Genomic DNA, 53107 nt, shown 5'->3' with positions numbered 1-53107 from the left:
GGGCGGCCAGATCAAGGCCAACATCACCAAGACCTTCGACAACGGCTACGTCCGCGTCTACGGCAAGTACCTGAACGACCGTACGCCGTCTTACCAGTTCATCCCGATCAAGGTCACCGGCACGAACGCCGATCCGACGTTCACGGCTCCGGCCAACTTCAACCTGAAGACCGACTCTCTCCTGTCGCCGGGCAACAGCAATATCCTGACGCTCGATCAGGACAACAATCTCACCCGCGAAGATATCCGCGGCGGCCAGCACGCCGTGGTCAAGTCGATCGGCCTCGACGCCCAGTTCGACGTGCAGGGCTGGACGATCACCGAGAAGTTCCGCTTTGCCGATATCGGCGGCAGCAACCTGACCGTCCGGCCCATCGCCGTGGCTCCGGCGGCGGCCCTTGCCTTCGCCTATGGCGGCCCGGGCGGCACGCTCAGCTTCGCCACCGGTCCGCAGGCCGGCCAGGCCATCGCCAGCCCGGCCGCGCTCAACGGCAATGGTCTGCTGACGTCTACCGTCCTGATCGATACCAAGATCAAGAGCCTGGACAACGCCACCAACGACATCCGCGCCAGCCGGGTGTGGGACATCGGCGGCGGTGACCTGACCACCACGGTCGGCTTCTACAAGTCGTCCCAGGACTACAAGTCGTTCTGGTCGTTCATCAATGCCCTGACCGACGTCCGCGGCGACGGCGACTCTTCGCTGATCGACGTGAAGAACGCCGCCGGCGTCCTGCAGAGCCAAAACGGCTATCTTGCCTACGGCATTGGCGGCGCGCTCTATCATCGCAGCTACGACGTGAACTATGGCGTCGACGCGCCGTACGCCTCGATCAACTACCACGTCGGAAAGATCGCCGTAGGCGGCAGCCTCCGCTACGACATGGGCAACGTGGATGGCACGCTCTACGGCGCCGAACTCGGCGGCGGTCGTGTCGGCGTGGCTTCGGTCGACATGAACGGCGATGGCAAGATTTCGGTCGCCGAAACGAAGGTCGCCACCCTGCCGCTCGGCCAGCCGGGCCGCGTGAATTACGACTACCACTACCTGAGCTATTCCGCGGGCGTGAACTACCGCATCGCCGAGCAACTGGCGGTCTTCGGTCGCTACAGCCGTGGCGGTCGCGCCTCGGCCGACAAGATCCTGTTCACCCCGGCGGTCAACTACAACACCGGCAAGCTGGTCAACTCGGACAGCGGCTACGACACCGTCAAGCAGGCCGAACTCGGCCTGAAGTACCGGGTCTCGGGCGTAACGTTCAATGTCACCGCCTTTTCGGCGCGGACGGGTGAACAGAACGTCCAGGTGAATAGCAAGGCCGACGGCTCGATCCAGGTCGAGAACATCATCCGCGGCTACAAGGCCAAGGGTGTCGAACTGGAAGCGTCCGTGCGTCGCGGTCCGTTCAGCGTCACCGGCGGCGCCACCTACACGGACGCCAAGATCTCGAAGGATGCGACCCACCCCGACTTCATCGGCAACAAGCCGCGCCACCAGGCCGACTTCATCTACGAAGTCACGCCGCAGGTGGAGCTGAAGTACGCGACTGTCGGCGTCAACGTAATCGGCACCACCAGCAGCTACGCGCAGGACACTAACCAGCTGAAGCTGCCGGCCTACACGCTGGTCAATGCGTTCGTACAGGTCCGTCCGACCGAGAACGTCCAGGTGATGCTCAACGTCAACAACCTGTTCGACAAGCTGGCGCTTTCCGACGTCGAACAGGCCACGATCCCGGCCAGCGGGGTTGTCTTGGGTCGTGCCTATCTCGGCCGGACCGCTTCGGCGACGCTGCGCTACACGTTCTAACGAAAGACTAGGCCGGAGCGCTTGCGCGTTCCGGCCGTGATCTCCAACGAGCCGGCCCCCCGGCATATGGCTCTGCGGCTTCGCCCCGCTCCCGATCTGGGGGTGGGGCGAGGTCGTTTCTACATGCGCTCGGGCGTGGCGATGCCCAGGAGGTCGAGGGCCAGTTCGAGCTGACGCAGGGTGGCCGTCGCAAGGGTCAGGCGCGAGGCCTTCACCGCAGGCTCGCTCAGCATGATCGGGCAGGCCGCGTAGAACTTCGAGAAGGCCTGGCTCAGCCGGTAGGCGTGCTCAGCCAGCGCATTCGGCGCCTTCTTGTCGTAGGCCTCGGTCAACGCGGCGTCGAAGGCGTCCAGCGTGAGCACCAGGTCGCGTTCGGCGGGCTCGGCGACCGTGACGGGGCCGGTCGCGGCGCCTTCGGCCCCCGCCCGGCGCAGCAGGCTCTTCACCCGGACGGCCTGGTAGAGCAGGTAGGGACCGGTCTTGCCCTCGAAGCTGGTGAAGCGGTCGAGGTCGAAGACGTACGACGTGCCACGGAAGTTCTGCAGGTCGGCGAACTTCAGGGCCGCGACGGCCACCTTGCCGGCGATGTCCTCGAACTCGTCGGCGGGCAGGTTCTCCCCGAGGCCGGCTTCCTGTAGGCGCTCGCGAGCCTTGGTGCGGGTCATCTCGATGAGGTCGTTCAGCTTCAGGACGCCGCCCTCGCGGGTCTTGAAGGGCTTGCCGTCGGTCCCGTTCATCGTGCCGAAGCCGATGTGCTCGAGCTGGCCCTCCTCGGCATAGCCGGCGAGGTAGGCGGCGCGGAAGACGATCTCGAAGTGGTCGGCCTGGCGCTGGTCGACGCAGTAGATGACGAGGTCGGGTCCGAACTCGCGCTTGCGGTCCAAGATGGTGGCGAGGTCGGTGGTGCCGTACATCGCCGAGCCTTCGGACGAGACGACCAGCAGGGGCGGGAGGTCGCGTTTATCGCCGTCCCTGGAGACTCGTACAATCCGCGCGCCCTGGTCCTCGACCAGCAGGCCCAGGCTGTCGAGCTCGGCGACCATGTCCTCGATCAGCGGATCGGCGTCGCTCTCGCCCTTCCACCAGTCGAAATCGACGCCGAGCGCGTGGAAATCGCGTTCGAGGGCGACCTGGGTCACGGCGCGGAACTGGCGCCACAGGACATAGCAGCCCGGCTTGTGCGCCTGGAGGTCGGCCGTGAGCTTGCGGGCCCGGTCGCGGTAGGCCGGATCTTCCTTCCCCTTGGCGGCGGCCTGGGGATAGAGCCGGTCGAGGTCGGCCAGGGTGATCTTCTGGAACGCGGCGGGGATGGCGGCGTCCTTGTCGGTCACAGTCTCGATCTGCGCGGCGATGTCGGGGTTCTCGTCCATGACGGCCCCGATCAAGAGGCCCATCTGGTAGCCCCAGTCGCCGAAGTGGGCGTCGCCGATCACGGTGTCGCCGCGGAAGCGGTAGATGCGCTTGATGGCCTCGCCGATGATCGAGGCGCGCAGGTGGCCCACGTGCATCGGCTTGGCGACGTTGGGGCCGCCGTAGTCGACGATGACCTTGCGCGGCTGCTGCACCAGGCCGGCGCCGGCGCGGGCCTCCACGGCGATCGCGTTGGCGCGGTCGGAGAGGGCCGCGTCCGCGACCTTCAGGTTGATGAAGCCCGGACCGGCGATCTCGACGGACAACAGGCGCGGGTCGCCCGAGAGCTTCTCGGCGACGGCGGTGGCGATCTCGCGCGGGTTCTTGCCCAGCCGCTTGGCCGCGGCCAGCGCGCCGTTCGACTGGAAGTCGGCGAGGTCGGGGCGGTCGGACGGGGTGACGCGGCCCAGTTCGGGAGGCGCGCCAAGGGCGGCGAAGGCAGCTTCCACCGCCTCGCCCAGGGCCGTTCTCAGGTCGCTCATGGGTTGGGGGTGTTGCTCGCCTGGCCGACGTTCAGGCGGAAGCGCTTGCCCTCGCGGTTGAAGGCCGCCATCTGCGGCGTCACGTCGAAGCCCACCAGCACCTCGAAGTTCGAACCGGACGTGGCGATCGAGGCGCGGGGAATGGTGATGTTGCCGATGTTCTCGGTGACGTAGACGCGGTCCTCGCCCTCGGGGAAGGTGACCGGAATCTCGAAGATCTGCTTGGCCAGGACCTCGCGGTTGCGGTCGGTGACCGCCACCCAGTAGCGGTAGGTCTTGGTGCGGCCCTCGGCCTGCGGGCCCTTGCCCATCTCGAACAGGACTTCCATCGTCACCTGGATCGGCTGGTCGTCCTTGTACTGGCAACCGGCGGAGATGCCCTGGACCTCGCCCGACCAGGCGACGTTGGCCGAGGCCTCGCGGCCCTCCTTGAATTCCACGTAGCGGGCGGCGTCGTAGAGCGACTTCACGAACGGGCACGGGCCGGCGTTGCGCAGGGCCTGCAGCGGCGCCTGGTTGTCGCCCCACTCCTCGCGCTGCTTGCGCTTCTTGGCGGCTTCCTCCTGCTGCTTGCGCTGATCGGCCTCGGGGTCGCGGCGGCTCTGCGCGTACGACATGGCCGGAACGGCGGTGAGGGTCGCCATCAGGGCGGTGGCGAGGAGGAGGTGGCGGCGCATGAGGGAGCGTCTCGGAAAGCAGGGCCGCGAGGACGTCGCGGGGTCGTAGCGCTAAGTACAGCCTGAGGATTGCGGCTGCAACGCGGCCTGGCGGTTACGGCCGGCGGCCTAGTCGGCGGGTGGCTCCCACAGCTCCACCGGATTGCCTTCGGGATCGTGGATGCGGGCGAAGCGGCCGGTCTCGGCCGTGTCCCACGAGGGATCGGTGGTGACGTCGACACCTGCCGCGCGCAGCCTCGCAAGCAGGGCGTCCAGGCCCTCGACCCGCAGGTTGAGCATCCACGACCGGTCGGCCGGGAAGTAGCCGCTGTCGCGCGGAAACGGCATGAAGACGGTGGGGCCAGCCTGCTGCTGCCAGGGCGAGCCGTCAGCCGTGCCGACGCCCAGGTACTCGCGGTACCAGGCCATCAGCGCCTCGGGCGCGTCCGACCGGAAGAAGAAGCCACCAATGCCCACTGCCGCCATGAGAACTCCCCTGTCCGGACCGAGGCTAGCGGGCCGCTGCGGCGCAGCCAAGCGGGCCGACGTCCCGATGCGCAGGGCGTACCGGTACCCCGCCGCGAGTGACAGGGGCGCCCCGGAGGGCTATCGGCTCGCCGGGTCGGGCGTATGCGCCTCGACGAGCGCGGCCTTGGCGGCTTGGCGCGTGGGGACGTCCAGGGCGCGGAGGATCTGCGAGACGTGATTCCGCACCGTGAAGTGGGAAATGGCCAGGCGGCGAGCGATCTCCTTGTTCGACAGGTCGCCGAGCAGCAGGGGCAAGATCGCGGCCTGGCGCTGAGTAAGACGCACCGGCGGCGGCGCCGGCTCAAAGCCGTCGGGCAGGCGCATCCGGCGAAGGGCCCCGGCGGGCAGGATCTCGCGCAGTTTCGCCAGCGTGGCGGCGTCGTCTGGATCGAGGATCGCGACGAGGGCCACGCTGGCGTCGGCGCGTACTGGGGAAGCAAGCGACATGACGCGCGAACCTACCGCCCGGACCGGCCGGGCTTCACCCGCAATGCTTTCGGCCGTTGGCGGACGCCGATGAACCGCGGAGGTTTTCGACCAATGGCGATGGGCCGATGACGGGCGTTGTGGAGAGAGAGCTTCCGACAGCGGATGCGTCCCGGGAACTTGACCGGTCGTTCCGGCGCCCGCTGCTGATCGCGACCCTGCGGCTGAGCGCGATCTTCTGGCCGGCGATGCTCGTTTTGGACTTGCTCTTGGCGGTGTTGGTGGGGGTCGAACCCTTCCATCTCGTCGGCTACAAGCTGATCCTCTATGGCCTGTCGGCCGTGATCACGTTCGGCATGTCCGTGCTGCTGTTCCGTGCGCGCGGCATGTCGTTCCTGCAGAAGGCGGTGGCCTGCACCCTGCTGGCCGTGGGCGGCGCGCCCCTGTTCGCCGTGATCGACTACGCCATCGGCGTGATCTGTCTGTATCCGAAGCCCCTCGCCTACGACCCCCTGAACTTCGGCTACGCGATGATCTACGGCGGCGCCGCATTCCTCGGCTGGTCGTGCCTGTTCGTGGCCATGCTCTACAGCTTCGAGGTCGTTGACCGGGAGCGCCGGCTGGCGGCCGTTCGCGAGGAGGCGCTGGCGGCGCAGATGCGGGCGCTGCGCTACCAGGTGAATCCGCACTTCCTGTTCAACACACTGAATTCCATCGGCGGCCTCATCGAGGAGGGCGCCGGCGGGCGCGCGGAGCGGATGCTCCTTTCGCTGTCGACCTTCCTGCGCGCCACCCTGGCGTTGGACCCGATGCAGGACGTGTCGCTGTCGCAGGAAATGGCCCTGCAGACTGAATACCTGGACGTAGAGCGGGAGCGCTTCAGCGACCGGATGTCGGTCAAGATCGACGTGCCCGAGGAGGTGCGCGAGGCGCTGGTGCCCAGCCTGATCCTGCAGCCCCTCGTCGAGAACGCCGTAAAGCATGGCGTGGGCGCGACCGTCGGGCCGGTGGAGATCTTGTTGCAGGCGCGCCGGATCGGCGAGCGCCTGCACCTCTCGATCGAGAACGACATGCCGGTGGAAGGTGCCCAGGTCGCGCGGCCGGGCGCCGGCATCGGACAGCGGAACGTGGCGGAACGGATCGACGCGCGGTTCCAGGGCGCAGCGCGGTTCGACGCTGGCCGCGGCGGTCCGGGACGCTACCGAGCATCGCTCGAACTGCCGCTGAGGTTCGCATGAGCGGGCTGACGGTACTGGTGGTCGACGACGAGCCGCTGGCGCGCCGGCGTATCCTGAGACTGCTGGCGAAGGAGGAGGGACTGGGCCGGATCGAGGCGGTCGGCGACGTCGCCGAGGCCTGCCGCACCGCGGAGACGCTGCGGCCCGACATCCTTCTCCTGGACATCCAGATGCCGGGCGGCGACGGCTTCCAGTTGCTGGACCAGTTGGCCCAGGCCCCGCCGGCGGTGGTGTTCGTGACTGCCTTCGACCACCACGCGCTGCGGGCCTTCGACGCCGACGCGGCGGACTATGTGACCAAGCCCATCGAGCCGGGTCGCTTTCGCGCGGCGATGGCGCGGGCTCGGCGGCTGGCCGGCCTGCAGGCGCGCGAGGAGCGGATCGCCGAACTGCAGGAGACGGTGGCTGCATTGCGCGGGGCCCTGGGCGAGCAGGCGCGGGCGCCGATGGACTTCTGGGTGCGGGCCCGAGGTGAGCACCTTCGCGTCTCTGCGGACGACGTCGTGCGGTTCCAGGCCGAGCGCGACTACGTGCGGATCCACGTCGCCGGGGCGAACTACCTGCACCGAGAGAGCCTCGCCTCGTTGGAGCGGCGGCTGGACGCGGAGGCGTTCGTGCGGATCCACCGCAGCACGATCGTGCGCCGGCGGGCCGTCGTGAAGGTACGGCCCGGCCCGTTCGCGGCCCTGGTGGCGGTGCTGGCCGACGGCAGCGAGGTGAGGGTCGGGCGCACCTACGAGGCCCAGATGCGGGCTGTTCTCGGGCGGACGTGACGTCCCCTAGCGGTGTACCGGTACGCCGCCGAGGCTCGGCTAAGCCGCGGCCCTCGCTAGGGTAGAGCCATCTGTCGTAACCGGCGGCCGCCCACGACCCCTGTGCGGGACGGCGCCGCCGCTCCGGAGGGGTTCATGTCCAAGTTGCTTACCAGCGTTTTGCTGTCCCTGGCCGCCGGGTCCCTGGCCCTGGAAGCCGCCGGGCCCGCGTCCGCCACCGTCCTGCTCTCGGAGCCGGGCGTCTCGGCGTTCCGGCCGACGCCGGGGTCGTACACGTTCTTCTTCGACGCGCCGGTCGAGGGCGAGGGCACGATCGACTTCGGCCTGGTCGGGCGGGGCACCATCGACGGCCAGGGCGCGACCTGCGGCGCCAATGAGTGCGACGACACCTTCACCCTGATCCTGAACGGCAACGACCTGTTCCAGGGCCTTTTCCACATGGGCGGCCTGGGCGTCGACCTCGTGCTGTTCTCGCCCGGCGGCGCGACTGTCTCGGCGACGTCCGGCGCCCTGGGCGAAGGCGGAACCGCCACGCTTTCGCTGCCGGCGGTGTTCCGCAACGGCATGAACAGTCTGACGTTCGTCTACACCGGCCTCGACCAGGGGATGGACGACGAGGCCTGGGCCATCGCCGACCTGACGGTGCGGGACAATGTGGCGGGGGTCCCGGAGCCGTCGTCCTGGGCGCTGATGATCGCCGGCTTCGGCCTGGCGGGCGCGGCGCTGCGCCGCCGCTCGGCGCGGCCAGTGGGGCGGCCGGCCTGAACCCGGGCCACGGAGCCATCATGCGCACCGCCTTCTTTGTCGCCCTCATCGCCGCGACCGTTCCGGCCGCGGCGTCCGCGGCGACCTGCGAACAGAGCTTCGCCAAGCGCGGCAGCGTGCTGAGCGGGCTCAATTTCACCGCCCAGGTCGATGTCGCCGACCTTACGCCCGCCAGCGCCATCGGCCAGATGCGCGGGGCGGCGGTGGCCGGCAAGTACGACGTCATCCTCGAAGAGGCCGACGCCGGCAGCCTCCTCATCGAGCAGCCGGCGGCCGGCTCGGCGCGCCGCATCCCGATCGTCGTCACGGCCACCCAGACGGGGAGTGCGGGGACGGTGCGCATGGAGGTCAAGATGCCGGCGGGCATGAGCGCGCCTGCTGATGGCGTCCGCGCCGAGGTGTGTGGGATGCTAAGCCAGCTCAAGGGCGGCCGGGCAGGTCTCGCCGCCGCGGCGCAGGGCATGGGGGCAAAGTCGGTGAGCGCGCCCATCCGCATCGACGCGGTGACCCTCTCGACGCAGTTCGCCCGCGAGTCGCTGAAGAACGATGCCGCGCTGCCGCTCCGCTACAAGGGCAAGGCCTTCAGCGTGTGGGGCTCGGTCAATCACGTGATGAAGGACGGCGAGTACTTCCGCGTGGCGTTCGATACGCCCGAGGCGCGGGACCGGGCCATCCGTTTCGACCTGCCGGGCGACCCGGCCTTTATGGTCAACATCAGTTGCCTGATGGCGAAGGGGCAGAACGCCTACGCCCTGACGTTGAAGAAGGGCGCGCTGATCCGCCTGACCGGCACGTTCTTCGAATACGACACGTTCAAGCACACGGTCTGGCTGAACGAGTGCCGGCCATCGAACTAGGGCCGGCGACCTAGAGTTCGATCATGTCGAAGTCGGCCTTCGCAGTGCCGCACATGGGGCAGACCCAGTCGGCGGGAATGTCCGCCCAGCGGGTCCCGGGAGCGAGGCCTTCGGCCGGATCGCCGGCCTCCTCGTCGTAGATGTAGCCGCAGGTTCGGCACTGCCACGTCTTGTATGGCGCGTCGGTCATGTTGGGCGTCCTTCCGTCCCGAAGCTGAGGCGCAGCGTGGCGATGCTGGTCTCGCGGATCGGGTCTAGGTTCGTGCGAGGGTCCACCAGCATCTGCATCGACAGACCTAACAGCAGGCTGCCGACCATCAGGGCGGCTGCGCGGGGGTCGAGCTCGCGGCGGATCGAGCCTTCGGCCTGGCCGCGGCGGAAGAGGTCTTCCAGGCGACGCTCGATGCGCTCGTGCTCCTCGGCGAAGGCGGGGCGCAGCTCGGTGGCGTCGGCCACGGCGGCGGACAGCAGCATGAAGTAGGCGCGGCCGTCGTGCTCGCCGGCCAGGGCGCGAAGATAGACGTCGACGAACGCCAGCACGGCCTCGAGCCCGGGCAGGTCGTCGATGTCGTTGTCGAGAAGCCCCGCCTCCTGGCGCTCGTGCAGATGTCGGATCACCGCCTCGATCAGGCCCTGCTTGGAGCCGAAACGCTGGGTGGCGAGCCCCCGGCTGTAGCCGGCCTGCCGGCCGATGGCGTCGAACGTCGCCGCGCTCACGCCCTCGCGCGCCACCACGGCGATGGCGGCCTCCACGAGGCTGCGGCCCGACTCGTCGCGCCGTTCGGCCTGGGTCCGGCGCGCCGGACGGGGAGGGGAGAGTTGGTCGATCATGCTCGCAAGATAATTGTTGGTCGTATAGTTACTTGATGCTACGGCTAAGGCAAGCGTTCCCTGAGCGGACGCAAGTCGAGGAAGCAGACCGATGATGATCCCGCAGGACCTGGCCGACACGATCGTCGATCCCCGCGCGTACCAGGACCGCAGCCGCAGCGATGCGGCCTTCACCCGCCTGCGGGCCGAGGCGCCGCTGGCGGTGGCCCAGCCGGAAGGGTTCGATCCGTTCTGGGTGGTCACCCGCTTCGACGACATCCAGGCCGTGGAGAAGCAGAACGAGCTGTTCCACAACGGCGACCGCTCGACGGTGGTGACGACCATTGAGGCCGACAAGAAGGTGCGCGCCATGATGGGCGGCTCGCCGCACCTCGTCCGCTCGCTGGTCCAGATGGACAACCCCGACCACTTCGCCTACCGGCGCCTGACACAAGCCTGGTTCCTGCCGCAGAACCTGCGCGGGCTGGAGGCGCGGATCCGCGAGATCGCCCGGGGCTTCGTAGATCGGATGGCCGCGCGCGGCGATCGCTGCGACTTCGCCCGCGACGTGGCGTTCCTCTATCCGCTGCACGTGATCATGGAAGTGCTGGGCGTCCCGGAGGTCGACGAGCCGCGGATGCTGAAGCTGACCCAGGAGCTGTTCGGCAGCGCCGACCCGGACGTGAACCGCTCGGGCCAGGCGCTTACCGACACCGACCAGGCTCTGGCGTCGCTGCAGGCCACGGTCATGGACTTCATGACCTACTTCAACGCCATGACCGAGGATCGGCGGCAGAACCCCCGCAACGACCTGGCCAGCGTGATCGCCAATGGCGCCATCGAGGGCCAGCCGCTCGGCCACCTGGAGGCCATGAGCTACTACATCATCGCCGCGACCGCGGGGCACGACACGACGTCGAACACCACGGCAGGCGCCATGTGGGCGCTGTGCGAACACCCGGACCAGTTCGCCAAGCTGAAGGCAGATCCGTCGAAGATCGCCGGCCACGTCGAGGAGTCGATCCGGTGGGAGACCCCGGTGAAGCACTTCATGCGCACCGCCACGGACGATGCGGAGCTGGCGGGTCAAAAGATCGCCAAGGGCGACTGGCTGATGCTCTGCTATCCTTCGGGCAACCGGGACGAGGCGCATTTCACGGATCCGTTCCGCTACGACATCGAGCGGACGCCGAACAAGCACGTGGCGTTCGGCTATGGCGCGCACGTCTGCCTCGGCCAGCATCTGGCGCGGATGGAGATGCGGATCCTCTGGGAGGAACTGCTGCCGCGCCTGGCCAGCGTGGAACTGGACGGGACACCTACGCGCACGGCGGCCAGCTTCGTCTGCGGACCGAAGTCGGTGCCGATCCGCTTCAAGATGCACTGAGGCTTCGCGGGTTCGGCGCTGGAACTGACCAGCCCGGGGCACTAGGTTCCGGGCCATGTCGAGCCGTCCGCCCCTCACCGTCCTGCTGGCCAGCCCGCGCGGCTTCTGCGCGGGGGTGGACCGGGCGATCCAGATCGTGGAGCGGGCGATCGAGAAGTTCGGCGCGCCGGTCTATGTGCGCCACGAGATCGTGCACAACCGGCACGTCGTGGACCGGCTGAAGGCCATGGGCGCGGTGTTCGTCGAGGAACTGGACGAGTGCCCGGCCGACCGGCCGGTGGTGTTCTCGGCGCACGGCGTGCCGAAGTCGGTGCCGGCCGAGGCGAAGTCGCGGCAGATGCTGTACCTGGATGCGACGTGCCCGCTGGTCTCCAAGGTGCACGTCGAGGCGGGCCGCCATTTCGACGCCGGCCGCGAGATCGTGCTGATCGGCCACGCCGGCCACCCCGAGGTGGTGGGCACCATGGGTCAGCTTCCCGAGGGCGCGGTGGCGCTGATCGAGACCGTGGACGACGCCCAGGCGTTCATGCCGAAGGACCCGGCCAACGTGGCGTTCGTGACCCAGACGACCCTGTCGGTCGACGACACGGCGGACATCGTCGAGGCGCTGAGGACGCGCTTCCCGGGGATCGCCGCGCCGCACAAGGAAGACATCTGCTACGCCACCACCAACCGCCAGGAGGCGGTGAAGGCGATCGCGGCGCGGTCGCAGGCGCTGCTGGTGCTGGGCAGCGCGAACTCGTCGAACTCGGTCCGGCTGGCCGAGGTCGGCCGGCGCACGGGGGCGGCCGCCTATTTGATCGACGACGCCTCGGCGCTGGACCTTGGCTGGCTGGACGGGGTGGCGACCGTGGGTGTCACCGCCGGGGCCTCGGCGCCCGAGGTGCTGGTGCAGGGCGTGATCGACAAGCTGGCGGGCCGCTTCGACGTGACGGTCGAGGAGATCGATACCGCGCGCGAGACGGTGACGTTCAAGCTGCCGCGCGCTGTGGCCTGACGGCGGCGCGACGGTCGCGTCGGGGACGGGATTGGTCGCAGATCGCCGGCGGCTTGGTCGCTAGGTCGCAATCGCGGCGACATCGGCGGCGCCGGCGGGTGAAGGCATGGTCCGATCCGCCAGGAAAGGCCTCCAGCATGTTCCGCCGCGCCCGCGCACTCGCCGCCTTCGCCCTCCTCTGTCTTGCTAATCCGGTTGTCGCCCAGGACGCCGACACTCCCCCGCAGTCCTACGCGCCGGCTTCAGGGGAGGCATCCGCCGCTTGCCCCGCGCCGGCGCGCAAGGCGGGCGGCCTTGGCGCACTGATGTCGGCTGCCGGCCGGGCCGGCGCGGGCGACCTGTTGAACGGTCGCTCGGGCCAGCTTCTTGGCTCGGGCAAGCGCGGGGCAATCGCCGGAGCGGTTCTCGGCTCGGCGCTCAAGGCGGCCGACAGCGAGGGCGGAGGCGCCGGCGCCGACTACGCCGCCGCCCCGCAGCCGGGCGTGTACGGAAGCCGCAAGGCTCAGGTGGCCGCGATGGCCGCGACCGCCGTCATCGGCATGGCTCGCGCGCACGCCGCGCAGGCGCCGCAAGCCTGCGGAAGCTGACGGATCAGGCCGGCGCCGCCGCTGTTGGCGAGCGGCCCCGTGCCCGAGCCTTCGACCTGGGCGCTGATGATCGCGGGTTTCGGCCTGGCCGGCGCGGCCCTGCGTCGCCGGGACGAGGCTCAGCCCTCGAACCGGTCGAACGTGCGGTTGTAGCGGCGCAGGAAGGCGCGGCCGCGGGCGTGGGGGTCCGCGGCCCAGCCTTCACGAGCCACGGCTTCGAAGCAGCCGTCCCCGGAGGGCGAGATCTGCAGGGTGTCGCCCACACTGACGTGCAGGGCCTTCATCGCGTCTTCGGTGAGGACGACCGCCACCCGGTCACCCACGCGCTCGACCTTGAGCTCGATCATGGCTGCCTCCGCGAGGTGCTGACCTCTTACCACAAATCGGCGGCGCGCGGAGGAGCTTGACCCGCCCCGCGACGTACAGCACTGGCGTCCGCATGGCGGTCTACACCGACATCACCGACGACGAGCTGGCCGCGCTGCTGGCCGATTTCGACCTGGGCGCACCGCTGGCGTTCAAGGGCATAGCCGAGGGCGTCTCGAACTCGAACTTCCTGCTGGAGACCGAGGCGGGGCGGTTCATCCTGACCGTCTACGAGGCCCGGACCAACCCCGACGACCTGCCGTACTTCCTGGAACTGATGCGCTGGCTGGCGCGGCGGGGCTATCCGTCGGCCGAGCCGATGGCGGACCGGGACGGCCGGCTCATCAAGCACGTACGCGGCAAGCCCTGCGCGATCACAGGCTTCCTGAACGGGCTGTCGGTGCGGCGGCCGACGGCGGCGCACTGCCGGGAGGCGGGCGTCGGCTTGGCGGGCCTGCACCTGGCGGGCCAGGGCTTTCCCATGAGCCGCGAGAACGACCTGGGCCAGGCGGCCTGGGCGACGATGTTCGAGGGGCTGGAAGGCGCCGCCGACGGGCTGAAGCCGGGCCTGGCGAAGACCATCGCGACCGACCTGGCGATGCTGGCGGCGCGCTGGCCGAAAGGGTTGCCGGAGGGCGTCTGCCACGCCGACTTCTTCCCGGACAACGTGTTCTTCACGGGCGGCAAGTTCTCGGGCGCCATCGACTTCTATTTCGCCTGCACCGAGGCCTTCGCCTACGACGTCGCGGTGGCGCTGAACGCCTGGTGTTTCGAGCCGGACGGCAGCTTCAACATCACCTCGGCGCGGCAGTTCCTGAGCGGCTACGAGAGCCTCCGCCCGCTGTCGGACGCCGAGCGGGGAGCCTTGCCGGTGCTGGCGCACGGGGCGGCGATGCGGTTCTTCCTGACGCGCCTCTACGACTGGGGCGCGACGCCGGCCGGGGCCCTGGTGAAGCCGAAGGACCCGCTGGAGTACGAGCGTAAGCTGGCGGTGCACCGCGCCTCGCCCGACCTGGTGCTGTTCGGAGCGCCGGCCCAGTGACGCCCGGCGTGACGATCTACACCGACGGCGCCTGCTCGGGGAATCCGGGGCCGGGCGGCTGGGGCGTCATCCTGATGCATGGGGAAAAGACCAAGGAGCTGTCCGGCGGCGAGTTGGCGACCACCAACAACCGCATGGAGCTGATGGCGGCGATCCAGGCGCTGGAGGCGCTGAAGAAGCCCTGTCAGGTCGAGCTGCACACCGACAGCCAGTACGTCCAGAAGGGCATCCATGAGTGGATCCACTCATGGAAGCGCCGCGGCTGGCGGACCGCCGACGGCAAGCCGGTGAAGAACGACGACCTGTGGCGGCGACTGGACGAGGCCCGCGCGCGCCATGAGGTGAAGTGGAAGTGGGTGAAGGGCCACGCCGGTCACGAGCTCAACGAGCGCGCCGACGAACTGGCGCGGCAAGGCCTGAAGGACACCCTGGAAGCCGCGCGGCCGGCGAAGTAGCGCTTCAGAACTGGCGGGTGAGCGTGACGCCCACGGTGCGCGGCCGTTGCGGCGTCGCCAGCGTCGTCGTGCGCAGCAGGAACGGGTTGCCGAAGGCCAGGGTGTCGCCGCGGCGGTTCAGCAGGTTGTCGGCGAAGATCCGCGCCGTGAGGTCCGTTCCCGACAGGGCGGCAGAAAGGCGCAGGTCGCCGTATCCTCCCATGACCGGCGCGGTGACGGCGTCGAAGGCGAGACGCGAGCGGCCGACGTAGGCGAACGTGGCGCGCAGCTCCAGATCCCAGGTCGCGGCGAGGGGGCGGTTGTAGGCGGCGGAGGCGGCGTAGGAGAGCTTCGGCACGCCGGGCAGGCCTGTGTCGGCCCGCGCCGGCAGGCCCGCCTCGGGGTAGCGCAGCTCAGGCTCCTGCCAGACGACGTTGCCGGCGACTTCGAAGGGCCCGCGGCGCCAGGTCGCCTCGGCCTCGATGCCGCGGCTGCTTCCGTCACCCAGGTTGGCCGTGAACGGCAGGCCCGAGGGCAGCAGGATGTCGGCCTGGATGTCCGTCCAGTCGGCGCGGAAGGCGGCGAGGCGGAGGGCCAGCCCCAGGGCAGGCGAGCGCCAGCGCCCGCCGGCCTCGTAGCTCCACAGTTCGTCGCCCGCATAGCGGCGGAGGGGCTGGGCGCCTCCCGTCTCGGAGAAGACCTGATCTGCAGGACCGCTCGTGTTGAAGCCGGGCGTGCGGTACCCCTCCGCCGCCTGGGCATAGAGCGTGACGTTCGGCCAGGGCCGGTAAGCGAGGACGAACCGCGGCGCGAAGCCGTTGTAGCGGGTCGAGCCCCGGAAGGTGCGCACCGGCGCGCCGAGAGAGACCTCGGACCACGTGTGGAGCCGGGACTGGAACAGTCGCCCACCCGCTGTCGCGGTCAGCGTCGGCGTCAGGTCGTACGAAACCTCGCCGAAGGCGGCGGCCTCGCGCAGGCGGTCGCGGCGGGCCTCCTCATAGCCTGTTGGCCCCTCGACCGTGGTGAGGCGTCCTTCCAGCGTCTGGTTGCCGAACGCGGCGAAGAGGCCGGCCTTCCACTGGAACCGGCCTGGCCCGGCCGACGCGGCGCGGCCCTCGGCGACGAGGGCGCGGATCTCGTTCCGGTCGGTGAAGCTGCGTGGCCGAGCGCCGGCCGGGACCAGCGCCATGGGCGCTGCGGTGGCGTCGTAGGTGGTGCCGACATCGTGGTCCAGGGCGCCGAGACTCAGGGTGAGCCTGCCCCAGGAGGGGGACCAGCGGGCGCCCAGCGCGCCGGCCACGAAGTCGTTGTCGTGAGGCTGGGCGATCGTGGAGGACCGGGAAAGCGTTCCGACCGCCGGGTCGGCATAGTGCGCGTCGCGGGTGTCGATGTTCTGTTCCATCACCACCGCATCCAGGTCGAAGTCTGGCGCGACCCGCCACAGCAGGGTGGCGCGCACGCCCACGCGGCGAGTCCGATCCACGTCCTTGAGCCCGCGGCCCACGTCGTCGATGGTCCCGCCGCTCTGCTCGGACCAAGCGACCGCGCGCACCGCGCCGTCACCGTCGCCGAACGGCTGATTGAAGATCCCCTGGAGTTCGTAGGAGCCGGCGCTGTGGGCGGTGGCCGATAGGGTGGCGGAGAGGCTTCCTGCGCGGGCGGATGGGTCGGGCGCGTTCGGCACGATGTGCAGCACGCCGCCGATCGATCCGGCGCCATAGAGCGAACCCTGCGGGCCGCGAAGCACTTCGACCCGGGCGACGTCGGCCAGGGGCAGGTCGGGGTCCGGTGCGTTGTCCGTCAGGCGCAGGTCGCCGAGGTAGAGGCCCACGGTCGACTGGGTGTGGCCGGTGAGAGGACCGTCGGAGAGGCCACGCAAGATCACCTTGTCGCGGCCGGGACCCAGGTTGGTCACCGTGACGCCAGCGGCCAGCAGAGAGAGGTCGCGTACGTCGGCGACGCCGGCGCGAGCGAGTTCGGCCCCGCCGACGGCCGTCAGTCCGGATGCGGACTGCGACAGGAGCTGTTCGGTCTTGTCGGCGGTGACCACCAGTTCGGCGAGGTCGGCCTCGGCCGGGTGCGCGGCCGGCGCGGGCGCCGGCCTGGACGTCGACGCCGGCGCGACGGGGGCAGGGCGGATCACGACGGTACGGGCGTCGGGCCGGCGCGCGACGCAGGCCGAGCCGGCCAGCAGGCGGCCGAGGGCCGCATCGACGCTCATGCGGCCGGAGACACCGGCGCGGCCGTCGCAGCGGGCGCCCGGGGCGAAGCCGAGGGAAATCCCGGCCTGTCTGGCGAGGACGAGGAGCGCCAACTCGCGCGGCTGGTCGGGAATTGAAAAGGCGACCTCGGCTGCGTGGGCGCCAGCCGGCAACGCAAGCCCCACGGCCGCGGTCAACCCGACGATCCGCCCGCGTGGCGGCCTTCCCCTCATCGTGATCCCGACATCCGGCGCGTCTAGCGACGCAGGCTGAGTCGCACACTATCGGTTTGGCGCTCGACCCGCACGGGGAGGAACTGGGAAAGGCTGCCGAGCATGGCGTCCTCAGGACCGATGTTGAGAACTGCGGTGACGCGCAGGGCCCGCGCGTCAGGCGCCACCACGATCGGGTGGCCCGCATAGCGGCCAAGGGTTTCAGCCACCTCGGTGAGCGGCGCATCCTGGAACACGAGCCGGCCGCCGGTCCAGGCGAGCGCCGCGTCGGGATCGACCGCGGCCACCGTGTCGGCCTGACGGCCTTTGCGATGGGTGAGCGACTGGCCCTTGGTCAGTCTTGCCAGCGGCTTCGTGTTGGGCGCGCCAGCCGGGCGCACTTCGACGACCCCCCGACGGACGGCGACCGAGACGTCGCCCTTCTGGTGCAGGACGTTGAATTCGGTGCCGACCACGCGGATCTCGCGCTCGCCCGCGTCGATGTAGAATGGCCGGCTGGGGTCCTTCGCCACGTCGAAGACGGCCTCGGCGTCGGCCATCACCACCCGCCGCTCGCGCCGGCCCAGCTTCGCCGTCAGGTGGGAGCCGCCGTTGATGGTGATCCGCGTGCCGTCGGCCAGCGCCACCACCTGCCGCTGGCCGGGGGCGGTGTCGAACACCTGGGTGCGCGGCATGTTCGACCAGATCGTCGCGCCGATGACGGTCGTGGCCACCAGGCTGGCTGCGATCGCGCCCATGCGCATGACGCCCCGGCGGCTGGGCCGGGCGGGCAGGGCGGCGACGTTGGTGGTCGCCGATGCGGGTGCGTCGTCGAGGTCGGACCAGACCTGTTCGATCGCCTCATAAGCCCGCTGGTGGACCGGGCTCTCGGCCAGCCAGCTCTCGAAGCCCAGCCAGTCCGCCTCGTCCGCGTCGTCGGACGCCAGGCGCACGTGCCAGAAGGCGGCGCGCTCGCGCACGGCCTCCGGGATCGGCGTTGTGTCGGACGTTGCGCTCATGGCGTGACGGGAACCTCCTGGCCCATAGACGACGCCGCCGGCGCGGAACCGCAATTCATCGATCCGCCTCCACCGAAAGCGCCTTGAGCGCGGTCATGATGTACTTCTCGACGGAGCTGCGCGAGACGCCCATGCGGGCCGCGACCTCCCCATGGCTGAGCCCATCGAACTTGTGGAGGCGGAAGGCGGAGGCGACCTGCGGCGGCAGGCGGTCCAGCGCCGCCAGCAGGCGCTGCAGGCGCTGGCGCGACGCCACCGCCTCGTCCGCGGGCGGTTCCTGCGCGATCGGCTCGGGCCCGTCGCCGGCGCCGGCCTGGCTCCAGGCGTGGTCGCGGGCGGCCGCGCGGCGCTGCGCCTTAGCGCGGTCCAGCATCAGGTTCGAGCCCATGCGGTAGAGAAAGGCCTCCGGATTGCGCAGGTCGGCCGGCGTCTCGGTCTCGGTGAGCTTCACATAAAGGTCCTGGACCACGTCCTCGGCCGCGGCGGCCGAACCGGTGCGCAAGGTGAAGAAGCGCACGAGGTCCGCCCGCTTGCGAAGGTAAGCGGCGATCAGCGGCGGCGGATCGGCCATGCGCGGGCGGAACTCCGGTAGGTCGGAACGCGACTGTTCGGACATTCGCCGCCGCCGCGCAACCCGCGGGGGCGCCAAAACATCGCAGGCTGTTGAGGAGGTTCGCGACGGGCGTCGTCTGGAGAGCAAGGGGCGCCATGCGGAGGTCCGAACGTTGAGTGAGCTTTCCTGCCTTGAAGACGACCGGTCCAACGTGGTCCGGCTGCCGTCGTGCAAGGCGCAAGCCGTTGTCGCGGGGCCGGGTCATGGTCGCCGCGCGGACCTGGAGGCCTTCATCGCGCAGCGGTTCGCGCGGGCCTATGGCGCAGAGGTCACCGCCGACCATCCGTTGATCGCCGGACTTGTTGCGCCCGACGGCGAGGTGCTGGCGGCGGCCGGCGTGCGGTTCGCGGAAGCCGGGCCGCTCTTCCTGGAGCGCTATCTGGATCGGCCGATCGAGGCCGAGGTGGGTCGCGTCCTGGGCGGCCCGGCGCCGCGCGACGCCATCGCCGAGATCGGCGCCTTCGCGTCCACCCACCCGGCGTGGTCGATGCAGCTCTTCGAAGCCCTGCCGCCGTGGCTCGCGGGGCTGGCCGGCCGTCGCTTCGCGGTGGCGACGCTGCGCCCGGAGCTGGCCCGCATGCTCGGCCGCTCGGGCTTCGGCCTGCGCACGATCGCCGACGCGGACCCTTCGCGGCTGGGCGACGAGGCCTCGGCCTGGGGCAGCTACTATGCGGGCGCGCCCCGGATCTACGCTGGCCGCGTGGGGACCGCCGACGCCCTGACCCTGATGCGCGAACGCCTGCGGGCCCGGGCCATGGAGCGTCATGCTCGGCGGATCGCGAGGGCCTCGGCGTGAGCAAGGTCCTCGAAGCCATCGCCCGCCGGGCGCGCGAGGCGCCCGACGTCGCGGCCCTGACCGACGGGCGCGCCGCCTACGGCTGGGCGGCTCTGGAGCGTGAGGTCGCCGCGGCGGCGGCCTGGCTCAGCGCGCAGCTCGCGGGCTTGCCCGAGACGGCGCCGGTGGCGCTCGCCCTCGACAATTCGCCGGCCTGGGTCGTCCTCGACCTGGCGCTCGCCAGTCTTCGCCGCCCATCCCTTCCGCTGCCGCCGTTCTTCACGGCGGAACAGCGCCGCCACGCGCTGGCCGATGCAGGCGCCTGCCTGCTGCTCAGCGCGCCCGCCACGGTCAGCACCCCCATCGCGACCGTGGCGGGACAGGCGGTCTCGGCTCAACCCCTAGACCTGCCGGCGCGGCCCCTGCATCCAGGGACCGCCAAGATCACCTACACCTCGGGCTCCACGGGCGCCCCAAAAGGCGTTTGCCTGTCGCAGGATCAGCTCGAAGCCGTGGCCGCCTCCCTGGTGGAGACCATCGGGGCCGAGTTCGCGGGGCGCCACCTGGCCGTGCTGCCGCTGGGCGTGCTGCTGGAGAACGTGGCCGGCCTCTACCCCACGCTGCTGGCCGGCGGCTGCTACGACGTGCGCCCGCTCGCCGAACTGGGCTTCGGCCAGGGTCCGCGTCCGGATCTGTTGCGCCTGGTGGAGGCTGCCGCGAGCGCCGAGGCCACCAGCCTGATCCTGGTGCCGGAGCTGCTGCGCGGCCTGATGGCGACCCTGTTCCTCAGTGGCCGCAAGCTGCCTTCGCTGAAGCTGGTGGCGGTGGGGGGCGCGAAAGTGGCGCCCCAGCTCATCGCCGGGGCCCGCAGCATCGGCTTGCCGGCCTACGAGGGCTACGGCCTCAGCGAGTGCGGATCGGTGGTGGCCCTCAACACGCCCCATGCCGACCGCGCCGGCAGCGTCGGCCGGGTGCTTCCGCACCTGGGCGTCTCCCTCACGGAAGACGGCGAGATCGTCGTCGGGCCGCAGCCCTTCCTGGGCTACGTCGGCGGACCGCCGCAGCAGGGCGCGTACCGCACCGGCGACCTTGGCGAGCTGGACGCGGACGGCTGGCTGAAGATCACGGGCCGCAAGTCCAACGTCCTGATCACCTCGAACGGCCGCAACGTCGCGCCCGAGTGGGTGGAGAGCGAGTTGCTGGCCGAACCCGAGATCGCCCAGGCGGCGGTGTTCGGCGAGGCGGCCACCAGCCTCTGCGCACTGCTGGTCCCGACCCGGGCCGACCTGGCCGCCGCCGCGATCGAGGAGGCGGTGGCGCGGGTGAACGCCCGCCTGCCGGACTACGCCCGCGTCGGTCGCTGGCGCGGCTCGGCGCCCTTCGACCCCACCCGCGGCGAGGTGACCGCCAACGGCCGTCCGCGCCGCCAGGTGCTCCACGCGACACACCGCGACTTCATCGAACAGCAAGCCTGAGGATACTCCCCATGTCCTTCTTCCAAGAGCTCGAGCGGGCGACCGCTGACGAGCGAACGGCCCTCTATTGCGTGCCGCAGCTCGTGGACGGCGTCCGCGGACGCATCACCCGCGACACCTATGTGGCCTACCTGGCCCAGGCCTACCATCACGTCAGCCATACCGTCCCGCTGCTGACCCGGGCGCGGGATGGCATGGACGACGCCCACGCGACCTTCCGCGCCGCTCTGGAGGAGTACATCTCCGAGGAGACCGGCCACGAGAAGTGGATCCTTAACGACATCGCCCGCTCGGGCGGCGACGCCGAGGCGGTGCGCGCCGGCGGCCCCGCGCCCGCCACCGAGCTGATGGTCGCCTTCGCCTACGACTACGTCTCGCGGGTCAACCCGATGGGCATGTTCGGGATGGTCTATGTGCTGGAGGGCACCAGCATCGCCCTCGCCACGGCGGGCGCGTCTGCGGTCGCCACCTCGCTGGGGTTGGGGCCGGAGTGCTTCTCCTATCTCACCTCGCACGGGTCCCTCGACCAGGAGCACATGGCGTTCTTCGCCAAGCTCATGGATCAGGTGCACGATCCCCGAGACCAGGCCGCTATCATCCACGTCGCCAAGCGGGTCTTCGTCCTGTTCGCCGACATGTTCCGGTCGATCCCGCACACCCCGGAGCTGGCGCATGCGGTTTAGGGGCGAGAGCGTCCTCATCACCGGCGGCTCGGGGGACCTGGGCGGCCGCATCGCCGCGCAGCTCATGGCCGAAGGCGCCGACGTGACGGTGCTGGACCGCCAGGCGCCGGCCCAGCCGGGCGTGCGCTTCGTCCCCTGCGACCTCTCCACGCCAGAGGGGGCCGACGCGGCCGCGGCCGAGCTCGCCAAGCTGCCGTGCGACCGGCTGATCCACCTGGCCGGGATCCTATATTTCGGGCCGGCCGAGGCCGAGCCGCTGGCGCAACTGGAGCGCACGCTGAACATCAACCTGCTCGCGCCCATGCGGCTGTCGCAGGCGGTGGTCCCCGCGATGCGCAAACGCGGCCGCGGGCAGATCGCCTTCGTGGGCTCGATCTTCGGCTCGATCAACTTCGCCCACTTCGCCAGCTATTCGAGCTCGAAGGCCGGCCTCCGCGCCTACAGCCAGGCGCTGCGGCGCGAACTCGCGGGGACGGGCGTCGATATCACCTACGTCGCGCCGCGTGCGGTGAAGACCGGCTTCAACTCGGGCAAGGTCCTGGAGTTCGCGGCCTTGACCAAGATGAACATGGACCCTCCGGGGCCGGTCGCCAGGCGCATCGTGGATGCTGTCGCCGCCCGCCGCGGGGATGTCTACCTGGGCTTTCCGGAATCCCTCTTCGTGCGCGTCAACGCCATCGCACCGCGACTGGTGGACCGGGCGCTGGCCGCCAGCGACCGGAAGGTGGCGGCGCTCTTCGATTGAGGAGGGTCGACGCGAGCGCCGGTCCTTCGGCCTGCACGGCCGGCGATCGCGCCGGCGGCAAAGGTTTGAGGACCCTCGCTCCCGGCGTCGTCGAAGGGCCATGAGGATCGGATTCCTGTTCAACCACGACCAGGTCCACCAGGTCGCGCACAGCCTGCCTATCGCCCTGGCGCTGGCGCGGGGCCAGGTGGACGCCGAGGTCGTGGTCGCGACCACCAACGCGCGCCTGAGCGCCGAGGTGATCCGCCTGGGCGAGGGGCTGATCGGCCCCCGGATCGAGCTCGTGGAACTCGGCCTGCGCCGGCCGCTGAGCCGCATCGCTCGCGCCACGCTTGAAGGCGTGCTGCCGGCCGCCAAGCTGGCCGTGTACGGCGACAACCTCGACTTCTTCCGTAGCCTGGACGTGCTGGTGGTGGCGGAGAAGACGTCGCTGATCCTGAAGACGCGCCACGGGCTGAAGGACCTCAAGATCGTCCACACCCGGCACGGCGCCGGCGACCGGGCTGTCGGCTTCGACAAGGCGAGCGCCGGGTTCGACCATGTACTGGTCTCGGGCCGCAAGATCTTCGACCGGCTGGTTCGCGAGGCCGGCGTCGACCCGGCGACGATCTCGGTGGTGGGGTATCCCAAGTTCGACGTCGCGACCGGGCAGGGCGTCCATCCCCTGATCGAGGACGGCCGGCCGGTGGTGCTCTACAACCCGCACCTGTCGCCCCACCTGTCGTCGTGGTTCTCCATCGGACGGCAGGTGCTGGACTGGTTCGTCGAGCACGACGACCACCACCTGATCTTCGCGCCGCACGTCATGCTGTTCGAGCGGCGCGTGGTGGTCAGCATCGACAAGCTGCGGATCGATCGGCCCGGCCACATCGACGAGCGCTACCTCCGCGCGCCCAATATCCACATCGACCTGGGCAGCCGGGCCTCGACCACGATGGCCTACACCAACCGGGCCGACATCTACCTGGGGGATGCGTCGAGCCAGGTCTACGAGTTCCTCGTCCGACCACGGCCGTGCATCTTCCTCAATCCCCGCGGCCTGCCGTGGGAGGGGGACGCGAACTTCGCCCACTGGCGGGCGGGCCGGGTGATCGGCGGCGCCGGTGAACTGGGCGAGGCCATCGCCAACGCGCAGCTGGACCACGCACGCCGCTACAGGCCCGTGCAGCAGGCGATGCTGGAGGACAGTTTCGACCTCACCGACGAGCCCTCGTCCTTGCGCGCCGCGCGGGCGGTGGCGAAATTCTGCGGCCTGTCGGCGGCGGGACTGACCGCTCCGGCGCAGCCCCTGCGTGTCGCCCATGGCTGAGCCGTCCGGGGTCGTAGCCCGCATCTACGGAAATCTTGCGCGCCTGCTGAGCGGCAAGGCCGGCGCCGGCGTGCTGAGCCTCGTCTACATGATGATCGCCGCGCGCTCGCTTGGCCGAGCCGACTACGGCGTGCTGATCCTGGTCCACACCTATGTGATGACGGTGGCGGGGATCATCGAGTTCCCCGGCTGGCACGCGGTGGTGCGCTACGGCGCCGAGACCCTGAAGCGCGGCGACGCACCCCGCCTGACCCGCCTGATGGTCTATGCCGGCGGGGTGGAGCTCGGGTGCGGCGCGCTCGCGGTCGTGGCGGCGGCGGCGCTCGCTCCGCTGGTGGGTCCGCAACTGGGCTGGCCGCCGGACGCGCTGGCCTTCGCCCTCCCGTACAGCCTCGCAGGCCTGGCCACCGTGCGGGCCACGCCGGCCGGCTACCTGCAGCTCAAGGGGAGGTTCGACCTGCTGGGCGCTCACAGCCTTGTCGCGCCGCTGGTGCGGTTGGGCGGAGCGGGCGTGGCGGCCATCGCCCACGCCGGCCTGCGCGGGTTCCTGATCGCCTGGCTGATCGCGGCCCTCTCCGAATGGGCCGCCATGTGGCTCCTCGGCGCGATGGTCGCGCGCGGTGCGCACTCCCGCCGCCACCTGGCCGACGGGCTCGCGGGCGTTCCGGCCGAGAACCCCGGGCTCTGGCGTTTCATGTGGGGCGCCAACGCCGACGTCACGCTCGCCGAGCTGGCAGGGCGGCTGACGCCCCTTGCCATCGGCTGGCTGCTCGGCCCGGCGGCGGCTGGCCTCTTTGCCATCGCCCAGCGGGCCACGACCGTGATCGCCCAGCCCGCCCAGCTTCTCGGCCAGGCGGCCTACGCCGAGCTCGCGCACCTGGTGGCCGGCGGCGGTCGCGGGCCCGGCCTGCGGCGCGTTCTGGGCCGCGCGATCCTGACGGCGGTGGCCGCGGCGGCGCCGGTCTGTCTCGGCTTGGCCGTGTTCGGCGACAAGATCGCGGTGCTGATCGGTGGCGCCGGCTTCGCGGCAGCCGGCGGCATCATGGCCTGGCTTGCCCTGGGCCGCACGATCCAGCTTGCGGCGCCGCCCATCAGCGCGGCCTTGACGGCGCTGGGTCGGCCGGGGCTTTCGGTCTGGGCCAATACCGTGGCCGCACTGGCGGTGGTGCTGATGCTTCCCGCCCTCGTCCAGGGCCTTGGCCTCGTCGGCGCGGGCGTCCAAGCCCTGCTGCAGGCCATCCTTGTCGTGGGTCTGCTCGCCGCCGCCTTGGGCCAGGCTACCCGCACTCCGCCCGTCACCCCTCATCGCGCGGAGGCCTGATGCGCATCGCCTATCTCATCAACTCGGTAGAGGGGGGCGGTGCTGCGCTGCCGGTTCCGGCCGTGACGCGGTTGATGCGCGACCATGGGGCCGAGGTCGAGGTTTTCGCGCTGACCCGCCGAGATGGCCGGGCCATCGACGCGATGGAGCGGGCAGGCCTCGCCGTGCATGTGCGCGACGGCGGCGAGAAGGACCACGTCGCCGCGTTCGACTGGCTGAAGAGGAGCCTGCGCGCCTGGAGGCCGGACCTGGTCTGGACCTCGCTGACCCGCGCCACGCTGCTCGGCCAGATCGTGGGCGGCGCCCTCGGCGTGCCCGTGGTGAGCTGGCAGCACGCCGCCTTTCTCAAGCCCGCCAACCGCCTGCTGCTCAGGGCTCGCCAGCGGCGCTCCGCGCTCTGGATTGCCGACTCGCACTGCGTGGCGGAGTTGACAGCGAAGCGTCTGGGCGTGCCGGCGGAACGCCTGGCCGTCTGGCCACTGTTCGCCGCCGACGGAGCAGCGCCGCAGGCTCGGCCCTGGCGTCCCGGCGAGCCGATCCGCCTGGGGACGCTGGGGCGTCTCCACCGGGTGAAGGGCCACGACGTGCTGCTGACGGCCTTGGCCCGGCTGAAGGCCCAGGGCTTCTGCGACCTGCCGCCGTTCGAACTGACGATTGCCGGGGAAGGGGCCGAACGCGTGGCCCTGGAAGCGCAGGTCGCCGAGCTCGGTCTCGACAACGTGCGCCTGCCCGGGTTCGCCGAGCGACCGCAGGACTTCCTCGCTGGCCTGCATCTCTATGTGCACCCCTCGCGCTCGGAGGGACTGTGCATCGCGGTGCACGAGGCGATGCAAGCCGGGCTGCCGACGGTGGTGAGCGCGGTGGGCGAGATGCCCTACAGCGTGCGCGACGGCGAGACGGGCCTGGTCGTTCCGTCCGAGGCCCCCGATGCGCTGGCCCAGGCGCTCGCCTGGCTGCTGTGCCGTCCCGAGCGTCTGGCCGGCATGGGCGTGAACGCCCGCGCCCGGGTGCTCGACCGGTTTGGGGAGGCGGCCTTCGCGCGCGCCGGCACAGAAGTCATGGCGCGCCTGCCCGGCGCCAACGGCCCAGCTGCCGTCCGACGTCAATCGCCAGTCCCGCCGGCGAGCGGTCTATCCGCTTCACGTCGAGCAGGGTGACAGGCCCGCAGGAGGACAGGGTATGCAGTCCATCCCGAAAGGGCTCGGCGGATGCCGGCGCGGCAAGGGGCGCGCCGGCCTCGGCGACGAAGCGGTCGGGCGTGAGGGTCTCGATTCGCAGCAGCCGGATCGCGCCGCCATAGGTGCGGGCGCAATCCTGGACCGGCAGGAACAGGGCGCCATCATGCCGGAAGGGCGCGCCGCCCGGGCGGCTGCTGGCGCGGTCGATGCGGACAGGGTTACCGGCGTGGGGTGTCCAGGGACCGGCCAGGCGTTCCGCCCAGGCCAGATGCAGGCGCCCCTGTTTCTCGGCTTGGGTCCCGATCGGGGCGTAGGCCATCCACCAGAGGCTGCCCTCGCGAAAGATCGTGGGATCGATGGCCGGGGTGTCCAGCTCGAAACGGCCGGTTGGCTCCCACAGGTGGGGAAAGCGGCGCGCGCGGTAGAGCGTGAAGGCGCCGGACCGGTGCGCCTCGGGCGCCATCCAGATCTCGCCTTCGGCCTCGAAGACATACGGATAGGACAGGTGCCATGGCTCGGCCAGAACGGTCGCGCGGGCCCGGACGTTCAACTCGCCGTCGAGCCGCAGGTGGTCGATCACGCCGCGCCGCGTGCGATAGTCGTAGGCCTCGGCGAACAGGTGCAGTTCACCATCGCGCCAAAGGCCGAACGGGTCTGCGAGGAAGGTAAACGACGGACCGGGCTCCAGCCAGCGGATATCGGCGTTGGCGAGAGCCTGCGGGTCGAGGCACGCCTCGACGCCCAGCCGCGCCACGCCGATGCGCCAGATGTCCTTGGCCATGGGAGAGGCCTAGCTGCGCCGCTCGTGTTCGGCAACGCACCGTTGGCTCGCCGCGCATTGCTGGGCGGTTTGGCGGCCCTGGCCTCGGCGCCCGCGCTGGCCGCGGCTCGCGCCCTGGAGCCGGCGGGATTCGTGGCCCTGGGCGACTGGGGACGGCATGGTGACCCCGTGCAGTCGGCGGTCGCGCGGGGGCTGTCGTCGGCGGCGCGCGAGGTCGCCAGCCGGTTCGTCATCGCCGCCGGCGACAACTTTTATCCCGGCGGCGTCGCCTCGGTGCGAGACCCGCACTGGAAGGACTCGTTCGAGGGCGTCTACGTCGATCCGGGCCTGCAGACGCCGTGGTTCGCGGCGCTTGGCAATCATGACTATCGCGGGGTCCCCGACGCCCAGGTGGCCTACACCCGGCTCAGCCGGCGGTGGCGGATGCCCGCGCGGTACTATCAGGCCTCGGGCGCGGCCGTCGGCATTCCAGATCTCGACCTGTTCGTGCTCGATACCTCGCCGCTGGTCGATGACGCCAACCTCGACGAGCGCGTGCAGCAGCTCTGCCGCGGGCACTGGTGGGCGGAGGAAGCCGAACCCCAGATCGCCTGGCTGCGGAACGCGCTAGCGCGGTCGCGAGCACGCTGGAAGATCGTGGTCGGGCACCACCCGATCTATTCGGGCGCCCACGGCGACTCGCCGGTCCTGATTGCGCGGGTCGCCCCATTGCTCGAGGCGTTCGGGGTCCAGGCCTACATCAACGGCCACGACCACGACCTGCAGCACATCCGGCGGGGCGCGGTCGACTACATCTGCACGGGCGCGGGATCCGACGGGGGGCGCGTGCGCCCCATCCCCGGCACCCGCTTCTGCCTCGGCCGGCCGGGCTTTGCCGCCTTCCGCCTCGGAGCCGAGACGCTGGATCTGCAGTTCCGGGACGCGGGCGGTCGCGTCCTGTACGCCGCGGCGATCCCCAGGACGCGGCAGGCCTAGGGGCCCTAGCCGGACGATCCCTTGCGCTCAGTGGCGGGGCGCGGGCGCCCTGGTGATCGGCGGCCACATGCTAGCCGCCCTGCTGCGCCCCGAGCGCAACGTTCGGCGAACGCGGGGCAGTATCCCGCTAGTCCTGTCTTGCTCTGCCCCGCCCGCGACACCATCTGCCGTCGAGCGGAAGGCAGGGGACGGCCGGTGCGGGCGCGCAAAGCCGGGGGACGGCGGGCGGTTCGCTCCTTCAATCTTGAAAGGTTTCGTTCAAGATTGAAGGGAATGCTTCTCCAGCCGAAGATTCGGAAGGGGACGCCATGGGCGCTGTCATTGAGGAGCATCCCGAGGTCCAGGTCTTCGACGAGATCAGCCTGATCGAGCACGGTGTGCGGACGGCGATCTCGCGGGCCCTGCCGGTGGGACTCACTTACCCGCAGTACGAGGTGCTGAACCTCATCGCCCGGCGGGGCGAGGACCTGACGCCAGCCAGCATCGCGCAGGCGCTGAAGATGACGCCCGGCGCCATCACCAACACGCTGCAGCGGCTGGAGCGGACGGGGCTGGTCGCCGTCGAGGGCTGCTCTGCCGACCGGCGCAAGAAGCGTGTGCGGATCACCGGCGGCGGGTGGGAAGCCTATGGCCGCGCCATGGCGGCGATACGGCCCAAGGCGGAGAAGCTGCGCGAGGGCTTCACCCAGAAGGAGTTCCGCGAGGCGCTGCCGTTCCTGAAGGCGCTGCGCGTCTGGATGAGCGAGATTCCGTAGGGGACTGCTTCGGTGGCTTGACCGCGGCGTCCGGCGCGCGCGACGTCTACGGACGATGGACGAGACCCACGAGCCGCTCGCGCGGGAAGCCGGACTGCATCGTAGCCTGACCAGCGGCCAGCTCTCGATGATCGCCATCGGCGGCGCGATCGGCACGGGCCTGTTCCTGGGCAGCGGCTTCGCCATCGGCATTGCGGGGCCGTCGGTGCTGGTGAGCTACGCCATCGGCGGCGTGATCGCCCTGCTGCTGATGGGCGCCCTGGCTGAGATGACCGTGGCGCAGCCGACCGCCGGATCGTTCGGCGTCTATGCCGAGGAGTTCCTCGGGCCCCTGGCCGGATTCCTCGTCCGCTACGCCTACTGGTCCTGCCTGGTGCTGGCGGTGGGGACGGAGGTGACCGCGGTCGCGCTCTACATGAAGTTCTGGCTGCCGGACGCGCCCGGCTGGTGGTGGGTGGCGGGCTTCTCGGCTGGGCTGGTGGCGATCAACGCCGTGAGCGTGCGCGTGTTCGGGACGCTGGAGTACGTCTTCTCGCTCATCAAGGTCGTGGCCATCGTGGCCTTCGTCGTCCTCGGTGCGGCTGTGGTGTTCGGCGCGAGGCCGGAGTCCGGCATCGGCTTCTCGAACTATGTGGCGCACGGCGGCTTCCTGCCCAACGGGGCGTGGGGCATGTGGGTGGCGGTGATCCTGGCGATCTTCAGCTACCTCTCCATCGAGGTGATCGCGGTGGGGCGGGCGAGGCAAGCGAGCCCCGGCGGGCGGTGATCCGGGCGTTCCGGGCCACCCTGTTCCGGCTGGTGGTCTTCTACTTGGCGAGCCTGGCCCTGATGCTGGCGATCATGCCGTGGACCCAGGCGGCGGCTGGCGGCAGTCCGTTCGTCCGCGTGATGGCGGCCACCGGCGTGCCGGGCGCCGCGGGGATCATGAACTTCGTGATCCTGATCGCCGCACTGTCGGCCATGAACAGCCAGCTCTACGCGGCGACGCGGATGATGTTCTCGCTGGCGCGCGCGGGGGAGGCGCCGTCGGTGCTGGGCAGGCTGAACCGCCTGGGCGCGCCGGTCTGGGCGCTGATGCTCTCCAGCGTTGGCGTAGCGGTGGCGGGGGCGTTGAACGCGCTCTGGCCGCAGCAGGCCTTCACCCTGATGATCTCGGTGTCGATGTTCGGCGCCATGTTCACCTGGATGATGATCTTCGTCACGCACCTCGCCTTCCGCCGGCGAGTCGCCGCCGACACGCTGGCGTTCCGCATGTGGGGCCATCCCTGGGGCAGCCTCGCGGGCGCCGGCCTGATGGCGGCCATCCTGGCGACCACGGCCTTCACGGAGCCGTTCCGGCTGACGCTGGCCTACGGACTGCCGGCCTTGGCGCTGGCGACGGGCGCCTACATCCTCGGAGTCCGGAAGCGCGGCTAAAGCCCCTTGGCCTTGGCGACGTTGGTCTTCGGGATGGCGATCTGGAACGCGCCGCCCATCTTCGCCTTGTCGCTGGCGGTCTCGGACCAGGCGGCGACGAAGGACACCGGTGTCGGACCCGCCGGATCGCCGACCGCCAAGGTCCAGGCGCGACCCTCCAGCCCCTTCGCTAGCACAGCGCGCAGGTCGAGGTCGTCTTCGGGCGGCTTGCCCGGCGGCTTCAACAGGGCGTGCAGGACGAGAGCGTCGGCGCGCGGCGCGACCACGGCCAGCGACCCGTCGGCCGGCAAATCCTTCAGCGCGGCCAGAAAGCCGGAGAGGATTGTCCGCGCCCGCGTGGTGCGCCGGTCGCCGCCCGCCCAACCCATCGGCTCACCCAGGCCCGTGCGCACGAACGCCCAGCCGCCGTTGCGGTGGGCGGCGTCGTGGCTGGCGGCGATCCAGAGCTTGATGGCCGTCACTTGGCCTCGGCATAGAGCTTCACCAGGCGGTAGCTGAACTCGCGCGCGTCCAGCAGCGACTTCACGCCGATCCGCTCGTTCAGGCCGTGCAGGCGGCCGAGGTCGGGATCGTAGAAGATGCCCGAGACGCCATAGGTCGGGATGCCTACCGCAATCAGCGGACCCGCGTCGGTGCCGCCGGCCTGCAGCACGGGCACCACGGGGATGCCGGGCCACATCTGGTTCGACACCTTCTCGATCGGCCCGACCACCTGGGGCGTCAGCGGCGGGGCGGTCTTCTCGCCGCGGCCCTTGGGCGGCTGGGAGACCTCGACCTTGGCGTCGCCCACGGCCTTGATCAGCGCGTCGCGCACGGCGGCCGGGGATTCGCCCGGGAAGATGCGGCAATTGATCGTGGCGTTGGCGCGCTGGGGCAGGGCGTTCTGCGCGTGGCCGCCCGAGATCTGGGTGGCGACGCAGGTGGTGCGCAGGATGGCGTTGTAGTTGGCGTCCTTGCTGAGCGTGGCGTTGGCCGCGGCGTCATTCGGGTTCGCGACGATCGCGGTCATGGCCGCGCCCATCTCGCCGCCCACGATCGGGGCCATCTTCGAGAAGTAGGCCTTGGTCGTGTCGTTCATCTGGACGGGGAACTGGTAGGCGGCGACGCCGTCGATGGCCCGGGCCAATTGGTAGATAGCGTTGTCCGGCACCGGGCGCGACGAGTGGCCGCCGGGATTGGTCGCTTCGAGCCGGAAGCTCACCGAGCTCTTCTCGCCGGCCTGGATGTTGTGGACCACCGGCTTGCCGCCAGCCACGTCCAGCGCACCGCCGGCGCCCTCGTTCAGGGCAAAGGCCGCGTCGATCAGGTCGCGTCGGTTGGCCGCCAGCCAGGCCGCGCCGTTGACCTGGCCGCCGCCCTCCTCGCCGCAGGTCAGGGCTACCTTGATGGCGTGGCGGGGCTTGTAGCCCTCCTGCTTCAGGCGGATCAGCAGGTCGGTCCAGATGGCGGCCTGGGCTTTGTCGTCGGATGCGCCGCGCGCGTAGAAGTAGCCGTTCTCCTCAACCAGGGTGAACGGATCGCGCTCCCAATCCTCGCGTTTGGCCTCGACCACGTCGATGTGGGCCAGCAGCAGGATCGCCTTGGCCTTCGGGTCCTTGCCGGGCAGCACGGCCACCAGGCCGCCGTCCTTGGGCTTGTCGGGCGGGGTGAAGAGGGTGATGTCGCTGTCGGCGAATCCGGCGGACTTCAGGCGCGCGGCCATCCGCTCGGCGGCCAAGGTGCAGCTCCCGGCAGAGAAGGTCGTGTTGGTCTCGACCAACTCCTTGTACAGCGCCCGGAAGGCGGGCTCGCCGGGTTGCGGCTTCGGCGTCTGCGCGTGGGCCGCGCCGGCGAGCATGGTGGTGGCGGCCAGGACCGCGGCGAACCTGAACATCGATAACCCTCCCGGAGAGGGCCGGACTATTCCACCGGCGCACCGCCGATCACAAGACCCGCCGCTAGCTTCCCGCCACCGCCGCGAACATCTCCTGCGACAGCCGCCCGCTCATGCCCTCGGTGGAGGTGTTGGTCATCAGAACGAAGCTGGTGTCGCCGGCCACGAACCAGCTGTGCCCATAGACCCCACCCCACATCCAGGCGCCGGCCGGCAGGGGCGAGCCCGAGGCCGCGGGGTCCAGCATCACCGCGCCGCCGAAGCCAAAGCCCCAGCCCGGACCGCTGGTGACAATGGCGTGCCCGCCGGTCTGGTTGGTGCGCATGGCTTGTGCGGTCTCGGCGCCGACGAGGGGCCCGCCGCCGGTGCGGATCGCTTCGAGGAAGGTCAGGAAGTCGGGCGCACTGCAAACCATGCCGGCTCCGCCGGAGGGGAACGAGCCCGGGTCGAAGATGCGGTCGGGCGCGAAGCGGATGCCGGAGAGTTCTGCGAAGGGGACGGTGTAGGTCGCGCCCATCCGGACCGGCGGCGGGCCGTCGGCATAGGCCGTGGCGAGCCGGCCGCGGTCGCTGACCGAGAAGCCGGTGTCCGCCATGCCCAGCTTGCGGGTGACGCGCTCGGCCACCACCTCGCCCAGCGGTCGGCCGGCGGCCTCTTGCATGGCGGCGCCCAGCACGTCCATGCCCACCGAATAGAGCCACGCGGCGCCGGGTGGGAAGAAAAGGCCTGCCTCGCTGATCCGCGCGAGGTTCTCCTCGAACGACAGGCCCGGCTGGTCCATGCCGTCGGACACGCCCAGCTTGAGGTAAGGGCCGTCGTTCGGCTGCATGAAGCCGTAGGACAAGCCGGCGGTGTGGGTCAGCAGGTGGCGCAACGTGATCGTCGGCGGCTGGCCATCCCATCTGGGCTGGAAGGCCGGCAAATACCGCGTCACCGGATCGTCCAGGCCGATCGTCCCGTCCTCGACCATCGAGAGGGCGGCGGCGGTGACGATGGGCTTTGTCAGGGACGAGGCGCGGAAGATGGCGCCCAACGTCATCGGTCGGGCGGATTCGACGTCGGCCTGGCCGGCGGCGCGGGCGTAGGCGAGGTTCCCGTCCTTCGCCACCAGGGCCACCGCGCCCGCGACCCGGCCCTCGGCCAGGGCGGCGTCGATGATGGGGTCCAGCCGTTCGGCCAGGGCGGTATCCGGCCGGTCTTTGATCTGGCCCATGGACGTCTCCTCGCTATCGTTGGATCGCAGCTAGCCTGCCGACGCCGCGTCATTCAACCGAACTGCGGCGTCCGGCGTTCGATACGGCGAAGGAGAAGCGATGCCCGACGCCCTGCACGTGGTCTGCCCAAATTGCGACGCCACCAACCGGCTCGCGCCCGCCCGCCTCGGCGACGGCGCGAAATGCGGGAAGTGCGGGAAGCCGCTGTTCACCGGCGAGCCGGTGGCGCTGGACGGCGCGCGCTTCGAAAAGCACCTGGCGAGGAGCGATCTGCCCCTGGTGGTGGACTTCTGGGCGGCCTGGTGCGGGCCGTGCCGGGCGGTGGCCCCGATCTTCGCGCGGGCGGCCGCCGATCTGGAGCCGCGGGCGCGGTTCATCAAGGTGGACGTCGACGCCAACCCGGAACTCGCCGGCCGCTTCCGGGTGCAGGGCATCCCGGCCCTGTTCTGCTTCAAGGACGGCAAGGTCGCCGCCCAGCAGGCCGGCCTATCGGACCCTGGCGTGTTCCGCCGCTGGGTGGAGCAGTTCGGAGCGGCCGCTTAGGCCTGTGCGGTTCGCCGTCGGCGCAACGCCGCGCCCACCATGCCGAAGCCGGCGATCATAAGGGCCCAGGTAGCGGGTTCGGGCACGGCTGCGATGTCGCCGTCGTGAACCAACCAGACGTACGAGACCGCATCACGACCCTGTCTGGGCGCGCGCGGGTTCTGGTTGCCGTCGTCGAAGGTGAAGGCCCAGTAGATGTCGTCGTTCACGACCTTCGTGTCGGTCCAGTAGAAGTCGAGCTGCAGGTTGGCGAACGGCCCCTTGTCCGGCCCGCCGACGAGGTCGGGAAGGCCGTAGTTCGGGTTGAACTCGCAAGGTCCGGGGCCCACCAGCACGCAGCGCGGCTGGCCGCCGAGGTTGGCGTAGTACATCCAGCCGAGCTCGGAATAGATGCCGCTGTCCTCAGGCGTGCCCCAGCCCGTCCCGACGGCGCCCTGGCCGTTCGGAACCTGGCCCCCGGCGCCGGGCAGAAGCGGGTCGTAGTCGCCCACGTCCGGGCCGAGGGTGGGGAGGCGCCAGTCGGAATAGAGGACCTTCGTCGCCTCGTTGAAGTAGAGGTAGCCGTCCGCGAGATAGCTGGCCCCCTGCTGGCTGACGAGGCCGGTGTCGCTGAAGCCGATTGTCTTGGCGTAGTTGGCGTCGCCCATCCAGGTGATGTCGAGGACGGTGTCGTAGTAGAACCCGCCCGGGCGCGCGAGCAGGGCGGCCGAGGCCGGCGTGGCAAGGCAGGCGGCGGCGGTGACCGCAGCGGCGAACGCAAGACGCATAGGAAAAACCCTCGAACCCGAAGCCGTGACAACCCTGCGCGCGAGGCTAGCGGCGGACCGCGCGCGGCGGTTGTGCGGCTGCGTCAAAGAGTTGTCCGCCAGCGTCAGACTTTAGGAGAGGTTTCGCAGCGCCGTCTTGTAGACATCGGCCAGGCTGCCGGGTTCGGCCACGTGCGGCATGACGCCCGCGACCTGCCGGCGAACCTCGGAGGGCGCATAGCCAAACGTGTCGCGGAAGACGCGGCTCAGGTGGGCGTTGTCCGGGAAGCCGTAAGCGTAGCCCAGCTCGGCCACGCTCCGCGGCTCGGTGGCGTCGGACAGGCGGCTGTGCAGCGCCAGCAGGCGTCGCCGTCGGTCATAGGCCAGCACGCCGCCGTCGCCCTTGAACGCCCGCGCCAGGGACGCGCGGCTCAGACCCAGCTCGTGGCAGAGATGGTCCAGGTCGAAGCGGCCCATGGGCTGGCTCTCGATGTAGCGGATCACCTTCAGCCGGACGGGCTGGCGGCCGTCGGTGGGATCGATGCGGGGCGGCATGCCGACGAGCGCGTTGGCGAGCAGGTCGCGGATAACGCGCGCCATGGGCGGGCCGCTGGTGGCCGGCATCTCGGGAAGCTGGCGCGCCAGAGCGGCGACGAAGTCGATCAGCACCTTGACCGCCGGCGTCTGGGGCAGGGGGCCGTGGACGTCCACCGGCGGCAGGGCCTCGTCCAGGAACCAGCGGGCGATCTGGATCTGGATGGTGTGGTTCTCGGTGGCATGCATGGTTTCGGGCCGCCGCAGGTCGGTCAGGCTGGCCCCTGGCGCCTCTACGACCAGGTCGCCCCCGGGGCGCGGGAAGCGCATGGCGCCGTCCAGCAGCACCACCAGGGAATAGTGGTCGGCGGGCGTGGCGCGGACCATCGCCTCGTCGCGCTCGAACGAGAAGGCGCCTAGCCGGTGGTCCGAGATCAGCAGCGGGTCCATCATCCAGAAGCGGACCTTGGCGAGGAACGGTCCGCCATCGACTGGCCGCGTGCAGCGCGAATTGGCGACGTGGGCCGCGAAGGCGTCGAACTGCTCGGCTTCGGGCAGCTCGGAGGCGTCGAACGCGAAGGTCGGCAGGAGCGCGGGCGGGGACTGCGTCATGGCTCTCGGAACAGCACGCGGGAGCGGCCGGGGGCGTCTTGGCGTCACCGTCTCAAGGCTTTGGGCAGGGCGCAAGGCCGACGGCGCCTGACGTGCGGCGGCGAAGGCGATTGCCCTCCCTAGCGTCTGCGCCGGATAATAGGCCTGAACGAGTTGGGGGTTGGGCGTTGCGCGACGGGATCGAACAGGGCGGCTGGGAAAGCCATCGGCCGAAGCTCGTCTATCCGTTCGAGAAGGGGCCGGGGATCGGCGAGGCCATCGATATCGCGCCTGGCGTGAAGTGGCTGCGCATGCCGTTGGGCGGGGCGCTGGCGTTCATCAACGTGTGGGCCATCGAGGAAGATGGCGGCTGGGCCATCGTCGACACCGGCATCGGCGGGATCGAGAGCCGCAACGCGTGGCGCGCGGCGTTGAAGGGCCCGCTGGAGGGCAAACCGGTGACGCGGGTGTTCGTCACTCACATGCACCCCGACCACATCGGCATGTCGGGCTACCTGACGCGCAAGTTCGACGCGCGGCTGTGGATCACCCGGCTGGAGTTCGTCACCTGCCGCTCGCTGGCGGCGGACACCGGCCGCGAGGCGCCCGCCGACGCGCTGGCCTTCTTCAAGGCCGCCGGCTGGGACGAAGACGCGCTGGAGAACTACCGCGCCAAGTTCGGTGGCTTCGGCCGCGGCCTCTACGCCCTGCCCGACAGCTTCCATCGGCTCAACGATGGCGACGAGGTGAAGATCGGCGGCCACGTCTGGCGCGTGGTGGTCGGTTCGGGCCACAGCCCGGAGCACGCCAGCCTGCACTGCCCGGACCTGAAGCTGATGATCTCGGGCGACCAGGTTCTGCCGAAGATATCGTCGAACGTGTCGGTGTTCCCGACCGAGCCGGACGGCGACCCGCTGACCGACTGGATCACGTCGCTGAAGCGCATCAAGGACAAGGTGCCCGACGACGTGCTGGTGCTGCCGGCGCACAACGATCCCTTCCACGGCCTGCACGCGCGGATCGACCACCTCGTGAACGGGCACGAGCGAGGGCTGGTGCGCCTGCACGAGCTGTTGGCGGAGCCCAAGCGGGTGGTGGACGTGTTCCACGTGCTGTTCCGCCGGCCGATCAACGAGCACCTGCTCGGACTGGCGACGGGCGAGAGCCTGGCGCACCTCAACTGCCTGATTGCGCGAGGCCAGGCGGTGCGCGAGCGCGACGAGAACGGGATCGACTGGTACCGGGCGGCGGCCTAGGTTCGGCGCAGGGCGGAAACACTCGAAGCAGGGAGGGCTGCGGCCGAAAACGGAATGACGGATCACATTTTGAGCGAGGTCGAGGGCGGCGTGCTGACCCTGACCATCAATCGTCCCGACAAGAAGAACGCCCTGACCCGCGCCATGTACCAGGGGCTGGGCGACGGCATCGACCGCGCCAGCGAGGATCCGTCCATTCGCTGCGTGCTCATCCAGGCCAACGGCGACATCTTCACCGCGGGCAACGACCTGGGCGACTTCGCTGCGGTGAACTCGGGCGATCCCAAGGCCAACGCGGCGCGCGAGGGCGGCAACCCGCTGCTGGCGGCGCTCGCCCGCGCCAAGACGCCGATCGTGGCGGCCGTCCACGGCCGGGCCGTGGGCGTCGGGGTGACGATGCTGCTGCATTGCGACCTGGTCTATGTCGCCGAGGACGCGCTGCTCACCACTCCGTTCGTGAACCTGGCCCTGGTGCCGGAAGCCGCGTCGTCGATGCTGCTGCCCCAGCGGATCGGCCATGCGCGGGCGTTCTCGATGTTCGTGCTGAACGAGGCGGTCGACGGCAAGACCGCCGCGGCCTGGGGCATCGCCAACGCCGCCGTGCCGGCGGGCGAGCTCCGCGCCAAGGCCCGCGCCGCCGCCGAGGCGGTGGCCGCCCGTGCGCCGACCGCGGTGAAGGCGACCAAGGGCCTGATGCGCAGCCCGGCGGCGATCAGCGCCAAGATGGAGGAGGAGGGTAAGATCTTCGCCGCCCAGCTCCGCTCGGCGGAGACCAAGGAGGCCCTGGCGGCGTTCGCCGAGAAGCGCGCGCCCGACTTCAGCAAGGTGAGCGCCTGACGATGACGGACCGCATCACCTCGGAGTTCGGCGCGACCTCCACCGCCCGCGAGGTCGCGGCGGGTTGCGACCTGAACGGGATGACGGCCATCGTCACTGGCGGGGCGTCGGGCATCGGCGTCGAGACCGCCCGGGCGCTGGCCGAGGCCGGGGCCGAGGTGATGCTCGCGGTCCGGAACGTCGAGGCCGGCGAGGCCACGGCGGCCGACATCGGCAAGACGGCGCCCGGCAAGGTCACGGTGGGCAGGGTCGATCTGTCGGACCTGGCCTCTGTGGCGGCGTTCGCGAGCGCCTGGGGCGACAGGCCGCTCAACATCCTGATCAACAACGCTGGCGTCATGGCCTGCCCGCAGAGCTACACGGCGCAGGACCTGGAGATGCAGATCGGGACGAACCACTTCGGCCACTTCCTGCTGTCGATCCTGCTGGCGCGCGGGCTGATGAACGCGGCGGAGGAGGGGCGGACGAGCCGGCTGGTCTCGCTGTCGTCGATCGGCCACCGGCGTAGCGGGATCCACTTCGACGACATCCATTACCGCGAACGGCCGTACGACAAGTGGGAGGCCTATGGGCAGGCGAAGACGGCCAACGCGCTGTTCGCGGTGGGTTTCCAAGAGCGTTTCGTCGACCTCGGCGTGACGGCCAACGCCGTCATGCCCGGCGGGATCATGACGCCGCTGCAGCGGCATCTTCCGCGGGAGGAGATGATCGCCTTCGGCTGGATGGACGAGAACGGCAAGATCAACGACCGCTTCAAGTCCACCGAGCAGGGGGCGGCGACCAGCGTGTGGGCCGTGCTGGCCGAGGAGCTGGAAGGCGTCGGCGGGCTCTACCTGGAGAATTGCAGCCAGGCGGTCCCCTGGTCGCAGGACACGCCCTTCGAAGGCGTGATGCCCCACGGCCTCGACCCCGAGGCCGCCGAGCGCCTTTGGCTGGTGTCGGAGGAGACGACGGGCGTGCGGGTTTAGAACAGACCAGCGTTTGAGCCTCAGCGCCGAGAACGCCAGGGCTTGGCCTTCCGCGGGGGCAGCGCCTAGGTTTGCGACATGAGCGTGACCATCCGGGTGGCGACCGTCGCCGACGCCCCACTGATCCTGTCCTTTATCCGCGAACTGGCGGAGTACGAGCGCCTGCTGCACGAGGTGGAGGCGACGGAGGCCCACATCCGCCGCGACCTGTTCGGGGAGAACCCGCGCAGCTTCTGCGAGATCGCCGAGCTCGATGGTCGGCCCGTGGGCTTCGCGCTCTGGTTCTACAACTATTCGACCTTCAAGGGCCGCGCGGGCATCTACTTGGAGGACCTGTTCGTGCGGCCCGAGGCGCGGGGCGTGGGCGCCGGCAAGGCGCTGCTGGCGCGGCTGGCCCAGCGCTGCGTCGAGGCCGACCTGGGCCGTCTGGAATGGGCGGTGCTCAACTGGAACGCGCCTTCGATCGCGTTCTATGACAGCCTGGGCGCGGATGCGATGACCGAGTGGACCGTGCGCCGCCTGCATGGCGAGGCGCTGGAGCGACTGGGGGCCTCATGAGCGCGCCGCCGAAGACCGTGATCCACGCCTCTGAGGACGAGGCGGATGCGATCCGGACGGCGGTCCGAACCGTGGACGTCGCGACCCTGGGCCCAGACCGCGAGCGGGCCGAGATGCGGCATGTGCCGGGGCTGGCAGCCCTGCTGTCGGACCCGCGGGTCTCGGGGCCGATCTACGATCTGCCGCGGCCGATCGACGAGGCTGCGGTCACGCGTTGGGTGGCCGAGAACCAGGCCCAGGCTCTGGCCGGGGAGGCGCTGCTGATCGTCACCCTCGATCCGAACGGCGAGGTCGCGGGCTATTCGCGCATCACCGTCTGGCCCGACCGGTCCTCGGCAGAGCTTGCCGGGGCCATGCGTGCCGACCTGCAGGGACAGGGCCGGGGCAGCAGCGGCATGGCCCATGCGTTCGGCTGGATCTTCGAGACCCTTGGCGTGCGCCTGATGTGCCTGACCGCGGCGCTGGACAACGTGCGTTCGCAGAAGGGGATCGACGCCGCCGGCTTCCGCCGCATGGGCGAGCGCGAGGCCGTGCGGCCGGACGGGGCCACCCGGCGCTCGGTCTATTGGGAGATGACCCGCGACGAATGGCGCCGCCGTCACCGCCTGTGATCAGACGCTGATGTCGATGATCATGGGCTCGGCGGGGCGGCCCTCCTGGGCGGCCTTCTTCGCCTCGGTGGACATGGCCTCTTCCATGATCTTCTGCATGCGGCGGGCGACCTCCGCCTCGAAGGAGGTGTCGTCCTTCGACCATGTCGAGGGATCGTCGCCGCCGACGATCTTGCCGTTCCCGTCGACGCCCTGCTCCTTCTTGAGCTCTTCCTCGATCTTCTTCTTCAGGGCTTCGAACTTCTGCTCCTGGGCATAGGCGTAGATGCCCTTTTCGCGGATCGCGTCGAGCTCGGCCTTCTGCTTCGCCGCCGCCGCGTCGGCCCGCGCCTTGGCGGCGTCGGCCGGACTCTGGGTGGTCTTCTTGTCCTCCGGGTTGAGCATCTTGGTCGCCGCCGGCGCGCCCAACGAAAGCATCGCGCCGATACCGTCCACAGCCATGAGGTCCTCCTTGCGTTGGGTATAGTTAAGCAAGAACTGGACCAACTTAGCCGGTGGAGGCGATCTTCAGGCTCGGAGGGTGTCGAGAGCCCCTGTGGCGCGCGACCTTCAGGCCGCCCAGGCGGCGGCGAAGCGGCGGAGGAGTGCCAGGGCGGCGCTGTCGGCCAGGCTGGGCTGGGCGTGCAGGCGCACGAAGAGGTGGCCGGCGGGGCGGCGGCCGCGGGCCGGCAAGCCCTCGCCCTCGACGCGGACCAGGCCCCGCTCCGCGGCCTTCCTGTCGATCCAGACGCTGCGGCGGCCGATGGGCGTCTCCAGCGTGATACGCCCACCCTTTTTGAGTAGGCCCGGAGCGACCTTGACCGTCATCCAGAGGTCGTCGCCGCGGACCAGCACGCCGTCGTGGGCGCGGATGTAGACGCAGAGCTCGGCGCCGGCGGCCACCACTTTGTCGCCCGAGCGCAGGCCCGGCGGCAGGGTGATGCGGATGAACTGGCCGTCCGGCATGCGGTGGTCGATATCGCCGCCCTCGAGCGCCAGCTTCGGCGTGATCTCAAGGTCGGGGTCTGGCGTGGGCCGCGCGCGGGCCGGCGTCTGGACGAAGCGTTCGCTGAGCGGATCTTGCAGGCGCTGGTAGGCGTCCATCACCTGCCGGAACGCGCCCTCGTCGCCGCCCTGGTCGGGGTGGGCGCGCTTGGCGGCCGCGCGGAACGCCTTGCGCACCTCGGCGGGCGTCGCAGCCGAACTCACGCCCAGGACCTCGCGGGCCATTTTCAGGGACAGTTCGGGCTGCGGCCGACTCATGAACCGGGACGGTACGGTAAACGCCGTCAACGGTCGGTTAAGGCGGCTTCTCGCGCAGGCCGCCGGCGCGCTATATGCCGGTCCGTGACCGACAAGACCCTCATTCCCGCATCGCCCAGCGAGGACGACTACGTCCGCCAGGTGGCCGCCGCCGAGCCGCCGGCGCTGCTGAGCGAGGTCGACCCTTTCGCGCTCTTCGACGAGTGGTTCAAGGAAGCCCTCCAGAAGGAGCCGAACGACGCCAACGCCATGGCGCTGGCCACCGCCGACGCCGACGACCTGCCCGACGTGCGGATGGTGCTGCTGAAGGACGTCGATCCCTCCGGCTTCGTCTTCTACACGAACCTGGAGAGCGCCAAGGGGCGGGAGCTGGCCGCCAACCCGAAGGCCGCGCTGCTGTTCCACTGGAAGTCGCTGCGCCGGCAGGTGCGCGTGCGCGGGACGGTGACGCCGACCACGGCCGAGGAAGCCGACGCCTATTTCGCCACCCGTGCGCGGCCCGCGCAGCTCGGGGCCTGGGCCTCGGAGCAGTCGCGGACGCTGCCCGACCGCCTGGCGCTGGAGAAGCGGATCGCCGAGGTGGGCCTGCGCTACGGGCTGGGCAAGGTGCCGAGGCCGCCGCACTGGTCGGGCTTCCGCGTCGCGCCGCAGTCCATGGAGTTCTGGCGTGACCGCCCGTTCCGCCTGCACGAGCGCCTGGTGTTCGAGTGGGCCGGGCCGGGCTGGACCACCCGCAGGCTGTTTCCTTGAGCGTCTGGGAGCCGACCGTCCTGGAGGCGGAGCTGACGGCGTGGCTGCGGACCCGGGCCGACAAGACGATCGACACCGCCTGCGCCCACGTGTTCCTGACCCCGGAGGTCGCCTGGAAGATCAAGCGCCACGCCGACCTGGGCTACGCCAACTTCTCGTCCGCCGAACACCGCAAGTGGGCGCTGGACCGCGAGCTTGAGTTCAATAGGGCCGCCGCGCCCGACATCTATCGCGCCGTGCACCGGATCACGCGCGAGCCGGGCGGCGGTTTCGCCATCGACGGCGCGGGCGAGCTGGTGGACCACGTGCTGGAGATGCGCCGGTTCGACGAGACCCAGGTGCTGTCGGCGCGGCCCGAAGCGGTCACGGGCGACTTGGCCGAGGCGCTGGGCCGGATGATCGCGGGCTTTCATGCCGCCGCCCCGCCGCGGCCGGCCGGTGGGCTGACGGCGCTGAGTTTCACCGTCGGCTCGAACGCCCAACTTCTCCGGGAGACCTGCCAGGGGCTGGACCAGGACCGCGTCGAGACCATGATCGCCCTGACCGAGGCCGAGCTGGAGCGGCAGGCGACCGCGCTGGCGCATCGTTCGGCCGGTGGGTTCTCCCGGCGCTGTCATGGCGACCTACACCTGGGCAACATCCTGCTGGAGGATGGCAGGCCGGTGCTGTTCGACTGCATCGAGTTCAACGACCTGCTGTCGGACCTCGATGTCCAGTACGACCTGGCGTTCCTGCTGATGGACCTGGATTTCCGCGGGCGACGCGACGCGGGTGTCCGGGCGCTATCCGGCTACATGGACGAGGCCGCCCGCAGCTTCCCGGCCGAGATCTGGGACGGCTTGGCCAGCCTCCCGCTGATGCTGTCGGTTCGGGCCGGGGTGCGGGCGCACGTCTCCGCGCACTCGGCGGACCCGGCAGCGGCCCGGGCCTACGTGGAGGCGGCGATCGCCCACCTGTCACCGCCGCCGGCCGTGCTGGCGGCCGTGGGCGGCCTGTCGGGCTCAGGCAAGTCGCACTTTGCCCGGGCGGTTGCGCCGGGCCTCGGCGCCTCGCCCGGCGCGCTGATCCTGCGCACCGACGAGATCCGCAAGCGCCTGGCCGGCATGGCGCCGACCGACCCGATGCCCCGCGCCGCCTATACGCCCGCCGCCCAGGGGGAGACCTACGACGAGATGATCGCCAACGCGCGGGCCGCGCTGGAGGCCGGTCGGTCGGTGGTGCTGGACGCCACCTTCCTGGACCCCGGCCTGCGGGATCGGGTGGCGGCGCTGGCGGCCGAGTGTGGCGTGCCGTTCCGCGCCGCGTGGATGGATGCGCCTGTCGAGGTGCTGGAGGCGCGTGTGGCCGGCCGCAGGGGCGACGCGTCCGACGCGACGGTGGCGGTCCTGCGCGAACAGGTGGCGCGGCTGCAGGCGCCGGCCGACTGGCCGAAGGTCGACGCCACCGCCCCGACTGCGGCGGCGGCGAGGGATTGGCTGGCCAACCCACTCTAAGGCCGGCCACGATGAGCGAGGACGAGATGGGCGCTCTGCGACGAACAGTGTCCGCGCGCCCCCAACGGTTGACGCTCCCGTTGCGGAAGCGACATCGTCCCACTAGGACTGCCCGATAAGTAACGACTGATAAGTTAGGGGAAACGCCATGCTGGGCCTGATGCAGAACTGGCCTTTGACGGTCGACAAGATCCTCGACCACGCCAAGGCCTGGCATGGGGACCGCGAAGTGGTGACCCGGTCGGTCGAGGGGCCGATCGTGCGGACCACCTATGCGGAGGTCCATGCGCGCGCCAAGCGGCTGTCGAATGCGCTGAAAGGGTTGGGCGTGCAGCCGGGCGATCGCGTCGCCACCCTGGCCTGGAACACCGCCCGCCACATCGAAGCCTGGTACGGCATCATGGGCATCGGCGCCGTCTGCCACACCCTGAACCCCCGGCTGTTCGCCGACCAGCTCTGCTACATCATCAACCACGCCGAAGATAAGATCATCTTCACCGACCTGACCTTCGCCGCCCTGCTGGCCGAGCACAGCGGCAAGATGCCGACGGTGAAGCACTTCGTGGTGATGACCGACCGCGAGGGCATGAAGGGCGTGAGCCTGCCGGGCGCGCTCTGCTACGAGGACCTCGTCGAGCAGCACTCGGCCGACTGCGAGTGGGGCGGCTTCGACGAGAACACGGCCGCCGGCCTCTGCTACACCTCGGGCACGACGGGCAATCCGAAGGGCGTGCTCTACTCCCACCGCTCGAACTTCCTGCACACCATCATCACCATGACCCGGGACGTGATGAACCTGGGAGCCACGGAGGTGGTGCTGCCGGTGGTTCCGATGTTCCATGCCAACGCCTGGGGCCTGGCGCTGTCGTGCCCGGCGTCGGGCGCGAAGATGGTCATGCCCGGCCAGAAGCTGGACGGCGCGTCGGTCTACGAACTGATCGAAAGCGAGGGCGTGACCTTCTCCGCCGCCGTGCCGACCGTTTGGCAGATGCTGCTGGCCCACCTGCGCGAGACCAGGGCGCCCCTCACCACGCTGAAGCGTGTGGTGATCGGCGGCTCGGCGGTGCCCGAAGCCATCGTGCGCGGCTTCCGCGACGAGTTCGGCGTCGACGTGACCCATGCCTGGGGCATGACCGAACTGTCGCCGCTGGGCACCATCTCCGCGCCGAACGCGGCCATCGCCGAGATGGACGCGGAGACTCAACTGGCCTTCAAGCTCAAGCAGGGCCGCCCGCCGCTGGGCATCGAGATGAAACTGACGGACGACGCTGGCCAGCGTCTGCCGCACGACGGGACCACCTTCGGCAAGCTGAAGGTGAAGGGGCCGTTCGTGGTGGGCGAGTACTTCAAGGGCGACGGCGGCCACATCCTCGATCCCGAAGGCTTCTTCGACACCGGCGACGTCGCGACCATCGACGGCCACGGCTTCATGCAGATCACCGACAGGGCGAAGGACGTCATCAAGTCGGGCGGCGAGTGGATCAGCTCCATCGAAATCGAGAACATCGCAATGGGCCACCCGAAGGCGGCCAACGCGGCGGTGATCGGGGCGGCCCATCCCAAGTGGGACGAGCGGCCCGTGCTGCTGATCAGCCTGCGGGAGGGCGTCGAGGCGACGAAGGAGGAGTTCCTGGCGTTCCTGGACGGCAAGATCGCCAAGTGGTGGACCCCCGACGATGTGGTCTTCGTCGACGACATCCCGCTGGGCGCGACCGGCAAGATCGACAAGAAGCTGATCCGCGAGCGGATGAAGGACTATGTCCTGCCGTCGGCCAAGGCCAAGGAGACGGCGTAGGGCCGCGGCTGGTGAATTTAAGTCCTGCAAGGGCCGGTTCCCCGCCGGGCCCGAAGCAGCTACCAGCCATCCCTATGGCCCAGCTCAAACCCGCGCTCGAAGCCGACTATCCCGACATCATCGCCCTGACCAATCGGGCCTTCCGCGACACCAGCGCCGCGCGCGGCTGGAGCGTCGAGGACATGATCGAAGGGGAGCGGATCAACGAGTCGCTGCTCCGCGACGACCTCGCGACGCCGGGCGCGCACCTGTTGATCTGGCGCGATCCCGAGGGCGAGCACCTGGGGCACGTCCGGCTCGACGACGGCTCCGACGGCGTCTGGTTCCTCGGAATCCTCACGGTGCGGCCCGACCGCCAGGACGGGGGACTGGGACGCGCGCTGCTCGCGGCCTCGGAAGATTGGGCCCGCGCCCGTGGCGCTAGGCGAATCCGCATGACGGTCGTCCACCAGCGCGAGACCCTGGTCGCGTGGTACATCCGCCGCGGTTACGCCCTGACCGGGGAGACCAAGCCGTTCCCCTACGACGACCCGCGCTTCGGCCGGCCGACCCGGCCCGACCTCTATTTCGACGTGCTGGAGAAGGGGCTATAGCGGCGGCGTATGACCAGCGACGGGACCGCGCCCTACCATGCCCACATCTACCACGAGGCTCACCAGCGATCCGCGTCCGACGCGCTCCACATGCGGCTAACGGAAATGCTGGAAAGCGGCGAGGCGCCTGACCTTCTGATGGTGGGGGAGCTGCGCGAAGGCCCCATCGGACCGCACCCGCTGCCACAGTTCGAAATCCACTTCCTGGCGCGGGCGCTGCCGACGATCCTGCCGCTGATCGAGGCGTCGGGCCTGCGCGCCCTGGTCCATCCTCTGACCGACGACGACCTCGCCGACCACACCAGCCTGGCGAAATGGATCGGCGGCGGGCCGCTGGATTTGGACCTGTCGGTCATGGACCCGCCAGGCGAGAACAAAGGCTTGCCTCGCTTCGGCAAGATCGACTTCTAGGCCGTTCAGCCGCCGCTGGCCTTGCGGCGGTCGAAGGCGAAGCCGCCTTCCCCGTGGGCGCCGGTGCTCGCCCAGCGGGCTTCCTCAGCCTTGTGGACATACTGTTCCGCCACCAGCCAGGCCTTCATCGGCCGCAGGCAGGCGAGGCAGCCGCCGATCAGCGCCGGGAAGACCGTCGCGAACTGCAGCCAGATCGGCGGGTGAAACGCCACCACCGCCCACGCCCAGATCGCGACGACCAGGATGCCGACGCCGCTCATCACGAAGAACGCCGGGCCGTCCGCCGGCTCGGCGAAGCCGTAGTCCAGCCCGCACTGGTCGCAGGACTTCGCGATTTTCAGGAACCCCGCGAACAGCTTGCCCTCGCCACAGCGGGGGCAACGGCAGCGCAGGCCCGCTTCGAGGGTGGAGGGTTCGCAGCCGGTGAAGTCCATAGTGGTCTCCATACAATGCGGATATTGAACGCATACAATTGATATGTAATGTATGTGTTTCGACTGGGACTCGCAATGGACTCCATGACGCATCCTTCCGCGCGCTGGCTGGCGCGCCTGCCGCGGGGGCGAGGCGCGCTCCACGCCCGGCTGGTCGAGGCGCTGGAGGCGGCCATCCGCGAGGGCGAACTGCAGGCGGGCGATCAGCTGCCGCCGCAGCGGGCCGTCGCGGAGCTGCTGGGCGTCGACCTGACGACCGTGACGCGGGCCTACGCTGCGGCCCGGGCGCGGGGGCTGATCGAAGGAACGGTAGGCCGCGGCACCTTCGTGCGGGCCCGCGCGACCGAGGACGAGGCGGGACGGGTGGACCTGTCCATGAACCTGCCGCCGCCGCCGCTGGGCCTTTCCCTCGGCGCGCTGCTGAAGGAGACCGCGGCCGAGGTGCTGGAGCGCGCGGATCCGGCGACGCTGATGTCGTACCATCCCGGCGGCGGCAGCCTGGGTCAGCGCACCTCGGCCGCGGCCTGGCTAAGGCCCAGCCTGGGTGACGCGCCACCCGAGCGGCTGCTCGTCACGCCGGGCGCGCAGACGGGGCTGTCGGCGGTGCTGGCGACGCTGGCGGCGGCGGGCGCGCGGACCCTGGTGGTGGAGCCGCTGGCTTATCCGGGCGTCATCACGGCGGCGGCGCAGTTCGGACTGCGGCTCGTGGTCTGCCCCGCAGACGCGGGCGGTCTGGACCCCGAGGCGTTGGCGCGGCTGTGCGCCGTGCAGGCGCCGTCGGCCCTCTACGTCACGCCGACGACGAACAATCCGACCGCGATCACCCTGGACCTCGACCGGCGGCGGGCGATCGCGGCGACCGCACAGGCGGCGGGGCTGTGGATCGTCGAGGACGACCCTTATGCGCGCCTGTTCGACGCCCCATTGCCCGCCATCGCGACGTTCGCGCCGGAGCGGACCTTCCACCTGGCGACGCTCTCGAAATGCCTCTCGCCCGGCCTGCGCACCGCGTTCCTTCTCCCGCCGCCGGCGCTGGCCGAGCGCACGGCCGAGGCCCTGCGGACCTTGGCCCTGATGCCGTCACCGCTCGTTTCTGCGGTGGTCTCGACCTGGATCCGCGAGGGCACGGCCGAGCGGCTGCTGGCTGCAGTCCGCAAGGAGGCTCGCGCGCGCCGCGCCATCGCCGCCGAGGTGCTGCCGCAGGCCAGAGGCGCCGCCGAGGGCGTGCACGTGTGGCTGGACCTGCCCGCCGACTGGCGGGCCGATCAGGTGCATCGGCTGGCGCAGGAGAAGGGCCTGGCGCTGGCCGCGGCCGACGCCTTCGCTACCTGCGCCGATCACCCCAACGGCCTGCGCATCTCGTTGGGCGGCCCGGGCAAGCAGCCCGTGCTGCGCAGCGCCCTGGAGAGCGTGGCGGCGCTGGTGCGCGGACAGCCTGCGCCTACGCGGACGCTGGTCTAGCCCGCCAGCCGGTAGGTGCTCTCCGGCCCCGGCGCGCCGTCGGCCGCGAGCTGGCCCTTGCGGACCAGATGGATCATGGCGGCCAGCATCGACCGAGCCGCGGCGGGGTGCAGGCGGCTGTCCACGTCGGCGTAGAGGCGCGGGACCAGCTCGTTGATCCGGGCCGGCCCTGCCTTGAGGGCGCCGAGGATCTGATCGACCCGCTCCTGGCGATGGGCGATGTACGCGGCGATGAAGGCGTCCACCTCGCGCACCGGCGGACCGTGGGTGGGCCAGAGCACGTCGAACTTCCGCGCGCGGATGTCGTCGAGGCTGCGCAGATAGTCGGTCATGTCGCCGTCCGGCGGGGTGATGACCGTCGTGGACCAGCCCATGATGTGGTCGCCGGAGAAGCAGGCGTTCTCCTCGCGAAGCGCGTAGCAGATGTGGTTCGACGTGTGGCCCGGCGTCGGGATCGCATCGATGGTCCAGCCGCGCCCCAGCACGACGCCGCCGTCGCAGACGCTGATGTCAGGCCGAAAGTCGTGGTCGTGGCCGGCTTCCATCCGCACCTCGCCCGTGTCTTCCATCTCGTGGCCCGCGACCGCGCAACCGTAGACCGTGGCGCCCGTTCGCGCCTTCAGCGGCCCGGCCAGCGGGGAGTGGTCCGAATGGTGGTGGGTGATGAGGATATGGGTGACCTTCTCGCCCTGCACGGCCGAGAGGATCGCGTCCAGGTGGGCCGGATCGTCCGGGCCAGGGTCGATCACCGCCACCTCGCCGCGGCCGACGATGTAGGTTCCGGTGCCCTTGAAGGTGAACGGGCCGGGATTGTTGGCCGTCACACGCCGGATCAACGGTGAAACGTGGTCGCAACGGCCGTACTCGACGTCGATGTCGCGGACGTAGGGGATCATCCGCCCAGCGCGCCCGACAGGTCGTAGCCGGCGCCGCGTCCCAGGCCGATCAGATCGTCGCGCGGCCGCGCGCCCGAGGCCGCCTGGCTCAGCGCCCAGGTTGTGATCGAGCGAGTGCCGGACCGGCAGAAGGCGAGCACGGGGCCCGGCGCCTCGTCGATGACCGCCTTCATCTGCTCGACCTGATCCGGCGTCGGGCCGCCCCGGACCGGGATGTGGAAGAACGCGAGCCCGACGGCCTTGGCGGCAGCCTCCACCTCGGCGGCGGTGGGCTGGCCCGGCTCCTCGCCGTCGGGACGGTTGCTGACGATCGTCTTGAAGCCCTGGCGCGCGGCTTCGGCGACGTCGGCGATGGCGATCTGCGGGGCGGTGGTGAAGTCGTCGGTGACGCGTCGAAAGTCAGGCATCGGTTACTCGCAAAACAGCGTTGGCGCTTTCGTTGACATCATCGGGGGTGGGTGGAACTTTCGCAACGGGCGGCCCCGAAAAGGTCGCGAGTCAGGAGCGTCTCGGGCGGCATGCTGCGATATATCGGCCGGCGCCTGCTGATCGCGATCCCGACGCTGTTCCTGGTGATCACGGCGGCGTTCTTCATGATGCGCGCCGCGCCGGGCAGCCCGTTCGACAGCGACCGCAAGCTGCTGCCCGAGATCGAGGCGAACGTCCTGGCCAAGTATGGGATGAACAAGCCGCTGGGCGAGCAGTACGTCGACTATCTGGCCGGCGTGGCGCGGGGCGACCTGGGGCCGTCGCTGAAGTATCGCGACAAGTCGGTGCTCGACATCCTGAAGGAGAACTACCCGGTCTCCCTGAGGCTGGGTCTTTCCGCGATCGCCATCGCCTCGGTGGTCGGCGTAAGCCTGGGCGTGATGGCGGCGCTGCGACAGAACGGGACGACCGATCACGTCGTGATGGCGGTGGCCATCCTCGGGGTCTGCATCCCCACCTTCGTCACCGCACCGCTGCTGGTCCTGGGGCTGGCGTCCAAGCTGGGCTGGTTGCCGACGGCCGGGTGGAACGACGGCGCCCTGATCAACATGGTCCTGCCGGTGACGGTGCTGGCGTTGCCGCAGATCGCTATCATCTCGCGGCTGACGCGGGCCGGCATGATTGAGGTGCTGCGCTCGAACTATATCCGCACCGCTCGGGCCAAGGGCCTGCCCGAGCGCCTGATCGTCCGCAAGCACGCCCTTCGCGCGGCGATCCTGCCGCTGGTCAGCTACCTTGGGCCCGCGTGCGCGGGCCTGATCACCGGGTCGCTCGTGGTCGAGAAGATCTTCAACCTGCCGGGGCTCGGGAAGTTCTTCGTCATCAGCGCGCTCCAGCGCGACTACACGGTCGTGATGGGCATGGTGATCGTCTACGCCGCGCTCATCCTGCTTCTGAACCTGGTGGCGGACCTGCTGTACGCCGCGCTGGATCCCCGGGTGAGGCTGGCATGACGCTCCTCGCCTCCGACGGCTCCGAGCGCCTGCAGCGCGCCGCCGTGAAAGGGCGCAGCCTGTGGGACGACGCGGGCCGGCGGCTTCTGGCCAACAAAGCGGCGGTGGCCAGCATGGTCGTGCTGGCGGTGCTGGTCCTGCTCGCGATGGTCGGTCCTTACCTCGCGCCCTTCGCCTACGACCAGGTGGACAAGGCGGACGTCTGGCTGGCGCCCCTCCAGGCGGGACACCTGCTGGGCTCGGACGCCCTGGGCCGAGACCTGCTGGCGCGGCTGCTGACCGGCCTGCGCGTGTCGCTGGCGATCGGCGTAGTCGCCACCTTCGTGTCGCTCGTCATCGGCGTGGCCTGGGGCGCGACCGCGGGATACCTGGGCGGCAAGGTGGACGAGGCGATGATGCGGATCGTCGATGTCCTCTATTCGCTGCCCTTCATCTTCTTCGTGATCCTGCTGATGGTCACCTTCGGCTCGAACATCGTGCTGATCTTCGTGGCTATCGGGGCGGTGGAGTGGCTGACCATGAGCCGCATCGTCCGCGGCCAGACGCTGACCCTCAAGAACAAGGAGTTCGTGGAGGCCGCCCGCGCCGCCGGCCTGACCCGGGCGGGCATCATCGCGCGTCATATCGTCCCGAACCTGCTGGGACCGGTCGTTGTCTACGTGACGCTGACGATACCGGCGGTCATTCTGGCTGAGAGCTTCCTGAGCTTCCTGGGACTGGGCGTGCAGCCGCCGATGGCGTCGCTGGGCAATCTGATCGCCAGCGGAGCCTCGGATATGGAGCTCGCACCGTGGCTGCTGATCTTCCCTTCGGTGGTGATGGTGCTGACGCTGATGTGTTTCAATTTCGTCGGCGATGGCCTACGGGACGCCATCGATCCAAGGGACAGATGATGGTCGCCGGGGGGCATGCCACATCTCCGCAGCAACTGCTGGCCGACGCCGTGGCGGCGATGCGGCGAGGCGATTCGGCGTCGGCGCTGAGCTGCGTCGCCCAGGCGCAGGAACTGGCGCCCTACGATCCGCACGTTCGTATGCAGAAGGCGCTGATCCACAGGGCGAGCGGCGCCTTGCCTGCCGCCCTGGCGGCGCTGGACGAGGCGCTGGCGCTGGACCCCTACAACTTCCTCGCCCTGCTCTCTAAGGGCGCCGTGGTCGAGAAGCTGTCCGGCGAACGCCGGGCGGCGCGGGTCTACGAGAACGCGCTGAAGCTCGCCCCCACCGAGGCGAACCTGCCGCCGAACCTCAAGAGCCCGCTGGCCCGGGCGAGGGAGGTCGTGGAGAAGACCCGCGAGGCGCTCGCGACCTACTTGGCCGACCAGGTGGGCCCGCTGGAGGCGGTGGGCGGCGAATTGGCCCAGCGCCGGCTGGAGGAGGCCATCGGCGTCTACGCCGGCGTGCGCAAGGTCTACCAGCACGAGCCGCTGCTGCTGCATTATCCGCGGCTGGCGGCGATCCCCTTCTATCCGCGCGAACTGTTCCCTTGGCTGCCGGAACTGGAAGCCGCGACGCCCATGGTCCAGGCCGAGCTGAAGGCGGCGCTGGAAACGCGGATGGACGCGTTCGCGCCGTACATCGCCTTCCCGCCGGACGTTCCGACGAACCAGTGGGAAGAACTCAATCACTCGCCGCGCTGGAGCTCGCTGTTCCTGTGGAAGGACGGCGTCCGCCAGGATCCGGTGTGCGAGGCCTGCCCGCAGACGGCGGAGCTGCTCTCGCGGCTGCCGATGGCGCACCAGCCGGGCTTCGCGCCCACGGCGATGTTCTCGGCCCTGGACGCCCACACCCACATCCCGCCGCACACCGGATCCACCAACGTGCGACTGCTCTGCCACCTGCCGCTGATCCTCCCTGGCCCGGCGCGCTTCCGGGTCGGCAACGAGGAGCGGTCGTGGGAGATGGGCAAAGCCTGGGTGTTCGACGACACGATCGAGCACGAGGCCTGGAACGACGCCGACGAACTGCGCGTCATCCTGATCTTCGACGTCTGGAACCCGTTCCTGGAGATAGGCGAGCGCGAGCGGATCAACGCCATGCTGGCGGCCCGCAACGCGTTCTACGCCGGCTGACCTATTCCACGCGGCGGGCGCGGAAGGCGCCCATGTTGTCGATGGACATCAGGTAGCTCCCCAGCGAGGCCTGGCGGATCTTCACGGTCATGCCCGGCTTGGGATTGCGATGGAGTTCGCCCGGGTCGACCTGGGCCCAGGTGGCGCCGTCCTGCAGCTTGATGACCCACTTGCCGGCGTTGTTGATCCGCGCTTCGGCGACCACGCCCTGGACGTTCTGGATCTCCTCCTGCGTCTCGCCCTTCTCGAAGAGGCTGAGCGAGGGCATCGAGAAGCCGAAGGCCTGGCGGCGCACCTTGCGGGCCTGCTCGCGGTCGACGACGACGATGTCTCCCTTGGCCTCGGCCTGGTCCAGGGCCGCCGTCGCCTGATCATAGCAGGCGAGCCGCCCCGCCTCGTCCGTGATCTTGCGGCAGTCCACCAGCTTCTGGAGCATTGCGGAGCGCGGCTCGGCCTTGGGTTGGGCCTCGGCCGTCGCGCCCAGGGCGCAGATCGCCGCCGCGACGGCGCCAGCCGCCCAGATCGCCTTCATGTTCATGTGACCGGTCCTGCAAAGCCTGGGAAGGATCATTACGCGCCCCCGCCCCGCCCGCGCAACGGCGCCGGCCATCGCCACATCCGCGCACGATTCTTGCCTTGGTTCGTCCGGCCGCCCCTGCGCCGCTGTCACAATCGGGGAAGAAACCTTGCCGGCATTCCCCTGTTGGCCGGCAATCTGTGACCAGAATGCGACAGGTGGGCGCCCGAAACATTGCCGATAGCTAA

At 70.2% G+C, this 53107-nt stretch carries 59 protein-coding genes; 37 read left to right on the top strand and 22 right to left on the bottom strand.

Annotation, left to right across the window (positions count from 1 at the left end):
• On the top strand, positions 1 to 1810 hold a 1810-nt coding region (locus Q0L11_RS04595), incomplete at its 5' end, for a TonB-dependent receptor (RefSeq protein WP_296595688.1).
• Positions 1811 to 1929: 119 nt separating this feature from the next.
• Here Q0L11_RS04595 and argS read toward each other — a convergent pair.
• The 4 genes from argS to Q0L11_RS04575 form a co-directional block, all read right to left on the bottom strand.
• Complete coding sequence (gene argS, locus Q0L11_RS04590; protein ID WP_296595687.1) at positions 1930 to 3702, bottom strand: arginine--tRNA ligase; 1773 nt, start codon at positions 3700 to 3702, stop codon at positions 1930 to 1932.
• Positions 3699 to 4379, bottom strand: a complete 681-nt coding sequence (locus Q0L11_RS04585; protein ID WP_296595686.1) for a Tat pathway signal sequence domain protein — start codon at positions 4377 to 4379, stop codon at positions 3699 to 3701. The genes argS and Q0L11_RS04585 overlap by 4 nt, the downstream gene beginning before the upstream one ends.
• 108 nt (positions 4380 to 4487) lie before the next feature.
• Complete coding sequence (locus Q0L11_RS04580; RefSeq protein WP_296595685.1) at positions 4488 to 4844, bottom strand: VOC family protein; 357 nt, start codon at positions 4842 to 4844, stop codon at positions 4488 to 4490.
• Positions 4845 to 4964: 120 nt separating this feature from the next.
• Positions 4965 to 5333, bottom strand: coding sequence for a LuxR C-terminal-related transcriptional regulator (locus Q0L11_RS04575; RefSeq protein WP_296595684.1), 369 nt, complete (start codon positions 5331 to 5333; stop codon positions 4965 to 4967).
• 254 nt (positions 5334 to 5587) lie between these two features.
• On the opposite strand from Q0L11_RS04575, the gene Q0L11_RS04570 reads away from it, so the two are divergent.
• The 4 genes from Q0L11_RS04570 to Q0L11_RS04555 all read left to right on the top strand — a co-directional run bounded on the left by Q0L11_RS04570 (position 5588) and on the right by Q0L11_RS04555 (position 8945).
• Positions 5588 to 6550, top strand: coding sequence for a sensor histidine kinase (locus Q0L11_RS04570; RefSeq protein WP_296595691.1), 963 nt, complete (start codon positions 5588 to 5590; stop codon positions 6548 to 6550).
• A complete protein-coding gene (locus Q0L11_RS04565; protein WP_296595683.1) occupies positions 6547 to 7323 on the top strand; it encodes a LytTR family DNA-binding domain-containing protein in 777 nt (258 codons plus the stop codon). Before Q0L11_RS04570 ends, Q0L11_RS04565 begins: the two co-directional genes overlap by 4 nt.
• A 135-nt stretch (positions 7324 to 7458) precedes the next feature.
• A complete protein-coding gene (locus Q0L11_RS04560; protein WP_296595682.1) occupies positions 7459 to 8088 on the top strand; it encodes a PEPxxWA-CTERM sorting domain-containing protein in 630 nt (209 codons plus the stop codon).
• 20 nt (positions 8089 to 8108) lie between these two features.
• Positions 8109 to 8945 (top strand): hypothetical protein, encoded by an 837-nt coding sequence (locus tag Q0L11_RS04555; protein WP_296595681.1) that lies wholly within the window; start codon positions 8109 to 8111, stop codon positions 8943 to 8945.
• Positions 8946 to 8955: 10 nt separating this feature from the next.
• Here the strand turns inward: Q0L11_RS04555 and Q0L11_RS04550 are convergent, their stop codons facing one another.
• Both Q0L11_RS04550 and Q0L11_RS04545 read right to left on the bottom strand, forming a co-directional pair.
• Positions 8956 to 9135, bottom strand: a complete 180-nt coding sequence (locus tag Q0L11_RS04550; RefSeq protein WP_296595680.1) for a rubredoxin — start codon at positions 9133 to 9135, stop codon at positions 8956 to 8958.
• Positions 9132 to 9776 (bottom strand): TetR/AcrR family transcriptional regulator, encoded by a 645-nt coding sequence (locus Q0L11_RS04545; protein ID WP_296595678.1) that lies wholly within the window; start codon positions 9774 to 9776, stop codon positions 9132 to 9134. The genes Q0L11_RS04550 and Q0L11_RS04545 overlap by 4 nt, the downstream gene beginning before the upstream one ends.
• Before the next feature lie 91 nt (positions 9777 to 9867).
• Here Q0L11_RS04545 and Q0L11_RS04540 point away from each other — a divergent pair, with 91 nt between their 5' ends.
• From Q0L11_RS04540 to Q0L11_RS24645, 4 genes are all read left to right on the top strand, one after another.
• On the top strand, positions 9868 to 11142 hold the full coding sequence (locus tag Q0L11_RS04540) for a cytochrome P450 (RefSeq protein ID WP_296595676.1): 1275 nt from the start codon (positions 9868 to 9870) through the stop codon (positions 11140 to 11142).
• 55 nt (positions 11143 to 11197) lie between these two features.
• Positions 11198 to 12139: a 4-hydroxy-3-methylbut-2-enyl diphosphate reductase gene (ispH, locus tag Q0L11_RS04535; RefSeq protein WP_296595675.1), complete on the top strand. Its 942-nt coding sequence runs from the start codon at positions 11198 to 11200 to the stop codon at positions 12137 to 12139.
• Between the two features lie 137 nt (positions 12140 to 12276).
• On the top strand, positions 12277 to 12726 hold the full coding sequence (locus tag Q0L11_RS04530) for a hypothetical protein (protein WP_296595674.1): 450 nt from the start codon (positions 12277 to 12279) through the stop codon (positions 12724 to 12726).
• Between the two features lie 39 nt (positions 12727 to 12765).
• Entirely contained in the window at positions 12766 to 12879 is a 114-nt protein-coding gene (locus Q0L11_RS24645) for a PEPxxWA-CTERM sorting domain-containing protein (protein WP_367183357.1), read from the top strand.
• On the opposite strand, the gene Q0L11_RS04525 is transcribed toward Q0L11_RS24645, so the two are convergent.
• Positions 12846 to 13073, bottom strand: coding sequence for a hypothetical protein (locus tag Q0L11_RS04525; RefSeq protein WP_296595673.1), 228 nt, complete (start codon positions 13071 to 13073; stop codon positions 12846 to 12848). The two genes, Q0L11_RS24645 and Q0L11_RS04525, sit on opposite strands and share 34 nt — an antisense overlap.
• A 92-nt stretch (positions 13074 to 13165) precedes the next feature.
• Between Q0L11_RS04525 and thrB the strand changes: the two genes are divergently transcribed.
• Both thrB and rnhA read left to right on the top strand, forming a co-directional pair.
• Positions 13166 to 14134 carry a homoserine kinase gene (gene thrB, locus Q0L11_RS04520; protein ID WP_296595689.1) on the top strand — a complete coding sequence of 323 codons (969 nt, stop codon included), beginning with the start codon at positions 13166 to 13168 and terminating at the stop codon, positions 14132 to 14134.
• A complete protein-coding gene (rnhA, locus tag Q0L11_RS04515; RefSeq protein WP_296595671.1) occupies positions 14131 to 14589 on the top strand; it encodes a ribonuclease HI in 459 nt (152 codons plus the stop codon). Before thrB ends, rnhA begins: the two co-directional genes overlap by 4 nt.
• Positions 14590 to 14593: 4 nt before the next feature.
• On the opposite strand, the gene Q0L11_RS04510 is transcribed toward rnhA, so the two are convergent.
• Genes Q0L11_RS04510 through Q0L11_RS04500 form a run of 3 tightly spaced genes read right to left on the bottom strand, consistent with a single transcriptional unit; the run spans position 14594 to position 18616 of the window.
• Positions 14594 to 16966, bottom strand: coding sequence for a TonB-dependent receptor (locus tag Q0L11_RS04510; RefSeq protein WP_296595670.1), 2373 nt, complete (start codon positions 16964 to 16966; stop codon positions 14594 to 14596).
• Positions 16967 to 17025: 59 nt separating this feature from the next.
• Complete coding sequence (locus Q0L11_RS04505) at positions 17026 to 18000, bottom strand: FecR domain-containing protein (RefSeq protein ID WP_296595669.1); 975 nt, start codon at positions 17998 to 18000, stop codon at positions 17026 to 17028.
• A gap of 55 nt (positions 18001 to 18055) precedes the next feature.
• The gene (locus tag Q0L11_RS04500; protein ID WP_296595667.1) at positions 18056 to 18616 is read right to left on the bottom strand and encodes an RNA polymerase sigma factor; all 561 of its coding nucleotides are present in this window, start codon (positions 18614 to 18616) and stop codon (positions 18056 to 18058) included.
• Between the two features lie 109 nt (positions 18617 to 18725).
• On the opposite strand from Q0L11_RS04500, the gene Q0L11_RS04495 reads away from it, so the two are divergent.
• From Q0L11_RS04495 to Q0L11_RS04465, 7 genes are all read left to right on the top strand, one after another.
• Positions 18726 to 19409: a thermostable hemolysin gene (locus Q0L11_RS04495; protein WP_296595666.1), complete on the top strand. Its 684-nt coding sequence runs from the start codon at positions 18726 to 18728 to the stop codon at positions 19407 to 19409.
• The gene (locus Q0L11_RS04490) at positions 19406 to 20863 is read left to right on the top strand and encodes an AMP-binding protein (protein WP_296595665.1); all 1458 of its coding nucleotides are present in this window, start codon (positions 19406 to 19408) and stop codon (positions 20861 to 20863) included. The genes Q0L11_RS04495 and Q0L11_RS04490 overlap by 4 nt, the downstream gene beginning before the upstream one ends.
• Before the next feature lie 11 nt (positions 20864 to 20874).
• Positions 20875 to 21546: an iron-containing redox enzyme family protein gene (locus Q0L11_RS04485; protein ID WP_296595664.1), complete on the top strand. Its 672-nt coding sequence runs from the start codon at positions 20875 to 20877 to the stop codon at positions 21544 to 21546.
• On the top strand, positions 21536 to 22291 hold the full coding sequence (locus tag Q0L11_RS04480) for an SDR family NAD(P)-dependent oxidoreductase (protein WP_296595663.1): 756 nt from the start codon (positions 21536 to 21538) through the stop codon (positions 22289 to 22291). The genes Q0L11_RS04485 and Q0L11_RS04480 overlap by 11 nt, the downstream gene beginning before the upstream one ends.
• A 100-nt stretch (positions 22292 to 22391) precedes the next feature.
• Positions 22392 to 23600, top strand: a complete 1209-nt coding sequence (locus Q0L11_RS04475; RefSeq protein WP_296595662.1) for a hypothetical protein — start codon at positions 22392 to 22394, stop codon at positions 23598 to 23600.
• Positions 23593 to 24921: a lipopolysaccharide biosynthesis protein gene (locus tag Q0L11_RS04470; protein WP_296595661.1), complete on the top strand. Its 1329-nt coding sequence runs from the start codon at positions 23593 to 23595 to the stop codon at positions 24919 to 24921. Before Q0L11_RS04475 ends, Q0L11_RS04470 begins: the two co-directional genes overlap by 8 nt.
• On the top strand, positions 24921 to 26078 hold the full coding sequence (locus Q0L11_RS04465; protein ID WP_296595660.1) for a glycosyltransferase family 4 protein: 1158 nt from the start codon (positions 24921 to 24923) through the stop codon (positions 26076 to 26078). The genes Q0L11_RS04470 and Q0L11_RS04465 overlap by 1 nt, the downstream gene beginning before the upstream one ends.
• On the opposite strand, the gene Q0L11_RS04460 is transcribed toward Q0L11_RS04465, so the two are convergent.
• Entirely contained in the window at positions 25978 to 26880 is a 903-nt protein-coding gene (locus Q0L11_RS04460; RefSeq protein WP_296595659.1) for a hypothetical protein, read from the bottom strand. The genes Q0L11_RS04465 and Q0L11_RS04460 overlap by 101 nt on opposite strands.
• A 42-nt stretch (positions 26881 to 26922) precedes the next feature.
• On the opposite strand from Q0L11_RS04460, the gene Q0L11_RS04455 reads away from it, so the two are divergent.
• The 4 genes from Q0L11_RS04455 (at position 26923) to Q0L11_RS04440 (ending at position 30026) form a co-directional block, all read left to right on the top strand.
• Entirely contained in the window at positions 26923 to 27855 is a 933-nt protein-coding gene (locus Q0L11_RS04455) for a tartrate-resistant acid phosphatase type 5 family protein (protein ID WP_296595658.1), read from the top strand.
• Positions 27856 to 28163: 308 nt separating this feature from the next.
• Positions 28164 to 28610: a MarR family transcriptional regulator gene (locus Q0L11_RS04450; protein ID WP_296595657.1), complete on the top strand. Its 447-nt coding sequence runs from the start codon at positions 28164 to 28166 to the stop codon at positions 28608 to 28610.
• 55 nt (positions 28611 to 28665) lie between these two features.
• A complete protein-coding gene (locus Q0L11_RS04445) occupies positions 28666 to 29376 on the top strand; it encodes an amino acid permease (protein ID WP_296595656.1) in 711 nt (236 codons plus the stop codon).
• Complete coding sequence (locus Q0L11_RS04440; protein ID WP_296595655.1) at positions 29373 to 30026, top strand: amino acid permease; 654 nt, start codon at positions 29373 to 29375, stop codon at positions 30024 to 30026. The genes Q0L11_RS04445 and Q0L11_RS04440 overlap by 4 nt, the downstream gene beginning before the upstream one ends.
• On the opposite strand, the gene Q0L11_RS04435 is transcribed toward Q0L11_RS04440, so the two are convergent.
• The 3 genes from Q0L11_RS04435 to Q0L11_RS04425 form a co-directional block, all read right to left on the bottom strand.
• Complete coding sequence (locus Q0L11_RS04435; RefSeq protein ID WP_296595653.1) at positions 30023 to 30487, bottom strand: hypothetical protein; 465 nt, start codon at positions 30485 to 30487, stop codon at positions 30023 to 30025. The genes Q0L11_RS04440 and Q0L11_RS04435 overlap by 4 nt on opposite strands.
• Positions 30484 to 31899 carry a M20/M25/M40 family metallo-hydrolase gene (locus Q0L11_RS04430; RefSeq protein WP_296595652.1) on the bottom strand — a complete coding sequence of 472 codons (1416 nt, stop codon included), beginning with the start codon at positions 31897 to 31899 and terminating at the stop codon, positions 30484 to 30486. The genes Q0L11_RS04435 and Q0L11_RS04430 overlap by 4 nt, the downstream gene beginning before the upstream one ends.
• Positions 31900 to 31963: 64 nt before the next feature.
• Positions 31964 to 33112 carry a serine hydrolase gene (locus Q0L11_RS04425; protein WP_296595651.1) on the bottom strand — a complete coding sequence of 383 codons (1149 nt, stop codon included), beginning with the start codon at positions 33110 to 33112 and terminating at the stop codon, positions 31964 to 31966.
• A gap of 100 nt (positions 33113 to 33212) precedes the next feature.
• On the opposite strand from Q0L11_RS04425, the gene trxC reads away from it, so the two are divergent.
• Positions 33213 to 33656, top strand: a complete 444-nt coding sequence (trxC, locus tag Q0L11_RS04420; RefSeq protein ID WP_296595650.1) for a thioredoxin TrxC — start codon at positions 33213 to 33215, stop codon at positions 33654 to 33656.
• Here trxC and Q0L11_RS04415 read toward each other — a convergent pair.
• Both Q0L11_RS04415 and Q0L11_RS04410 read right to left on the bottom strand, forming a co-directional pair.
• Positions 33653 to 34423, bottom strand: a complete 771-nt coding sequence (locus Q0L11_RS04415; RefSeq protein ID WP_296595649.1) for a PEPxxWA-CTERM sorting domain-containing protein — start codon at positions 34421 to 34423, stop codon at positions 33653 to 33655. The two genes, trxC and Q0L11_RS04415, sit on opposite strands and share 4 nt — an antisense overlap.
• Positions 34424 to 34534: 111 nt before the next feature.
• A complete protein-coding gene (locus Q0L11_RS04410; protein WP_296595648.1) occupies positions 34535 to 35548 on the bottom strand; it encodes an AraC family transcriptional regulator in 1014 nt (337 codons plus the stop codon).
• A 167-nt stretch (positions 35549 to 35715) separates the two neighbouring features.
• Between Q0L11_RS04410 and Q0L11_RS04405 the strand changes: the two genes are divergently transcribed.
• From Q0L11_RS04405 to Q0L11_RS04385, 5 genes are all read left to right on the top strand, one after another.
• On the top strand, positions 35716 to 36783 hold the full coding sequence (locus tag Q0L11_RS04405; protein ID WP_296595647.1) for an MBL fold metallo-hydrolase: 1068 nt from the start codon (positions 35716 to 35718) through the stop codon (positions 36781 to 36783).
• A gap of 54 nt (positions 36784 to 36837) precedes the next feature.
• Positions 36838 to 37620 (top strand): enoyl-CoA hydratase-related protein, encoded by a 783-nt coding sequence (locus Q0L11_RS04400; RefSeq protein ID WP_296595646.1) that lies wholly within the window; start codon positions 36838 to 36840, stop codon positions 37618 to 37620.
• 2 nt (positions 37621 to 37622) lie between these two features.
• A complete protein-coding gene (locus Q0L11_RS04395; protein ID WP_296595645.1) occupies positions 37623 to 38588 on the top strand; it encodes an oxidoreductase in 966 nt (321 codons plus the stop codon).
• A 78-nt stretch (positions 38589 to 38666) separates the two neighbouring features.
• On the top strand, positions 38667 to 39146 hold the full coding sequence (locus Q0L11_RS04390; protein ID WP_296595644.1) for a GNAT family N-acetyltransferase: 480 nt from the start codon (positions 38667 to 38669) through the stop codon (positions 39144 to 39146).
• Positions 39143 to 39757 (top strand): GNAT family protein, encoded by a 615-nt coding sequence (locus tag Q0L11_RS04385; protein WP_296595643.1) that lies wholly within the window; start codon positions 39143 to 39145, stop codon positions 39755 to 39757. The genes Q0L11_RS04390 and Q0L11_RS04385 overlap by 4 nt, the downstream gene beginning before the upstream one ends.
• Here Q0L11_RS04385 and Q0L11_RS04380 read toward each other — a convergent pair whose 3' ends face one another.
• Both Q0L11_RS04380 and Q0L11_RS04375 read right to left on the bottom strand, forming a co-directional pair.
• Positions 39758 to 40198 (bottom strand): hypothetical protein, encoded by a 441-nt coding sequence (locus Q0L11_RS04380; protein WP_296595642.1) that lies wholly within the window; start codon positions 40196 to 40198, stop codon positions 39758 to 39760.
• A gap of 108 nt (positions 40199 to 40306) precedes the next feature.
• Complete coding sequence (locus tag Q0L11_RS04375; protein WP_296595641.1) at positions 40307 to 40999, bottom strand: DnaJ domain-containing protein; 693 nt, start codon at positions 40997 to 40999, stop codon at positions 40307 to 40309.
• An 84-nt stretch (positions 41000 to 41083) separates the two neighbouring features.
• On the opposite strand from Q0L11_RS04375, the gene pdxH reads away from it, so the two are divergent.
• The 5 genes from pdxH (at position 41084) to Q0L11_RS04350 (ending at position 46041) form a co-directional block, all read left to right on the top strand.
• On the top strand, positions 41084 to 41749 hold the full coding sequence (gene pdxH, locus Q0L11_RS04370) for a pyridoxamine 5'-phosphate oxidase (protein ID WP_296595640.1): 666 nt from the start codon (positions 41084 to 41086) through the stop codon (positions 41747 to 41749).
• On the top strand, positions 41746 to 43242 hold the full coding sequence (locus tag Q0L11_RS04365) for a bifunctional aminoglycoside phosphotransferase/ATP-binding protein (protein ID WP_296595638.1): 1497 nt from the start codon (positions 41746 to 41748) through the stop codon (positions 43240 to 43242). Before pdxH ends, Q0L11_RS04365 begins: the two co-directional genes overlap by 4 nt.
• Positions 43243 to 43390: 148 nt before the next feature.
• Entirely contained in the window at positions 43391 to 45037 is a 1647-nt protein-coding gene (locus Q0L11_RS04360; RefSeq protein WP_296595637.1) for a long-chain-fatty-acid--CoA ligase, read from the top strand.
• A gap of 74 nt (positions 45038 to 45111) precedes the next feature.
• Positions 45112 to 45630 (top strand): GNAT family N-acetyltransferase, encoded by a 519-nt coding sequence (locus Q0L11_RS04355; RefSeq protein ID WP_296595635.1) that lies wholly within the window; start codon positions 45112 to 45114, stop codon positions 45628 to 45630.
• A 9-nt stretch (positions 45631 to 45639) separates the two neighbouring features.
• Positions 45640 to 46041: a DOPA 4,5-dioxygenase family protein gene (locus Q0L11_RS04350; RefSeq protein ID WP_296595633.1), complete on the top strand. Its 402-nt coding sequence runs from the start codon at positions 45640 to 45642 to the stop codon at positions 46039 to 46041.
• 5 nt (positions 46042 to 46046) lie between these two features.
• On the opposite strand, the gene Q0L11_RS04345 is transcribed toward Q0L11_RS04350, so the two are convergent.
• Complete coding sequence (locus tag Q0L11_RS04345; protein ID WP_296595632.1) at positions 46047 to 46475, bottom strand: DUF983 domain-containing protein; 429 nt, start codon at positions 46473 to 46475, stop codon at positions 46047 to 46049.
• A gap of 84 nt (positions 46476 to 46559) precedes the next feature.
• Here Q0L11_RS04345 and Q0L11_RS04340 point away from each other — a divergent pair, with 84 nt between their 5' ends.
• Positions 46560 to 47936 (top strand): PLP-dependent aminotransferase family protein, encoded by a 1377-nt coding sequence (locus Q0L11_RS04340; RefSeq protein ID WP_296595631.1) that lies wholly within the window; start codon positions 46560 to 46562, stop codon positions 47934 to 47936.
• Here the strand turns inward: Q0L11_RS04340 and Q0L11_RS04335 are convergent.
• The gene (locus tag Q0L11_RS04335) at positions 47933 to 48832 is read right to left on the bottom strand and encodes an MBL fold metallo-hydrolase (RefSeq protein ID WP_296595629.1); all 900 of its coding nucleotides are present in this window, start codon (positions 48830 to 48832) and stop codon (positions 47933 to 47935) included. The genes Q0L11_RS04340 and Q0L11_RS04335 overlap by 4 nt on opposite strands.
• Positions 48829 to 49239, bottom strand: coding sequence for a TIGR01244 family sulfur transferase (locus tag Q0L11_RS04330; protein WP_296595627.1), 411 nt, complete (start codon positions 49237 to 49239; stop codon positions 48829 to 48831). Before Q0L11_RS04330 ends, Q0L11_RS04335 begins: the two co-directional genes overlap by 4 nt.
• A gap of 111 nt (positions 49240 to 49350) precedes the next feature.
• On the opposite strand from Q0L11_RS04330, the gene oppB reads away from it, so the two are divergent.
• The 3 genes from oppB to Q0L11_RS04315 are packed head-to-tail and all read left to right on the top strand — an operon-like array spanning position 49351 to position 52342.
• Positions 49351 to 50274 carry an oligopeptide ABC transporter permease OppB gene (gene oppB, locus Q0L11_RS04325; protein ID WP_296595626.1) on the top strand — a complete coding sequence of 308 codons (924 nt, stop codon included), beginning with the start codon at positions 49351 to 49353 and terminating at the stop codon, positions 50272 to 50274.
• On the top strand, positions 50271 to 51167 hold the full coding sequence (locus Q0L11_RS04320) for an ABC transporter permease subunit (protein ID WP_296595625.1): 897 nt from the start codon (positions 50271 to 50273) through the stop codon (positions 51165 to 51167). Before oppB ends, Q0L11_RS04320 begins: the two co-directional genes overlap by 4 nt.
• Positions 51167 to 52342, top strand: coding sequence for an aspartyl/asparaginyl beta-hydroxylase domain-containing protein (locus Q0L11_RS04315; protein ID WP_296595624.1), 1176 nt, complete (start codon positions 51167 to 51169; stop codon positions 52340 to 52342). Before Q0L11_RS04320 ends, Q0L11_RS04315 begins: the two co-directional genes overlap by 1 nt.
• A gap of 1 nt (position 52343) precedes the next feature.
• Here Q0L11_RS04315 and Q0L11_RS04310 read toward each other — a convergent pair whose 3' ends face one another.
• The gene (locus tag Q0L11_RS04310; protein ID WP_296595623.1) at positions 52344 to 52880 is read right to left on the bottom strand and encodes a hypothetical protein; all 537 of its coding nucleotides are present in this window, start codon (positions 52878 to 52880) and stop codon (positions 52344 to 52346) included.
• Positions 52881 to 53107: the final 227 nt, after the last annotated feature.

It is taken from the genome of Phenylobacterium sp. (genome assembly GCF_024508875.1).
Lineage (GTDB): Bacteria > Pseudomonadota > Alphaproteobacteria > Caulobacterales > Caulobacteraceae > Phenylobacterium.
Note: the sequence above shows the minus strand (reverse complement) of the source record. Positions and strands in the feature narration are given on the sequence as shown.

What these genes read in the sequence shown, in the direction of transcription:
- argS (WP_296595687.1), bottom strand. Translation starts at nt 3,702, where the DNA reads ATGAGCGACCTGAGAACGGCCCTGGGCGAGGCGGTGGAAGCTGCCTTC.
- Q0L11_RS04585 (WP_296595686.1), bottom strand. Translation starts at nt 4,379, where the DNA reads ATGCGCCGCCACCTCCTCCTCGCCACCGCCCTGATGGCGACCCTCACC.
- Q0L11_RS04580 (WP_296595685.1), bottom strand. Translation starts at nt 4,844, where the DNA reads ATGGCGGCAGTGGGCATTGGTGGCTTCTTCTTCCGGTCGGACGCGCCC.
- Q0L11_RS04575 (WP_296595684.1), bottom strand. Translation starts at nt 5,333, where the DNA reads ATGTCGCTTGCTTCCCCAGTACGCGCCGACGCCAGCGTGGCCCTCGTC.
- Q0L11_RS04565 (WP_296595683.1), top strand. Translation starts at nt 6,547, where the DNA reads ATGAGCGGGCTGACGGTACTGGTGGTCGACGACGAGCCGCTGGCGCGC.
- Q0L11_RS04560 (WP_296595682.1), top strand. Translation starts at nt 7,459, where the DNA reads ATGTCCAAGTTGCTTACCAGCGTTTTGCTGTCCCTGGCCGCCGGGTCC.
- Q0L11_RS04555 (WP_296595681.1), top strand. Translation starts at nt 8,109, where the DNA reads ATGCGCACCGCCTTCTTTGTCGCCCTCATCGCCGCGACCGTTCCGGCC.
- Q0L11_RS04550 (WP_296595680.1), bottom strand. Translation starts at nt 9,135, where the DNA reads ATGACCGACGCGCCATACAAGACGTGGCAGTGCCGAACCTGCGGCTAC.
- Q0L11_RS04545 (WP_296595678.1), bottom strand. Translation starts at nt 9,776, where the DNA reads ATGATCGACCAACTCTCCCCTCCCCGTCCGGCGCGCCGGACCCAGGCC.
- Q0L11_RS04540 (WP_296595676.1), top strand. Translation starts at nt 9,868, where the DNA reads ATGATGATCCCGCAGGACCTGGCCGACACGATCGTCGATCCCCGCGCG.
- ispH (WP_296595675.1), top strand. Translation starts at nt 11,198, where the DNA reads ATGTCGAGCCGTCCGCCCCTCACCGTCCTGCTGGCCAGCCCGCGCGGC.
- Q0L11_RS04530 (WP_296595674.1), top strand. Translation starts at nt 12,277, where the DNA reads ATGTTCCGCCGCGCCCGCGCACTCGCCGCCTTCGCCCTCCTCTGTCTT.
- Q0L11_RS04525 (WP_296595673.1), bottom strand. Translation starts at nt 13,073, where the DNA reads ATGATCGAGCTCAAGGTCGAGCGCGTGGGTGACCGGGTGGCGGTCGTC.
- thrB (WP_296595689.1), top strand. Translation starts at nt 13,166, where the DNA reads ATGGCGGTCTACACCGACATCACCGACGACGAGCTGGCCGCGCTGCTG.
- Q0L11_RS04505 (WP_296595669.1), bottom strand. Translation starts at nt 18,000, where the DNA reads ATGAGCGCAACGTCCGACACAACGCCGATCCCGGAGGCCGTGCGCGAG.
- Q0L11_RS04500 (WP_296595667.1), bottom strand. Translation starts at nt 18,616, where the DNA reads ATGTCCGAACAGTCGCGTTCCGACCTACCGGAGTTCCGCCCGCGCATG.
- Q0L11_RS04485 (WP_296595664.1), top strand. Translation starts at nt 20,875, where the DNA reads ATGTCCTTCTTCCAAGAGCTCGAGCGGGCGACCGCTGACGAGCGAACG.
- Q0L11_RS04480 (WP_296595663.1), top strand. Translation starts at nt 21,536, where the DNA reads ATGCGGTTTAGGGGCGAGAGCGTCCTCATCACCGGCGGCTCGGGGGAC.
- Q0L11_RS04475 (WP_296595662.1), top strand. Translation starts at nt 22,392, where the DNA reads ATGAGGATCGGATTCCTGTTCAACCACGACCAGGTCCACCAGGTCGCG.
- Q0L11_RS04470 (WP_296595661.1), top strand. Translation starts at nt 23,593, where the DNA reads ATGGCTGAGCCGTCCGGGGTCGTAGCCCGCATCTACGGAAATCTTGCG.
- Q0L11_RS04465 (WP_296595660.1), top strand. Translation starts at nt 24,921, where the DNA reads ATGCGCATCGCCTATCTCATCAACTCGGTAGAGGGGGGCGGTGCTGCG.
- Q0L11_RS04460 (WP_296595659.1), bottom strand. Translation starts at nt 26,880, where the DNA reads ATGGCCAAGGACATCTGGCGCATCGGCGTGGCGCGGCTGGGCGTCGAG.
- Q0L11_RS04450 (WP_296595657.1), top strand. Translation starts at nt 28,164, where the DNA reads ATGGGCGCTGTCATTGAGGAGCATCCCGAGGTCCAGGTCTTCGACGAG.
- Q0L11_RS04445 (WP_296595656.1), top strand. Translation starts at nt 28,666, where the DNA reads ATGGACGAGACCCACGAGCCGCTCGCGCGGGAAGCCGGACTGCATCGT.
- Q0L11_RS04430 (WP_296595652.1), bottom strand. Translation starts at nt 31,899, where the DNA reads ATGTTCAGGTTCGCCGCGGTCCTGGCCGCCACCACCATGCTCGCCGGC.
- Q0L11_RS04425 (WP_296595651.1), bottom strand. Translation starts at nt 33,112, where the DNA reads ATGGGCCAGATCAAAGACCGGCCGGATACCGCCCTGGCCGAACGGCTG.
- trxC (WP_296595650.1), top strand. Translation starts at nt 33,213, where the DNA reads ATGCCCGACGCCCTGCACGTGGTCTGCCCAAATTGCGACGCCACCAAC.
- Q0L11_RS04415 (WP_296595649.1), bottom strand. Translation starts at nt 34,423, where the DNA reads ATGCGTCTTGCGTTCGCCGCTGCGGTCACCGCCGCCGCCTGCCTTGCC.
- Q0L11_RS04410 (WP_296595648.1), bottom strand. Translation starts at nt 35,548, where the DNA reads ATGACGCAGTCCCCGCCCGCGCTCCTGCCGACCTTCGCGTTCGACGCC.
- Q0L11_RS04400 (WP_296595646.1), top strand. Translation starts at nt 36,838, where the DNA reads ATGACGGATCACATTTTGAGCGAGGTCGAGGGCGGCGTGCTGACCCTG.
- Q0L11_RS04395 (WP_296595645.1), top strand. Translation starts at nt 37,623, where the DNA reads ATGACGGACCGCATCACCTCGGAGTTCGGCGCGACCTCCACCGCCCGC.
- Q0L11_RS04390 (WP_296595644.1), top strand. Translation starts at nt 38,667, where the DNA reads ATGAGCGTGACCATCCGGGTGGCGACCGTCGCCGACGCCCCACTGATC.
- Q0L11_RS04385 (WP_296595643.1), top strand. Translation starts at nt 39,143, where the DNA reads ATGAGCGCGCCGCCGAAGACCGTGATCCACGCCTCTGAGGACGAGGCG.
- Q0L11_RS04380 (WP_296595642.1), bottom strand. Translation starts at nt 40,198, where the DNA reads ATGGCTGTGGACGGTATCGGCGCGATGCTTTCGTTGGGCGCGCCGGCG.
- Q0L11_RS04375 (WP_296595641.1), bottom strand. Translation starts at nt 40,999, where the DNA reads ATGAGTCGGCCGCAGCCCGAACTGTCCCTGAAAATGGCCCGCGAGGTC.
- Q0L11_RS04360 (WP_296595637.1), top strand. Translation starts at nt 43,391, where the DNA reads ATGCTGGGCCTGATGCAGAACTGGCCTTTGACGGTCGACAAGATCCTC.
- Q0L11_RS04355 (WP_296595635.1), top strand. Translation starts at nt 45,112, where the DNA reads ATGGCCCAGCTCAAACCCGCGCTCGAAGCCGACTATCCCGACATCATC.
- Q0L11_RS04350 (WP_296595633.1), top strand. Translation starts at nt 45,640, where the DNA reads ATGACCAGCGACGGGACCGCGCCCTACCATGCCCACATCTACCACGAG.
- Q0L11_RS04345 (WP_296595632.1), bottom strand. Translation starts at nt 46,475, where the DNA reads ATGGACTTCACCGGCTGCGAACCCTCCACCCTCGAAGCGGGCCTGCGC.
- Q0L11_RS04340 (WP_296595631.1), top strand. Translation starts at nt 46,560, where the DNA reads ATGACGCATCCTTCCGCGCGCTGGCTGGCGCGCCTGCCGCGGGGGCGA.
- Q0L11_RS04335 (WP_296595629.1), bottom strand. Translation starts at nt 48,832, where the DNA reads ATGATCCCCTACGTCCGCGACATCGACGTCGAGTACGGCCGTTGCGAC.
- Q0L11_RS04330 (WP_296595627.1), bottom strand. Translation starts at nt 49,239, where the DNA reads ATGCCTGACTTTCGACGCGTCACCGACGACTTCACCACCGCCCCGCAG.
- oppB (WP_296595626.1), top strand. Translation starts at nt 49,351, where the DNA reads ATGCTGCGATATATCGGCCGGCGCCTGCTGATCGCGATCCCGACGCTG.
- Q0L11_RS04320 (WP_296595625.1), top strand. Translation starts at nt 50,271, where the DNA reads ATGACGCTCCTCGCCTCCGACGGCTCCGAGCGCCTGCAGCGCGCCGCC.
- Q0L11_RS04315 (WP_296595624.1), top strand. Translation starts at nt 51,167, where the DNA reads ATGGTCGCCGGGGGGCATGCCACATCTCCGCAGCAACTGCTGGCCGAC.
- Q0L11_RS04310 (WP_296595623.1), bottom strand. Translation starts at nt 52,880, where the DNA reads ATGAACATGAAGGCGATCTGGGCGGCTGGCGCCGTCGCGGCGGCGATC.